At 39.2% G+C, this 57,671-nt stretch carries 48 protein-coding genes (2 of these 48 cut by a window edge); 38 read left to right on the top strand and 10 right to left on the bottom strand.

The genetic code is table 11. The features are described 5' to 3' along the window. A protein-coding gene (gene tal, locus EFY79_RS03895) for a transaldolase (RefSeq protein WP_123119376.1) crosses the window boundary here: on the bottom strand, nt 1-381 show its 5' portion. Its footprint begins 714 nt before the window's first position; 381 of the gene's 1,095 nt are visible here — the first part of the coding sequence; the start codon lies at nt 379-381; the stop codon falls past the left edge of the window. 118 nt (nt 382-499) lie between these two features. Between tal and gldA the strand changes: the two genes are divergently transcribed. Together gldA and EFY79_RS03885 are read left to right on the top strand one after the other, a co-directional pair. Next, complete coding sequence (gene gldA, locus EFY79_RS03890; RefSeq protein ID WP_123119375.1) at nt 500-1,405, top strand: gliding motility-associated ABC transporter ATP-binding subunit GldA; 906 nt, start codon at nt 500-502, stop codon at nt 1,403-1,405. A 122-nt stretch (nt 1,406-1,527) separates the two neighbouring features. Continuing rightward, nucleotides 1,528-2,739, top strand: a complete 1,212-nt coding sequence (locus EFY79_RS03885; RefSeq protein ID WP_158605141.1) for an alpha/beta hydrolase — start codon at nt 1,528-1,530, stop codon at nt 2,737-2,739. Nucleotides 2,740-2,762: 23 nt separating this feature from the next. Here the strand turns inward: EFY79_RS03885 and EFY79_RS03880 are convergent, their stop codons facing one another. Next, entirely contained in the window at nt 2,763-3,389 is a 627-nt protein-coding gene (locus EFY79_RS03880; protein WP_123119373.1) for an SCO family protein, read from the bottom strand. Between the two features lie 124 nt (nt 3,390-3,513). Between EFY79_RS03880 and gndA the strand changes: the two genes are divergently transcribed. The 6 genes from gndA to EFY79_RS03850 all read left to right on the top strand — a co-directional run bounded on the left by gndA (nt 3,514) and on the right by EFY79_RS03850 (nt 9,408). Next, nucleotides 3,514-4,938 (top strand): NADP-dependent phosphogluconate dehydrogenase, encoded by a 1,425-nt coding sequence (gene gndA / locus EFY79_RS03875; protein ID WP_123119372.1) that lies wholly within the window; start codon nt 3,514-3,516, stop codon nt 4,936-4,938. A gap of 96 nt (nt 4,939-5,034) precedes the next feature. Further along, the gene (gene zwf, locus EFY79_RS03870) at nt 5,035-6,549 is read left to right on the top strand and encodes a glucose-6-phosphate dehydrogenase (RefSeq protein ID WP_123119371.1); all 1,515 of its coding nucleotides are present in this window, start codon (nt 5,035-5,037) and stop codon (nt 6,547-6,549) included. Then, nucleotides 6,546-7,280: a 6-phosphogluconolactonase gene (gene pgl / locus EFY79_RS03865; protein ID WP_123119370.1), complete on the top strand. Its 735-nt coding sequence runs from the start codon at nt 6,546-6,548 to the stop codon at nt 7,278-7,280. The genes zwf and pgl overlap by 4 nt, the downstream gene beginning before the upstream one ends. A 97-nt stretch (nt 7,281-7,377) precedes the next feature. Further along, nucleotides 7,378-7,977: a NifU family protein gene (locus tag EFY79_RS03860; RefSeq protein ID WP_123119369.1), complete on the top strand. Its 600-nt coding sequence runs from the start codon at nt 7,378-7,380 to the stop codon at nt 7,975-7,977. A gap of 181 nt (nt 7,978-8,158) precedes the next feature. Then, nucleotides 8,159-8,818: a nicotinamide riboside transporter PnuC gene (gene pnuC, locus EFY79_RS03855; protein WP_148041845.1), complete on the top strand. Its 660-nt coding sequence runs from the start codon at nt 8,159-8,161 to the stop codon at nt 8,816-8,818. Next, entirely contained in the window at nt 8,806-9,408 is a 603-nt protein-coding gene (locus EFY79_RS03850; RefSeq protein WP_123119367.1) for an AAA family ATPase, read from the top strand. Before pnuC ends, EFY79_RS03850 begins: the two co-directional genes overlap by 13 nt. On the opposite strand, the gene EFY79_RS03845 is transcribed toward EFY79_RS03850, so the two are convergent. After that, complete coding sequence (locus tag EFY79_RS03845; protein WP_123119366.1) at nt 9,401-9,760, bottom strand: SnoaL-like domain-containing protein; 360 nt, start codon at nt 9,758-9,760, stop codon at nt 9,401-9,403. The genes EFY79_RS03850 and EFY79_RS03845 overlap by 8 nt on opposite strands. A gap of 225 nt (nt 9,761-9,985) precedes the next feature. On the opposite strand from EFY79_RS03845, the gene EFY79_RS03840 reads away from it, so the two are divergent. The 15 genes from EFY79_RS03840 to nirK all read left to right on the top strand — a co-directional run bounded on the left by EFY79_RS03840 (nt 9,986) and on the right by nirK (nt 24,098). After that, nucleotides 9,986-10,573, top strand: a complete 588-nt coding sequence (locus tag EFY79_RS03840) for an acetate uptake transporter (protein ID WP_123119365.1) — start codon at nt 9,986-9,988, stop codon at nt 10,571-10,573. A 77-nt stretch (nt 10,574-10,650) separates the two neighbouring features. Further along, nucleotides 10,651-12,579 carry a beta-N-acetylhexosaminidase gene (locus EFY79_RS03835; protein WP_123119364.1) on the top strand — a complete coding sequence of 643 codons (1,929 nt, stop codon included), beginning with the start codon at nt 10,651-10,653 and terminating at the stop codon, nt 12,577-12,579. 138 nt (nt 12,580-12,717) lie between these two features. Next, complete coding sequence (locus tag EFY79_RS03830) at nt 12,718-12,936, top strand: DUF2683 family protein (RefSeq protein ID WP_123119363.1); 219 nt, start codon at nt 12,718-12,720, stop codon at nt 12,934-12,936. After that, nucleotides 12,927-13,184, top strand: coding sequence for a Txe/YoeB family addiction module toxin (locus EFY79_RS03825; RefSeq protein WP_123119362.1), 258 nt, complete (start codon nt 12,927-12,929; stop codon nt 13,182-13,184). Before EFY79_RS03830 ends, EFY79_RS03825 begins: the two co-directional genes overlap by 10 nt. Before the next feature lie 21 nt (nt 13,185-13,205). Further along, the gene (locus EFY79_RS03820; protein WP_123119361.1) at nt 13,206-14,282 is read left to right on the top strand and encodes a sugar phosphate isomerase/epimerase family protein; all 1,077 of its coding nucleotides are present in this window, start codon (nt 13,206-13,208) and stop codon (nt 14,280-14,282) included. A gap of 116 nt (nt 14,283-14,398) precedes the next feature. Next, on the top strand, nt 14,399-15,142 hold the full coding sequence (locus EFY79_RS03815; protein ID WP_123119360.1) for a 3-keto-disaccharide hydrolase: 744 nt from the start codon (nt 14,399-14,401) through the stop codon (nt 15,140-15,142). Between the two features lie 56 nt (nt 15,143-15,198). Then, nucleotides 15,199-15,702 carry a TlpA family protein disulfide reductase gene (locus EFY79_RS03810; RefSeq protein ID WP_123119359.1) on the top strand — a complete coding sequence of 168 codons (504 nt, stop codon included), beginning with the start codon at nt 15,199-15,201 and terminating at the stop codon, nt 15,700-15,702. After that, nucleotides 15,702-16,400 (top strand): uracil-DNA glycosylase family protein, encoded by a 699-nt coding sequence (locus EFY79_RS03805; protein WP_233577914.1) that lies wholly within the window; start codon nt 15,702-15,704, stop codon nt 16,398-16,400. The genes EFY79_RS03810 and EFY79_RS03805 overlap by 1 nt, the downstream gene beginning before the upstream one ends. A 369-nt stretch (nt 16,401-16,769) precedes the next feature. Continuing rightward, nucleotides 16,770-17,177, top strand: a complete 408-nt coding sequence (locus EFY79_RS03800) for a hypothetical protein (protein ID WP_123119357.1) — start codon at nt 16,770-16,772, stop codon at nt 17,175-17,177. A gap of 53 nt (nt 17,178-17,230) precedes the next feature. Beyond that, the gene (locus EFY79_RS03795; RefSeq protein WP_123119356.1) at nt 17,231-17,806 is read left to right on the top strand and encodes a YceI family protein; all 576 of its coding nucleotides are present in this window, start codon (nt 17,231-17,233) and stop codon (nt 17,804-17,806) included. Between the two features lie 51 nt (nt 17,807-17,857). Continuing rightward, the gene (locus tag EFY79_RS03790) at nt 17,858-19,183 is read left to right on the top strand and encodes a hypothetical protein (protein ID WP_123119355.1); all 1,326 of its coding nucleotides are present in this window, start codon (nt 17,858-17,860) and stop codon (nt 19,181-19,183) included. Nucleotides 19,184-19,281: 98 nt separating this feature from the next. Then, complete coding sequence (locus EFY79_RS03785) at nt 19,282-19,914, top strand: YceI family protein (protein WP_123119354.1); 633 nt, start codon at nt 19,282-19,284, stop codon at nt 19,912-19,914. Between the two features lie 156 nt (nt 19,915-20,070). Continuing rightward, nucleotides 20,071-20,895 (top strand): universal stress protein, encoded by an 825-nt coding sequence (locus EFY79_RS03780; RefSeq protein ID WP_123119353.1) that lies wholly within the window; start codon nt 20,071-20,073, stop codon nt 20,893-20,895. A gap of 65 nt (nt 20,896-20,960) precedes the next feature. After that, the gene (locus EFY79_RS03775) at nt 20,961-22,640 is read left to right on the top strand and encodes a SulP family inorganic anion transporter (RefSeq protein ID WP_123119352.1); all 1,680 of its coding nucleotides are present in this window, start codon (nt 20,961-20,963) and stop codon (nt 22,638-22,640) included. 312 nt (nt 22,641-22,952) lie between these two features. Further along, nucleotides 22,953-24,098, top strand: coding sequence for a copper-containing nitrite reductase (gene nirK, locus EFY79_RS03770; protein WP_123119351.1), 1,146 nt, complete (start codon nt 22,953-22,955; stop codon nt 24,096-24,098). 94 nt (nt 24,099-24,192) lie between these two features. Here nirK and mutL read toward each other — a convergent pair whose 3' ends face one another. Continuing rightward, complete coding sequence (gene mutL / locus EFY79_RS03765; protein ID WP_123119350.1) at nt 24,193-26,049, bottom strand: DNA mismatch repair endonuclease MutL; 1,857 nt, start codon at nt 26,047-26,049, stop codon at nt 24,193-24,195. A gap of 132 nt (nt 26,050-26,181) precedes the next feature. Here mutL and EFY79_RS03760 point away from each other — a divergent pair, with 132 nt between their 5' ends. Continuing rightward, nucleotides 26,182-26,457, top strand: a complete 276-nt coding sequence (locus EFY79_RS03760; protein WP_123119349.1) for a hypothetical protein — start codon at nt 26,182-26,184, stop codon at nt 26,455-26,457. 145 nt (nt 26,458-26,602) lie between these two features. Further along, nucleotides 26,603-27,388 carry an MBL fold metallo-hydrolase gene (locus EFY79_RS03755; RefSeq protein WP_123119348.1) on the top strand — a complete coding sequence of 262 codons (786 nt, stop codon included), beginning with the start codon at nt 26,603-26,605 and terminating at the stop codon, nt 27,386-27,388. A 29-nt stretch (nt 27,389-27,417) separates the two neighbouring features. On the opposite strand, the gene EFY79_RS03750 is transcribed toward EFY79_RS03755, so the two are convergent. Continuing rightward, nucleotides 27,418-29,178: an ABC transporter ATP-binding protein gene (locus EFY79_RS03750; RefSeq protein WP_123119347.1), complete on the bottom strand. Its 1,761-nt coding sequence runs from the start codon at nt 29,176-29,178 to the stop codon at nt 27,418-27,420. A gap of 290 nt (nt 29,179-29,468) precedes the next feature. Beyond that, nucleotides 29,469-32,657, bottom strand: coding sequence for a GH92 family glycosyl hydrolase (locus EFY79_RS03745; protein ID WP_123119346.1), 3,189 nt, complete (start codon nt 32,655-32,657; stop codon nt 29,469-29,471). Nucleotides 32,658-32,980: 323 nt separating this feature from the next. Here EFY79_RS03745 and EFY79_RS03740 point away from each other — a divergent pair, with 323 nt between their 5' ends. From EFY79_RS03740 to EFY79_RS03725, 4 genes are read left to right on the top strand one after another with little or no spacing between them, the layout of a single operon-like run. After that, nucleotides 32,981-34,792: a class I mannose-6-phosphate isomerase gene (locus EFY79_RS03740; RefSeq protein ID WP_123119345.1), complete on the top strand. Its 1,812-nt coding sequence runs from the start codon at nt 32,981-32,983 to the stop codon at nt 34,790-34,792. A gap of 4 nt (nt 34,793-34,796) precedes the next feature. Next, complete coding sequence (locus EFY79_RS03735; protein ID WP_123119761.1) at nt 34,797-36,197, top strand: sugar porter family MFS transporter; 1,401 nt, start codon at nt 34,797-34,799, stop codon at nt 36,195-36,197. Between the two features lie 33 nt (nt 36,198-36,230). Further along, nucleotides 36,231-38,936, top strand: a complete 2,706-nt coding sequence (locus EFY79_RS03730; RefSeq protein WP_123119344.1) for a GH92 family glycosyl hydrolase — start codon at nt 36,231-36,233, stop codon at nt 38,934-38,936. Between the two features lie 15 nt (nt 38,937-38,951). Further along, nucleotides 38,952-39,821: an ROK family protein gene (locus EFY79_RS03725; protein WP_123119343.1), complete on the top strand. Its 870-nt coding sequence runs from the start codon at nt 38,952-38,954 to the stop codon at nt 39,819-39,821. Between the two features lie 124 nt (nt 39,822-39,945). Here the strand turns inward: EFY79_RS03725 and EFY79_RS03720 are convergent, their stop codons facing one another. From EFY79_RS03720 to EFY79_RS03705, 4 genes are all read right to left on the bottom strand, one after another. Continuing rightward, nucleotides 39,946-42,093, bottom strand: a complete 2,148-nt coding sequence (locus EFY79_RS03720) for an FN3 associated domain-containing protein (RefSeq protein ID WP_148041844.1) — start codon at nt 42,091-42,093, stop codon at nt 39,946-39,948. A 199-nt stretch (nt 42,094-42,292) separates the two neighbouring features. Next, entirely contained in the window at nt 42,293-43,270 is a 978-nt protein-coding gene (locus EFY79_RS03715; RefSeq protein WP_233577913.1) for an NHL repeat-containing protein, read from the bottom strand. Nucleotides 43,271-43,539: 269 nt separating this feature from the next. Further along, nucleotides 43,540-44,988, bottom strand: coding sequence for a DUF1501 domain-containing protein (locus EFY79_RS03710; RefSeq protein ID WP_123119340.1), 1,449 nt, complete (start codon nt 44,986-44,988; stop codon nt 43,540-43,542). Nucleotides 44,989-44,990: 2 nt separating this feature from the next. Next, the gene (locus tag EFY79_RS03705) at nt 44,991-47,312 is read right to left on the bottom strand and encodes a PSD1 and planctomycete cytochrome C domain-containing protein (RefSeq protein ID WP_123119760.1); all 2,322 of its coding nucleotides are present in this window, start codon (nt 47,310-47,312) and stop codon (nt 44,991-44,993) included. 401 nt (nt 47,313-47,713) lie between these two features. On the opposite strand from EFY79_RS03705, the gene EFY79_RS03700 reads away from it, so the two are divergent. From EFY79_RS03700 to EFY79_RS03660, 9 genes are all read left to right on the top strand, one after another. Further along, nucleotides 47,714-48,361, top strand: a complete 648-nt coding sequence (locus EFY79_RS03700) for an RNA polymerase sigma factor (protein WP_123119339.1) — start codon at nt 47,714-47,716, stop codon at nt 48,359-48,361. After that, nucleotides 48,351-49,649: a hypothetical protein gene (locus EFY79_RS03695; RefSeq protein WP_123119338.1), complete on the top strand. Its 1,299-nt coding sequence runs from the start codon at nt 48,351-48,353 to the stop codon at nt 49,647-49,649. Before EFY79_RS03700 ends, EFY79_RS03695 begins: the two co-directional genes overlap by 11 nt. Nucleotides 49,650-49,710: 61 nt before the next feature. Next, on the top strand, nt 49,711-51,138 hold the full coding sequence (locus EFY79_RS03690; protein ID WP_123119337.1) for an oligosaccharide flippase family protein: 1,428 nt from the start codon (nt 49,711-49,713) through the stop codon (nt 51,136-51,138). A 66-nt stretch (nt 51,139-51,204) separates the two neighbouring features. Next, the gene (locus tag EFY79_RS03685; protein WP_123119336.1) at nt 51,205-52,824 is read left to right on the top strand and encodes a hypothetical protein; all 1,620 of its coding nucleotides are present in this window, start codon (nt 51,205-51,207) and stop codon (nt 52,822-52,824) included. Continuing rightward, nucleotides 52,821-53,789 (top strand): glycosyltransferase, encoded by a 969-nt coding sequence (locus tag EFY79_RS03680; RefSeq protein ID WP_123119335.1) that lies wholly within the window; start codon nt 52,821-52,823, stop codon nt 53,787-53,789. The genes EFY79_RS03685 and EFY79_RS03680 overlap by 4 nt, the downstream gene beginning before the upstream one ends. After that, nucleotides 53,789-54,871 (top strand): glycosyltransferase family 4 protein, encoded by a 1,083-nt coding sequence (locus tag EFY79_RS03675; protein ID WP_148041843.1) that lies wholly within the window; start codon nt 53,789-53,791, stop codon nt 54,869-54,871. The genes EFY79_RS03680 and EFY79_RS03675 overlap by 1 nt, the downstream gene beginning before the upstream one ends. Continuing rightward, entirely contained in the window at nt 54,868-55,977 is a 1,110-nt protein-coding gene (locus EFY79_RS03670) for a DUF1972 domain-containing protein (protein ID WP_123119333.1), read from the top strand. Before EFY79_RS03675 ends, EFY79_RS03670 begins: the two co-directional genes overlap by 4 nt. Further along, the gene (locus tag EFY79_RS03665; RefSeq protein WP_158605140.1) at nt 55,974-57,236 is read left to right on the top strand and encodes an O-antigen ligase family protein; all 1,263 of its coding nucleotides are present in this window, start codon (nt 55,974-55,976) and stop codon (nt 57,234-57,236) included. Before EFY79_RS03670 ends, EFY79_RS03665 begins: the two co-directional genes overlap by 4 nt. 58 nt (nt 57,237-57,294) lie before the next feature. Then, a protein-coding gene (locus EFY79_RS03660; protein ID WP_123119331.1) for a glycosyltransferase family 2 protein crosses the window boundary here: on the top strand, nt 57,295-57,671 show its 5' end (the start). It continues 415 nt past the right edge of the window; 377 of the gene's 792 nt are visible here — the first part of the coding sequence; its start codon is at nt 57,295-57,297; its stop codon lies beyond the right edge, outside the window.

The following is a 57,671-nucleotide window of genomic DNA, read 5'->3' as shown; positions in this document are numbered from 1 at the left end:
TAATTCTCTTGCCTGCTTTACGGTGCCTTCTGTATCATTTGCTAAAAGCGGCGACACTTCAATGCTCACAAATCCATCGGTGCCTTTCGCTTCATCAAACACCGGCTTTAATATATCCGCAGCGCGGCGGATATCTTCGGTAGCAAAGCCAAAGAAAATTTCTTCATTGCTCTTATCCTGTTGTGATAATTTTTTGATGTCCTCATCATAATCTGAGCTTCCCTTAATTGCTTTTTCAAAAATCGACGGATTGCTGGTAATTCCGGACAGCCCGTCTTCATCAATAAGTTTCTGAAGTTTGCCACTGTTCATCAGTTCGCGGTCAAAAAAATCAAGCCAGATACTCTGACCGTGCTCGTGAATATTTTTTACACTGTTCATTTCAATAATTTTTTATTTTCGGATGCCCTTAAAGCCTCAAACTATATGCCACCATTGTTCTTAATCATTTCAAAAGTGAAGTGCAGACAAGAGTGATTTTGTATTTACATTTGCCTGTATGTCCATTGTAATATCACACCTTACAAAAATATATGGTACGCAAAAAGCTGTGGATGATATTTCGTTTGCTGCGGCTGATAATGAAATAGTTGGTTTTTTAGGACCCAATGGTGCCGGTAAGTCGACTACGATGAAAATTATAACCGGGTATCTTGCTGCTAACAGTGGCGAAGCATTAGTAAATGGCATTAACGTGAATGATGCACCGGTAGCGGCGAAAAGCCAAATTGGCTATTTGCCTGAAGGCAATCCGCTTTATTATGAAATGTATATCCGCGAATACCTGAATTTTGCAGGCGCAATTCATAATGTAGCAAACGGATTAAAAAAAAGGATTGAAGAAGTGATTGGCATTACGGGGCTTCAACCGGAAAGTAACAAAAAGACAGGCCAGCTCAGCAAAGGGTACAAACAAAGAGTAGGGCTTGCCGCGGCGCTTTTGCATGACCCAAAAGTGCTGATATTGGATGAGCCCACCACGGGCCTCGACCCGAATCAAATCGTCGGCATCCGGCAGTTAATTAAAGATTTAGGCAAAAATAAAACCGTGCTTTTTTCGTCGCACATTCTTCAGGAAGTGGAAAGCGTTTGCGACCGGATAATTATCATAAATAAAGGAAAAATAGTAGCAGATGACACATTGGCAAATCTTCAATCTGCCAATAAGGGTTCCTATACCATTTTTGTTGAATTTGGCAAAAAATCAGATGCCGCAATTTTAAAAAACATAGATACGGTAGAAAAAGTAGAGGAAAATGGAAATCAATACCGCCTGCAAACACCGGATCCTGAAAAAGTAAAAAAATTGCTTCTTGAATTCAGCCTTCATAATGGATTAGATATTCTTTCTTTAAAAACCCAGAGCAAAAGCCTTGAGGAAGTGTTCAGGAATTTAACTACATAATTGGCTCATACGATGTCAAATTTTCATATATTTCTTTATAGATTTGACATAAAATGAAAAAATCATTTTTGCTTTTCCTATTATCTTTTTTTCTGTCAACTGCTCTTTTAGCTCAAAAAATAATGGGAAACTGGGAAGGCAATATTGAAATAAACGGCAACAAACTTCCTATCGTTTTTCATTTTACCAAAAACGACGCCGGCAAGATTGACGGTAAATGGGATAGCCCCAAACAGAGCGCCATGGGCCTGCCTTTCAGCAGTATCAATAATGATGAAGACAGTTTACACCTCGAAATAAAAATGATTTCCGGATCTTATGTGGGAAAATTTATTGGTAATGATTCAATCACCGGCACATGGAAACAAAATGACGTACAGTTGCCTTTGAATTTCTCCAGGGCCACAGTAAACAGTGAATCCCAGGCAAATATTGCACCTCTTCATCCGGGAGAAAAAGAAATTGCAATCACGTCTGCAGCCGGAAGTAAATTATACGGAACCCTATTATCAAAAAATAATGAGCAGCCGCTCGTAATTATATTTGCCGGCTCGGGTCCTACCGATAGAGATGGTAATAGCTCAATCGGAATTGCTACCAATGAATATCAAATGCTTGCCTACAGTCTGGATTCACAAAACGTAGCCTCATTCCGTTTTGATAAAAGAGGTGTAGGCAAAAGCATTCCCGCCAATTTTTCTGAAAGCGGGCTCGTATTTGATGACTATGTAAAAGATGCTGAAAAAATTTTTGATTATTTACACGATACCCTCGGTTTTAAAAATATTTTTTTTGCAGGCCACAGTGAAGGTTCATTAATTGCGATGCTGGCGGCGCAAAAAAAGAAAGTGAGTGGTTATATTTCGATAGCCGGCGCGGGAAGGCCTATTGATGAAATTTTGGAAGAACAATTGCAAAAAGCGCCGTGGCCCGATTCAGTAAAAGAACAAATAGCCCCGATTTTTAATCAGTTGAAAAAAGGAAATAGAGTAAGCAACATTCCTGAGCCGCTTCAAATGTTATTCAGAAAATCGATTCAACCTTACATGATTTCGTGGTTGAAATATGCTCCTGCCGCAGAAATTAAAAAACTCAAATGCCCCATCATGATTTTGCAGGGAACTTGCGATATCCAGGTAAAAGTGAAAGACGCTCAAAACCTTCATGAAGCCAATAAAAAAAGCATTCTTAAAATTATTCCCGGCATGTCGCATACATTAAAAAATGCAGGTGCTGATTGTGTGGATGAACAAAAAACTTATACGGATGGTTCAATGCCCGTGGACAGCATGATGGTGAAAGATATTATTGAATTTATTAAAGCCTCAAAATAAAAATCGCAATATTTATTGCTTTACTACGATTTCTTTTCAGCAAAAAGCTTTTGAATGTCCGTTTCAAGCCGCGCCAGTTCGGTTGGTTTTAGCCCGTCGTAAATACCACGCACTCTTTTCTGCTTATCTACCAAAGCAATAAACTGCGTATGGATAAAAGCTTCGTCAATATTGACGCTGCTGTTATTCGGATTGTCAAGCAGGTAACTTTGCCGCGCCATCTTATAAAGAGAATCTTTGTCGCCGGTTACAAAATACCATTTAGCCGGGTTACTATGATCATTAGGAAGCATTTTTTCTTCATATGCTTTCAGCAATGGAACGGAGTCGGTTTCGGGCATTGAACTGTGAGAAAGTACTGCAAAATCCTTGTGCTCTTTAAATTTATCATAAACACCTTTTAAATTGAAGTTCATTTTTGGGCAGATGCCTTTACAGGTAGTGAAAAAATAATTGGTTACATAAATATCGCCATCCACGGTTTTGCCAGTCACGGTTTGGCCGTTTTGATCCGTAAATGAAAAATCCTGTACATAGCTCATCACCGGAAGCTTCACATCAAAAAATCCTTTTGTAAATGACAATGAAACATAAAAACCGGTGAGCAACAACACCGCAAATATTGAATAGGTAAGTATCTTCTTTTTCATAGCGCAAAGGTAAAGAATCTGCATTGGCGCAATGGTCAAGATTCGTAGAATGACTTATAAGTGACTTATACATTTTTCCGTACAACTCCATTTTCATTAATTTTACAAACTCAATACTTTATTTATGGATAAAAATTTATATGATTTTGGAATGATTGGCCTTGGCACTATGGGAAGCAATTTGTTGCTCAACATGGCTGACCATGGTTTTTCTGTAATCGGCTATGATAAAAACGCGGAAAAGACAAAAGCTTTTGAAAAATCAGCTACAGAAGGAACCACAGTTAAGGGTGTAAATACGCTGGAAGAAATGATTTCACAACTGAAGACACCGCGAAAAATAATGATGCTGGTTCCTGCAGGCAAACCGGTTGACAGCGTAATCAGTGAATTAAAACCCTTATTACAAAAAGGAGATATCGTAATTGACGGGGGGAATTCTCATTACACAGATACATTGATAAGAATAAAAGAGCTGGAGAAATCCGGTTTTCATTTTATGGGAATTGGCATTTCAGGCGGTGAAGAAGGCGCGCGTAAAGGACCGAGCATAATGCCGGGAGGCGATAAGGAAGCTTATAAAGAAGTAGCGCCCATACTGGAAGCCGTAGCTGCAAAGGTTAATGGGGAGCCCTGTGTAGGCTACCTGGGCCGTGATGCTGCCGGGCATTACGTAAAAATGGTGCATAACGGTATCGAATATGCGATAATGCAGCTCATCAGCGAGTGTTATGATTTGATGCATCATGGACTTAAACTAACCAACGATGAGCTGCACGGTGTATTTGCCGATTGGGACCAGGGTGAATTAAAATCATTTCTTCTGGAAATAACTGCAGAAATTTTTCAGAAAAAAGAAGAAAAATTAGAAACTTACCTGGTGGATAAGATTTTAGACAAAGCAGGCGCCAAAGGCACCGGCAAGTGGACTTCGCAGGAAGGGCTTAATCTGCCAATGCCAATACCAACAATCGATTCAGCCGTGATGATGCGTAATCTTTCTTCGCTTATCGATGAAAGAAAAGAAGCCTCCAAAATTTATAATACAAACCCTGAAGAAATAGCAACAAATAAAAAAGAATTCATCAGCCAGTTGAAGGACGCCTTTTATTTTGCTTCCATCATCAGCTATGCGCAAGGGCTGGCTATGCTAACGGTGGCCTCATCAGAATTAAACATGGATATTCCTTTACCCGAAGTAGTGAGCGTATGGCGCGGCGGATGTATTATCCGTTCGGCAATGTTGGATGAGTTTAAAAAATCTTATCAAAATAAAGATCTGAAGAATTTGTTGCTGGATGAACCGATTGCAAAAAAATTGACGGATAAAGAAAAATCCTTGCAAAATGTCGTTTCTCTGGCGGCGTTGAATGGCTATCCTGCCGCAGGTTTGATGGCTTCACTGAACTATTTTAATGCCTACAGAAGAAATCTCTTACCTACTAATCTTATACAGGCGCAGCGCGATTTTTTTGGCGCCCATACTTACCAGCGTGTTGATAAGGAAGGTATTTTTCATACCATTTGGGAGGAGGTAGTTGAAAGTTAAAAGTTGAAAGTTGAAAGTGGCAGATCTTTACAGTAAAGCAAAAAAATAAATCCAAAAATTATTTTCTTCAGAATTAAAGTTTAAATAACAAAGCGAATGTTAGACTATAAAAAATTATCACCTACGGTATTATTCATCTTTGGCGGCAGTGGCGATCTTAATTACCGGAAGCTCAATCCTGCCTTATATAACCTCTTTTTGGATAATGCAATGCCTGATCATTTCAGCATTGTTGGTATCGGAAGGTCAGAGTTTTCAGATGCTGATTACAAAAAAAAATTAAAAGAAGGTATTGATCAATTTTCAAGAATAAAAGATTCGAATGGCGCATGGAAAGAGTTTTCCAAACATCTCAGCTATCTGAAAATGGATGCTACCAATCCGGAAGAATATAAAAGGCTTTCCAAAATTGCGAAGGAAAAGGAAGATGAAGCTGGCGATCATCCGAACGTAATATTCTATATGGCAGTGGCGCCCCAACTGGTGCCGGCAATTGTAAAAAATATTGCCACAATGAAAGAATGCCAGGAAAGAAAATATACCCGCATCGTGGTGGAAAAGCCTTTCGGACACGATCTCAAAAGTGCGAAAGATATGAACCAGATGCTACTCGAACATTTTGAGGAAGAGCAGGTTTACCGCATCGACCATTATCTTGGAAAAGAAACGGTTCAAAATATTCTGGCGCTTCGTTTTGCCAACGCTTTATTTGAGCCGTTATGGAACAGACATTACATAGATCATGTTCAAATCACCGCATCTGAGACAGTTGGCGTGGAAGGCCGCGGAGGATATTATGAAACTTCCGGTGCCTTGCGCGATATGATTCAAAATCATATTTTGCAGTTGGTGTGCATGATAGCCATGGAGCCGCCCGTTTCGTTCAATGCCAATGAAATCAGGAATAAAAAAGTAGATGTGCTCAACGCCATTCGGCGCATTGCCAAAGACCAGGTGCAGGAATATGCGGCGCGCGGTCAATATGGTTCCGGCTGGATGCAGGGCGAAAAAGTTCCCGGTTACCGCGAAGAAAAAGGAACGGATCCAAAATCGGCAACGGAAACCTTCGCTGCGGTAAAATTTTATATTGATAACTGGCGGTGGGAGGGCGTTCCATTTTATGTGCGCACCGGCAAGCGGCTTCATGAAAAATCTACTGAATTAACTATCCAGTTCAAACCGGCTCCTGATTTTGCCTTCCCCAAAGAAGCTACGGAAACATGGCGGCCAAACCGCCTGTCAGTAGGTATTTCTCCTGAAATGGACATCTGCCTCTCCTTCCAGGCAAAGAGGCCCGGGCAGGCTATGGTATTGAATCCGGTAAATATGATTTTTAATTATGAAGATACTTACAAAGGTGAGGAGCCGGAAGCTTACGAAACGCTTTTGTATGATGTAATGGACGGCGACCCTACTTTGTTTATGCGTGCAGACCAGGTGGAAGCCGCCTGGGAAGTGGTAATGCCAATACTGGAAGTATGGGGCAAACGCAAGCCTTTAAATTTTCCAAATTATTCGCCAGACTCGTGGGGGCCTGAAGATGCCGAAGCGCTCATCGCAAGGGACGGCCATAATTGGATTTCACAACCCACAAAACAAAAAGAAAAATGAAACTGCATGTTTTCGACAATCCTGAAATCCTGAGTGAAAATCTTGCGGAATGGATTTGTTCACTGGTTGAAAAAACATTGAAGCAACAACAGTCTTTTTCGCTCGTACTTTCAGGCGGTAGTACGCCAAAAATTCTTTACGAAAAACTGGCTTCAGAAAAATATAAGGGCCGCATAGAATGGGAGCGTGTGCGTATCTTTTGGGGCGATGAAAGAGTAGTGCCTTTTACCGACAACCGCAACAATGCAAGAATGGCATTTGATACTTTGCTGAATAAAGTAAATGTGCCGGCGTCCCAGGTTCATATTATGCGAACAGACATTGAGCCTAATTTTTCAGTGGCAGAGTACAGAAAAATGCTTCACGCTTATTTTGACAGCACCCACCATAGTTTTGACCTGGTGTTATTAGGTATGGGTGATGATGGCCATACGTTGTCACTTTTTCCGGGTTCTCCAATTATAGACGATAACTATCATTGGGTAAACTCGGTATTTAATGAGCAGCAGGAAATGTACCGTATCACGCTAATGCCGGCACTGGTGAATAAAGCAAAAAAAATTGTGTTTATGGTCGATGGCGAAAAGAAAGCGCAAGTGCTGGAAAAAGTTTTGGAAGGGCCACACCAGCCCGAAAAGTTACCCGCTCAACTGATTCAGCCTGCTTCGGGCGAATTACATTGGTTCCTTGATAAAGCGGCGGCAAAAAGCCTTCAAAATACCGGGAAATAATCCATGGTTAAGCAGTTGCTAAGATTTTCAGCGCTGGTAATTCATTGAATGAATTACCGAGATAATCTTTAACTTTGCTCCCTTAAAATAAGCTGTTATGATTAAGACCGGAAATACAGTTGTGAGTATTTACACCGAAATGACTCCCAATCCTGAAACAATGAAGTTTGTAGCCAATAAACTATTGTATCCGGGAAAAAGTGTTGATTTTAAAAATGAAGAAAGTGCTTCTGCTTCCCCGCTGGCGATGCAATTGTTTACCTTCCCGTTCATTAAATCGGTTTTTATCGCAAGCAATTTCGTAACGCTTACGAAAACTGACGATACAGAAGATTGGCAGGATGTAATTCCTTCAGTGAAACAGTTTTTGAAAGAATATCTTGAAGAAGGAAATCAAATTATCAACGAGGAAGAGCTGGCAGCGCGCAAAACTGAGAGCACCAATGAAATTCACATACATGATGGGGATGTGGTGAAAAGAATTAAAGAATTATTGGAAAATTATGTAAAACCCGCAGTAGAAATGGACGGCGGCGCCATCCAGTATTTAAGCTATGAAAATGGCACTGTCAACCTGATGATGCAGGGAAGCTGCAGCGGTTGCCCATCGTCAATGATTACGCTGAAAGCCGGAATAGAAGGAATGATGAAAAGAATGATTCCTGAAGTGAAGGAAGTGGTGGCTACATCGCGCTAAAATATTTTTTAAATAATAACATGGAAGGCATCTTGAAAAAGATGCTTTTTTATTTGGATCAACCTGTTTTTGAAAAACTAAAAAATCAAGGTTATTTGTTCGTTTACTGTTTATGGAAGATGTGATTATCTTGTAAAAGCTGTCGCTGCTTTCAGTTACTTTTGAGCCTAAAATTTTTAAATTGAGCTTACCTGAAATATTGCACGCGTTTGTGAATGGAATGAAAGAAACCACATGGCTTGAATATATTGCTGTGATTTCAGGTATTGTCAGTGTTTGGTTTTCGCGCAGGGAAAATATATGGGTGTATCCTACAGGGCTTATCAATACTACGTTTTATATTTATCTCAGCTTCAAAGGAAGTTTGTTTGGCGAAGCCAGCGTCAACTTGTACTACACGATTATGAGCATTTACGGCTGGATATTATGGGCAAAAAAAAATCAGCAGCACGAGTATGTGGTAAATATTACATGGAGCAACAAAAAAGAATGGATGCAGGAACTTGTATTTTTTGCCGCATTTTACCTCGCCATATTTTTTGCCCTTTCTTACCTGAAAAAAGATTTTGCACCCGGCGCTATTCCGTGGGCGGATGCATTTGCAAGTTCTACCGCCTTCACCGGAATGTGGCTGATGGCGCGTAAAAAAGTGGAAAGTTGGTATTGGTGGATTGCGACCAACATTGCTTCCATTCCTTTGTATTTTGTGAAGCACTATGTATTTACCAGTGTATATTATATCATACTCTTAATAATGGCAGTTTGGGGATTGATAGAATGGAAAAGAAGAGCTAATGAACATTTGTTGAAAAACAAGGAAATTCCGGTATGGAAGCAATAAAAAAAATCGTAATAATCGGCCCTGAATCTACCGGTAAAAGCACCCTTTGTGAAAAACTGGCGGCGCATTATCAAACCTTGTGGGTTCCTGAATATGCAAGAGAATATTTAGAAAAACACGGAACTGATTATAGTTACGAAGATTTGTTGACAATCGCAAAAGGACAAATTGAACTGGAAGAACGAATTAGTTCAAAGTTCAAAGTTCAAAGTTCAAAGTTCAAAGTTCAAAACCCGATACAAAATTCTCAATCCTCAACCCTCAACCCTCAACCCTCAACTTTGCTCTTCATCGATACCGATATGTACGTAATGAAAGTATGGGCCGAATATGTTTTTAATAATTGCCACAACTGGATTTTGAACCGCATTGCAGAAAGAAAATATGATTTGTATTTGCTCTGTGATGTAGACCTGCCCTGGATTGAAGATAAATTAAGGGAATATCCCGACGCAGGCATAAGGAAAAAATTATTTTATTTCTATAAAGAACTAATGACCTCCCAATCCACACCGTGGCATATCATTTCAGGAAACTATGAACAAAGGCTGCAGAACGCAATTAACGCTATCAATGAAACCTTTACATAAAAAATTGTTCTGAAATAATTTTACCATCTTTTACTTTATAAACCATCAGCTCGTTCATAGAAGAACGTTTCTGTCCTTTCATTGTCACGTCCATATAGAGCGCCAGCGCTATAACGTTGCCTACCACCAGCGGAGCCGAAACTTTACAGCTATGCGTTTGTTCAACCATGGAATTAAATTTTCTTCCTTTTTCAAAAATGGTATCGAGACCCTTAGTTTCTTTTTCAAAGCCAGGAGAACTCTCGGGTTCAATGCTGACTGCGTCGTCGGCAAATAATTCTTTTTGGGCCTGCGTAAACTCTCCTTTATTGCAAAGTTCTGCAAGACGTTCGGCGATTTGTTGTGTGTTCATTGCTACTTTTTATTAAAAAAGAGCAAATCTTTTACCAAAAAGCAGATTGGGCTTTCATCGTCTTTCTCTTCTTTTATAAATCCGACCATTAAAGAATTCTGACACTTGACGCAAGTTCCCATTTATAAAAAAAATTAATCTAAAAGAATTATCCTCCTTCGATTTACAGTAAAGCAACATTTATTACTTATTTTTATTCCTATTTATAAATAAAAACTTTCTGTGATGGAACAAACTGTAATCATTAAAGACACTTCCGCAAATCCCGCGCCGCTGGGGCTTTTTGCATTCGGGCTCACCACCGTTTTATTAAACCTGCATAATGCCGGTATTTTTGAAATGAACTCTATGATTCTTGCCATGGGGATATTTTATGGCGGTATCGCCCAGATAATTGCAGGCATTATGGAGTCAAAGAAAAACAACACATTCGGCTTCGTGGCTTTTGTTTCGTATGGTTCGTTCTGGCTAACGCTGGTAGCCTTAATCGCAATCCCGAAGTTTGGCTGGGTGCCGGCTGCTTCTCCATCAGCTATGGTGGCTTACCTCATTATCTGGGGCGTCTTTACAGGATTACTTTTTATCGGTACACTACGCATCACCAGGGCGCTGCAGTTTGTTTTTGCTTCGCTTACCATTTTGTTTTTCTTATTAGCCTACGGCGAAACAGAAGGAGGCGCATTCATTAAAACTTTTACAGGCTATGAAGGCATTATTTGCGGTGCCTCTGCTATTTATACCGCTATCGGCTCGCTGCTCAATGAAGTGTATGGCAAAACCATTTTGCCGCTTGGCGCGATAGATAAGAAATAATTTTATGTGAATTTGCTAAGTCAAATTTTTTATCTTCATCGCTCAACAAATTTTACAAAACGTATAAAATTGATTTCATGAGAAAGGCCCTGGTTGTTGTTTCTTTTTTATTTTTTATATCGGTTTCTGTTTTTGCCCAGACCAAAAGTGTTTCCGAAATGCTGGTTCCCATGCCGGTATCAGTTTCTTCAGGCACAGGAAATTTTCAGCTTACCAGCAAAGCAACTATCCACGTAATGTCGCCAGACAAAGATGCAAAGCGGGTAGGTGAGTTTATTTCTACAAAATTAAAACGCGCTACCGGCTTTGCTATTCCGGTGGTGAATTCAAAAAAAGCGTCAGGCGGTATTAATTTGTCTTTAATCAAAGATGAAAAATTAGGAAAAGAAGGATACCATCTGAATGTTACCCCTTCAGAGATTTCCATCAGCGCCAACACGGCTGCCGGTTTATTTTACGGGATTCAAACCATGTATCAACTATTTCCTAAACAAATCAATGATAGTTCCGTCGCAAAGAATGTGAAATGGAATGTTCCCGCTTGTAAAATCACCGATTACCCGAGATTTGGCTGGAGGGGTTTGATGCTGGATGTAAGCCGACATTTTTTTACCAAGCAACAGGTAAAAGAATTTATTGACCAGATGGTTCTCTTTAAATACAATATTCTGCATTTGCATTTAACCGATGATGAAGGCTGGCGTATTGAGATTAAAGGGCTTCCGCGCCTGACGGAAGTGGGTTCAAAGCGGGTCCACAAAGTCGGCTACTTTGGCACATTTACTCCGCCAAAACCTGATGAACCGCTTAATGACAGCGGCTATTATACCCAGGATGATATTCGCGAAATTGTAAAATATGCACAGGACCGTTTTGTAAACATTCTGCCCGAAATTGATGTGCCGGGTCACAGCCTCGCAGCTGTGGTTTCATACCCGGAATTGTCCTGTACGGAAGGCGCTGATAAATACCGCGTGCGCTCCGGTGAAGAAATCATGGACTGGTCGCACGGACAGCCGCCGGTAGCATTGGTGGATAATACACTTTGCCCTGCCAACGAAAAAGTGTACGAATTTTTAGATAAAGTGATGACGCAGGTAGCTGAACTTTTCCCGTTCGGATATATCCATTGTGGCGGCGATGAATGCCCTAAAAACTTTTGGGAAAAAAGTGACGCGGTGCATGATTTGATGAAGAAGGAAAACCTCACCAATATGGACCAGGTGCAAAGCTATTTCGAAAAAAGGCTTGAAAAAATTGTGGAATCAAAAGGTAAAAAATTTATGGGATGGGATGAAATATTGCAGGGAGGATTGGCGCCCAGCGCTACAGTGATGAGCTGGCGCGGAATGGAAGGCGGAATAGAAGCGGCAAAGATGAAACATGATGTGGTGATGAGCCCGACTACTTTTGCTTACATTGATTATATGAACGGCGACCCTATCATCGAGCCACATGTATATGCAACTTTAAGATTGCAAAAGGCGTATGAATTTGAACCTGTGCCTCCGGGAGTAGATGCCAAATACATCCTTGGCGGACAGGCTAATTTGTGGACAGAGCAAATTTATAACATGCGCCATCTTGAATATATGCTTTGGCCGCGGGCACTTGCGATAGCTGAAAGCGTTTGGTCGCCTAAAGAGAAAAAGAACTGGGATGATTTTTCGGCCCGCGTTGAAAAACAATTACCCAGGTTTGATGAAGCCCATATCAAATATGCGCCAAGCATGTTCGACCCGATTTTCACTGCCACAAAAGATGAGAACGGCAAATTGAAAATTGAGCTCAGCACAGAAATTAAAGATTTGCAGATTCATTATAGCTTTGATAATTCTTTTCCTGATAATTATTATCCTACTTACCGTACTCCATTAACGCCGCCCGAAGATGCGGTAATGCTGAAAGTGGTTACCTATTGTGGTGATAAAAAAATGGGAAGAATTATTGCTATGCCTATCGCAGAATTACAGAAGAGGGCGGATTCAGGCAAGAATTATCCGTAAGTTCTAAAGAAAATAAGAAGTCACTTTATTTATTGGTTTACTGTAAGTCTGAATTTATGGAAGACATTAATGGAAAGTAACAAATAAAAATTGGGCTAACTTTAAACGAAATTTCTAATGAACGTAAATTAAATAATTATGGAATCATTACTTATACATCCGGAAAATGAAAGCCAGCAAAAGGCGCTGCAGGTTATCTTAGATGGCTTTCAAATACCTTATGAAGAAGAGCCGGAATCAGACGAAACGGAACGTATCTTGTCTAATCCGAAAATGGCTGAACGACTAAATAGCAGCATAAAAAATATAGAAAAAGGAAACGTGACAACTATTAAGATGGAAGATTTATGGAAATAGTTTTTTCTCCTGAATCATTGGAGGATTTGAATTTCTGGAAACAAAGCGGAAATGTAAAAATTCAAAACCGGATTTTACAACTTCTGGAATCTATTAAAGAAAGCCCTTATGAAGGCCTTGGCAAACCTGAAGCATTAAAGCATAATTGGACAGGGTATTGGTCAAGGCGGATTAATAAAGAACATCGCCTTATTTATAAAACAGAAAATGAACGAATTATAATTGCTCAATTACGGGGGCATTATTAAAAATGGAATTAAATTATTAGCATGAAAACACTTAAAGGACCCGGCATTTTTATTGCCCAGTTTATTGGCGACGAAGCGCCATTTAACGATTTAAAAAATATTTGCCAATGGGCTAAAGACAAAGGTTTTGTTGGGGTACAGCTTCCAACAAACGACGAACGGTTTATTGATTTGCAAAAAGCGGCTGAAAGCAAAACCTATGCAGACGAATTAAAAGGAACCGTAAATAGCTTTGGCCTCGAAATCACAGAGCTTTCAACGCATTTGCAGGGACAATTAGTTGCCGTAAACCCCGCGTACGATGCACTGTTTGACGGATTTGCCCCTGAAAAATTTCGTAGTAATCCGAAAGCACGGCAGGAATGGGCCGTTAATCAATTAAAACTGGCTGCCAAAGCTTCCCAAAATCTGGGGCTTAAAGCTCATGCTACTTTTAGTGGCGCATTACTTTGGCCCAATGTATATCCCTGGCCGCAGCGCCCGGCCGGTTTGGTAGAAGAGGGATTTGCCGAACTCGCCAAAAGATGGTTGCCGATATTAAACGCCTTTGATGAATGCGGTGTAGATGTTTGCTACGAAATCCATCCCGGGGAAGACCTTCATGATGGCATTTCTTACGAAACATTTTTAGAAAGCGTAAACTTTCATAGCCGCGCGTGCCTGCTTTATGACCCTTCGCACTTTGTGTTGCAGGCGCTTGACTATTTGGCTTACATAGATTTCTACCATGAAAGAATTAAGGCTTTTCATGTGAAAGATGCAGAATTTAATCCTACCGGCAAGCAAGGCGTATATGGAGGTTATCAAAGCTGGATTAACCGCGCCGGCAGATTCCGCTCAACTGGTGATGGGCAGGTGGACTTTAAATCAATTTTCAGCAAATTGGCCGCCTATGATTATGACGGATGGGCCGTATTGGAGTGGGAATGTTGCTTAAAAAATTCTGACGACGGAGCCAGGGAAGGCGCTGAATTTATAAAAAATCATATCATCCGTGTTACCGAAAAAGCATTTGACGATTTTGCCCAAACCACCAAAGATGAAAATTTGAATCGCCGGGTATTGGGACTGCGAGAGAGCGAGAGGGTGAGAGAGTGAATTGAAAATTAGGAATTAAGGGATTAAGTTGATTGTATTTTATGCATCAAGTTTCTCATTCTTTAACTACAAATCTTTAATACAATTTCTTTAAAAAAATCTATAAAATCGAATTCATGAAAAAAATTATTCCGGTTTTTCTTGCCTCAGTTATTTTGATTAGTTGCGGCTCATCCAAAAATTCTATGAAAAGCGGCTCACAAAATTCTCTTACTTCAAAAGAAAAAACCGAGGGATGGCAATTATTATTTAACGGGAAAAATACAGACGGCTGGCACAATTACGGCCATCAAAAAGCCGGCAATGAATGGAAAGTGCAGGATGGCGCCATTCATTTAGATGCTTCTGAAAAAAACAAAGAAGGCGGCGACCTTGTGAGCAATGACGAATACGCCAATTTTGATTTGAAATTGGAATGGAAAATCTCAGAAAAAGGCAATAGCGGCATTTTGTTTTATGTTCGTGACAATCCTGCTAAATACAAAGAAACTTATCACACCGGAATTGAAATGCAGGTTTTGGATAACGGAACGCCAATTCGCCTCGGACAACCCGATGGAAAATTATATACGCATCGCGCGGGGGATTTATATGATTTGCTCGCTTCGAAAGAAGTGGAAAAACCGTTGGGCGAATGGAACCAAATAGAAATAAAATGCCTGAACGGAAAATTAGATTTTTATATGAATGGCGAGCACACGCTCTCAACAACTTTGTGGGATGATTATTGGCAAAAAATGGTAGCCATCAGCAAATTCAAATACATGCCGGATTTTGGAACTTTCAAATCAGGCAATATCGCTTTGCAGGACCATGGCGATGACGTATGGTTCAGAAATATAAAAATCAGGAAATTATAAAATAAAAATTAGGATTTTTTATTCTTTTACTGCAATCAGTAAATTGCCGGTCGACTATGAAAAGAAATTTTGCTTTTGTTTTTTTATTCGTATCATTTTTGGCAGCAATCCTTTTTATTTCCACTACGGCAAATGCCCAGGCAATTCCGGAGTTTAAGGTAAAACTTACTAACGGTACTTCGGTTTCATCCAAAAATGTAGCGCGGCAAAAACCATTGCTCATTATTTATTTTGCGCCCGATTGCGACCATTGCCGCAAACTAATGGACCAGCTTTTTCCCCAAATGAATGCATTTAAGAATACGGAAATATTGATGGTTACTTTTGAATCTTTGAATGATGTAAAGTGGTTTGAAAACCATTACCACACAAAAAATTTTCCTAATATTAAAGTCGGAATGGAAGAACCGGTTTTCTTTTTGAAAAATTATTATCACCTTGAGCACACGCCATTCACGGCTTTGTTTGACAAAAATGGCAAACTGCTGGTTTCTTACAAAGAGTTTACACCCGTAAGCGAATTGATTAAGTGGGTGAAAGTGGCCGGTAAAAAACAATAATGAAAACTTTTGCCGATAAAATAATTTCTTTCAACAAAAATATTTCTTATAAAGGCGGTCTTCCTGATAAGGTAAGTATCATGAATCCTTTTAAGGAGAACAGGGAAGCGCTGCGAATCTCTTCCCTGTTTTACAAAAAATTTTATGACGACCATAATAAACGCCACATCATTTTTGGAATTAATCCCGGAAGGTTTGGCGCTGGCATTACCGGCGTTCCTTTTACAGATACCAAAAGATTATTGAGCGAATGCGGAATAGAATTTCCGGGAAAATCCACCCACGAACCGTCAGCCACTTTTGTTTATGAAGTAATCAACCAATACGGGGGTGTAAAAAAATTTTATAACGATTTCTACATTCAATCCCTTTGCCCGCTCGGGTTTACCATCACTAATGCAGCCGGCAAAGAAATCAATTATAACTATTACGACAGTAATGAATTAACGGATTGCGTTTATGCTTTTATTCTCGCAAATATTAAAAAACAAATAAGTTTTGGTATCAGCACTAATGTATGTTTCCTATTTGGCACAGGAAAAAATGCCAGGTTTTTTAAAAAAATAAATGATGAATTTCATTTCTTCAAAAAAGTAATTCCTTTGGAACATCCGCGTTTCATAATGCAATACAAAGCAAAATCAAAAGACATTTACTTAAAGAAATATATAGACGCGTTCAGCGAAGCTAACGGCTAGCAGTAAACGAATAAATAGAAAATGTTTTTATTTTCAAACAAATAGTTCTGCTAATTTTTTCTTTAAAATTTTTATTACCGCTTATGTTACCTTCAATTATTTCTTTTTAAATAGTATACCCCTTCTCGTTTATTTTCCTCCGGCTATTCTGAAATTTTTATCCATTTTTTTTATTTTATTATGAAGAAATCTTAGCGGATTTTGAAGGTGAAGGCTGCGATAATGACGGTTTTTTTAAAAAAGAAACGCAAGGCGACTGCCCCACACGTCACTGACAAATATCATACTTCTTCCTGTACTACCTCATATATCCGGTGACTATTTCACAAGACTTTTGTTCTGTTATTTCAAAATAACAAACAAAGTAAAATGAAAAAAGTAATCTTTCCCGGACTGGTAGCAGGTGTAGTTTTACTGATTTTAAGCATACTCGGATTGTACCTGAATATCTTAATATTCCCCGACCTGGCTATGCAATACTTCCAGCCAGCTTTTAATGAACAATCCAGCCGTATCATGCTCTATTTCATTCATCCGTTTATAATAGCCATGGCTCTCTCATGGTTTTGGAGCAAGATAAAAGGAATTCTGAAAGGTTCTTTTCTCACACGGGGAATTGAGTTTGGAATTATCTATGCGCTGATTGCCACTTTTCCCGCGATGTGGCTGGTATTTAGTTCCATCACAGTTTCATTACAAATGGTAGCCACTTGGTTTGTATTGGGCCTGATACAGGCAATAATAGCGGGGCTTGTATGTGAAATGATGAATCCCTGATAAAAGTTGTAAACAATAAAAATTTTATACTAACAATTAGAAAATTAAAAACCATGAAAGCTTTAAAAAGTATTTTAGCGATGGCACTAATCTTAACAGCAAGCCATCTTTTCGGACAAACCAATTATGTCCTTAACAAAGATTATAAACTAACAATTAACGGAGGCTCTAATCTTCACGACTGGACTGAAAACGTGGAAAAGGCCGCTGCAAACGCCAGCGTAACCTGGAACAGCAACGGCACACTCACGCTTAACGGGCTTACCGTAATAGTTTATGTTCAGTCAATTAAAAGCTCTGAGGGCGGCGTAATGAATGGAAAGACTTACAAAGCATTGAAGTCTGACAGCCATCCAACTATCACTTTTACACTTACTTCACCTTTGCAGATTAGCGGTGGAGGAACTACAGTTTCAGCTACTGGCAATCTTAATATTGCAGGAGTTACCCGTGGCGTTACCATCCGCGCAAAAGTAAATTCAATTGCCAACAACAATATAAGTATCGAAGGTGTGGTACCTCTCAGGATGTCAGAATTTGGTATAGATCCTCCAAACGCTCTTTTTGGCGCTTTAAAAGTAAGCAACGATATATCTATTCAATTTAAAACCAATCTCGTAAAATCATAATCAATCAATTTTTAGGCAACAAAAATTTTTAAACTCAAAAAAATTATAAAAATGAAAACCTTAATAAACAAAATTACAGTGGCAGTGCTGGTACTTCTATCTTCTTCTGCCATAGGGCAAAAAATACAATATTTCCGCCCGAATGATAAAGCCGGCCTGAATGTATTCGAAACGTCAAAAAAAGACACGGTACCTTTTAATGGACTTGCCGTGAAAGTCGGTGGGTTTTTTTCCCAGGATTTCCAGGCTTTGAAACATGAAAATAATGCTATTCCCAAAATTGGTGCCGACGGCGTTAACGCTAACAAATTGATGGCACTAAAAAATGGCTTTAACCTGGCGATGGCCAATCTGACTATTGATGCCCAGCTAAGCGATGGTATCCGTTTGAACCTGACCACTTACCTGTCAAGCCGCCACCACGAAGAAGCATGGGTTAAAGGCGGATATATCCAGTTTGATAAACTACTTTTTTTGAAAAGTGATTTGGTAAATTCACTTATGGAAAATATTACTCTTAAAGTAGGAGATTTTGATGTGGATTATGGTGATGCACATTATCGCAGAACTGACGGAGGTAATACTTTTTATAATCCTTTTATTGAGAATTATATCATGCCTGCTTTTGCTACAGAAATTGGTGGTGAAATTCTGTACCAATCCAGAGGTGGATTTCTTCTTTCAGGCGGCATGACAAACGGACAATTAAATCCCACTGTAGTTGATCCTTCTGCTATTGATCCAAAAACAGGAAAAGCTAATGTTACTGCTCCCGCTTTTTATGGTAAAGTAGGAGTTGACAGGCAGTTCACAAATGACTTAAGATTCAGGCTTACCGGTTCTGCTTATACTAATAAAAGCAATACCAGCAATACGCTTTTTAATGGCGACCGTACAGGGTCTCATTATTTTTACATCATGGAAAATACTACAGCAACAACAGATGGCAATGCTTTTTCAGGAAGATTTAATCCCGGATTTAGTCAACAGGTGAACGCTGCAGTAATAAACCCTTTTCTTAAATACAAAGGACTGGAAATATTTGGTACTTACGAAGTTGCCAAAGGAAGAACCATAAAGGAAACCAGCATGCGCAAAGCAACCCAGGGAGTAGTTGATTTACTTTATCGTTTTCCGGCAGAAAAAGAAAACTTCTGGATAGGCGGAAGATACAACACCGTAAAAGCCGCCATGGCTGGTAATCCGAATGACGTTACTGTTAACAGGATGGTTGGCTCTTTTGGCTGGTTTATGACAAAAAATGTAATGGCAAAAATTGTATATGTCGACCAGGAATACAAAAACTTTCTTCCAACAGATATCCGTTCCGGAGGTAAATTTCATGGTTTAATGATAGAAGCTTCCGTAGGATTTTAATAGGGATCACCACTCCCGTTTTTTATCAGGCCATTGTTTCATCGAACAACAAGGTGGTGCGACAATGGCCTGTTTTATGGCTTGTCAAATTTATTTTTATGCCTGCCCTAACCCTCCTTTCACTGTGCATCAGCCTCCTCAGTTTTTTTAGCAACACAATAAAACAAAGGGAAACAAAACCGCTTACTATAATTTATTCTTTTGAAAAGGGAAGCAAGGTAAGTATTGATGGCACTACCAATGTGAAAGATTTTTTTTGCTCTTCTAATAAGTTATTCGCCCAGCAAAGCGCAAAATTAAACAGGGAAGATTCGGAAAGAATCGGGTTTGATAATGCAGCCCTCGATTTTAATATAAGCTCTCTTAATTGCGGAAATACTGGTATAAACAGGGACCTGATGAAGGCTATGAAGGCGGATTTGTACCCGGTTATCTCAGTGAAATTAACAGATGCACAAATAGATGCGGAAAAAACACTTTCTCTCAACGCCTGGACCACAATTAAAATAAATGTTTCCATCTCGATGGCCGGAGTTTCTAAAAATGCACAAATTACAGTACAGGGAAAAAAAACCGGCGCCAACTATTACCGCTTTGTAGGACAGCACTCGATGTTAATGACCAGTTTTGGTGTTATCCCGCCTACCGCTCTTTTCGGAATGGTAAAAGTGAAAGACGGAATCATTGTAAAGTTTGATTTAATAGTTTCTGCAAGGGCGGTGAATGTGTAAAAAAGAAAGATACCAGTTTGCAGTAAACCAACTTATTTTCCTGTTCTTTATTTTATAAGCGCGCCTGATAAATATCATACAGGCGCCTAATGGCGATCAATTTTTTTTTGAGCAGCATACTATAATTTTCCCCATTATTAATTTAAACATCAAAAAATGAAAAACTTTCTTGTCCCGGTTGATTTTTCTGAAGCATCGCGCAATGCGGCAAAATATGCCCTGTCTTTGGGTGAGGTGCTAAAGGCCAAGGTTATTTTTTTAAATGTGGTTCCGATAGGCCTTCTCATCGAAGATGAATCTTTTAATTCCAGGATTGCGGCACAGGCTGAACTGGTAGAAAGCAATAAAGATTTTTTGTCAAAAGAAATTACTGAGATTTCAAAAAATCATCTGGTTGCCACTGAAGGGTATGTGGCTGAGGGTGCTGCTTCAGAAATGATTTTAACGATGGCAAATGAAAACCAGTCTGATCTTATTATCATGGGCATGAAAGGAAAAGGCAAAAGCTCATCCATATTTGGAAGCACTACTACTTCCGTCATCAAAAAATCCAATTATTCAATGCTGGTGATTCCGGAAGGCGCTTCTTACGAATCAATAGATACGATTTGCTATGCAACGGATTTGAACGACAGGAAAGAAGCAAAAGATATTTCTATCCTGCTCAAAATTGCAGAAAAATACAATTCTGCCATCCAGATACTACATGTTCAAAAACAGGAGGGCGAAATTAGTGATGATGAATTTATCCATAAGATGAGAGTGCATTCCAACTTTGATGGACTAAAACGAACCTTTAATGTAGTAACAGATTCCGATGTTATATACGGCATAAATAATTACCTCGAAAATAATCCAGCCGAAATTTTGGCAATGACAGCGCGCAAACATTCCTTTCTTGAAAGATTATTTGGAACGGTGCATACAAAAAAAATGAGTTATGAAACTAAAATACCTTTGCTGGTATTAAAAGAAGGATAGTGAAATGAGACCACACCTGTTTTTGATTTCATAACTTAAATAAAAGTATTGTACAGATAAAACCAATGTTCAGGCCCAAATTATTTGATACTCTAAAAAATTACACCCGAAAGCAATTTACCAATGATGTGTTGGCCGGAATCATTGTGGGCATTGTGGCTTTGCCCCTGGCGATTGCATTTGGCATTGCCTCAGGAGTTACGCCAGAAAAAGGTCTTATTACTGCGGTGGTTGCGGGTTTTATTATTTCAGCCTTAGGGGGAAGCCGTGTGCAAATTGGAGGACCGACCGGCGCTTTTATCGTTATCGTGTATGGCATTGTTCAAACGTATGGCATTAATGGTTTAATCATCGCCACTTTTATGGCGGGCATTATGCTCATAATACTTGGCATCGCCAGGGCTGGCGCCGTTATCAAATTTATTCCCCATCCTCTAATCATAGGTTTTACCAGCGGCATCGCACTTATCATTTTTTCTTCCCAGGTTAAAGATTTTTTAGGATTGAACATGGGAAATGTTCCTGCGGATTTTATTGAGAAATGGCAAACTTATTTCTTGCATATTGGCAGCGTTAACTGGTATGCTTTACTGATTGCCTCTGTAACAGTGCTTATTATTATTTTGTGGCCAAAAGTCACGCAAAAAATTCCCGGCTCATTAATTGCAATCTTGGTAACCACTGCCGCCGTCCAGTTTTTAAAGATTCCTGTGGAAACCATCGGCAGCAGGTTTGGAATCATTTCTTCATCAATTCCCGGTCCTGAAATACCTCATATTGATTTTGCTACTTTTAAAAACTTGGTGGCTCCTGCGTTTACCATTGCCATGTTGTGTGCGATAGAATCGTTGTTATCCGCCGTGGTGGCCGATGGAATGATAAGTGGCAACCACCGTTCAAATATGGAATTGATTGCGCAGGGAACAGCCAATATATTTTCTTCCATATTCGGTGGCATTCCCGCTACAGGCGCCATTGCGCGAACAGCAACTAATGTAAAAAACGGCGGTCGCACCCCTGTTGCGGGCATTGTTCACGCAATTACGCTTTTGCTTATCTTGTTGATTTTGGGCAAATGGGCTTCGTATATCCCGATAGCTAATCTCGCCGGAATCCTCATTGTAGTGGCTTATAACATGAGCGAATGGAGAAATTTCCGCTCAGTATTAAAAGGGCCGAAAGGAGATATTGCAGTTTTGCTCATTACTTTTTTTCTGACAGTACTTATTGACCTCACTGTAGCCATTGAAATAGGAATGGTGCTGGCTGTATTTTTATTTATGAGAAACATGATAAAATTCAGCGACGTAAGCATTCTTACCAAAGAAATCGGGGATAAAGAATTTGGATATGATTTGGTAGATGGAAAGTTTCAGTTACCAAAAGAAGTAGAAGTTTTTGAAATTACAGGGCCTTTGTTTTTTGGCGCTGCGTATAAGTTCAGAGACGCGATGAAATATATAAAGCAACATCCCAAAGTCTTAATTATCCGCATGCGACATGTGCCAATCATTGATGCCACCGGCATCCAGGTTTTAAAAGAAGTAATTGGTGAGTCTGTAAAAAACCGCACCAAAATTATTCTTTCGGAGGTGGAAAATGAACAGGTACAAAAGGCATTAAAGGAATCGCGCTTATTATTTGCAATCGGAAAAGCCAATATAGCCGCCACTTTTGAAAAAGCGCTGATTCGTGCGCAGAAAATTGTGGAGGATGCGAAAACCTTTTCTGAAATTCGTGTATAACCTTAGATGAAACTTCATACGCTGCAAATTCAATGGTATCAATGGTTCAAGGCGGCCCTACAAGTAATTTGCTTCTTAATTCATTCAGATAGTAAAGCAACAAATAATAATAATTCCTCTTTTCGAAATCGGGCGGCAATTTTTAAGTGGTAGAAGTTTTCTAAATTTGCCATCGATCTTACTAAATATATATATCCCCGCTTACAATGAAATTAATTTTCGTTTACCGGTGACCGTTATACATTTTTTGCGCTTTTGCCACGGGAAATCCAGTAAAGAAAACTTCAGCAATACAATTAAAACCAGAATAAAATGAAAAAACTAAAGTTTCCTTTCTCTTTACAAAAATTAAGCAGTCCTGCAATTTCTTTATTTGCATTGATGTTGGTAATGATTTTTTCGGCCTGTAAAAATTCCAGCAGCACTTCAGTGCTTGACCAAAAAAATGATGGTAATGGAGATAATCTTAACCGTGTAACCCAGGAATTGGTGGCGCCTCCTATGGTGCCGAAATTTGACCAGGTAGATAAAGATGGGCCAAAAATAGTGCAGGTTACCATGACTGTGCAGGAAAAGAAAATAGAAGTAGCGCCGGGCGATTCTATGTGGGCATTTACTTTCAATGGCACTGTGCCGGGGCCCCTAATTGTGGTTCACCAGGATGATTATGTTGAGTTAACATTAAAAAATCCGGCAACAAATACGCAAATACATAACATAGATTTTCATGCCGCTACCGGTGCGGAAGGAGGAGCAGATCTTACCCATATTAATCCGGGAGAGCAGGTGAAGCTTCGCTTTAAAGCTACCAGGGCGGGTGTTTTTGTATACCATTGTGCGCCGGGTGGATTAATGACGCCTATCCATGTTCTTTCCGGAATGAATGGCGCTATCATGGTGTTGCCACGCGATGGCTTAAAAGATGAGAACGGAAATTCTGTTACTTTCGACAAAGCATATTACATCGCCGAACAATATTTGTATTTGCCTAAAGGCCCTGATGGAAAAGTAAAAGAATTTGCTACTCCGCAGGAAAGTGTTCAGGCAATTGGCGACCAGATAAAAACATTGATACCAACCTATATTGTCTTCAACGGAAGAGTAGGCTCTTTACTGGGAAAAAATGCCATGACCGCCAAGGTGGGTGACAAAGTTTTGTTTATCACCGCCGAAGCCAACAATGATAGCCGTTTTCATCTTATCGGCGGCCACGCAGACCTTTTCTGGCCAGGAGGTAAATTTAATAACAGGCCATTTACTGATTACGAAACCTGGGCGGTTCCCGGAGGCTCTGCTGCAGCTGCTTTATATAAATTCAGGGAGCCACATACTTATACTTTGGTGAATCACAATCTTATCGAAGCGGTAGCCTTCGGCGCGGTAGGCCAGGTAAAAGTTGAGGGAAACTGGGACAGCACTTATATGAAACTAATACAGAAAGCTTCGCCGATTCAATAAAGATTAAAACAAATCAATTTAATTCGGCCCTGGTTTCAGGGCCTTTTTTTTGGAAATATGTAAGAAAGAATGATAATGAAATTTTCAATAATGATTATCTCCCAAACATTTTATCTAATTCCTGCTTTTTAAATTCAAGAAACACCGGTTTGCCATTTGGAGTAACATTATTGATTTTGCAATGGAATAAATCTTCTACGAGGCGCTCCATTTCCTTATCTGACAAATCTGTTCCCGCTTTTATGGCCTGCTGCCAGGCCATTGAGCGAAGTAATTTTTCCCTTTTACTAAAGCTCATTTCCAGGTTAAAATGCTTGTATTGTTCCAGTATCTTTTCAAGAGCATCCTTTTCATTTCCATCTTTCACATCAGCAGGCGATCCCTGTATGATGAAGCTGTTTTTTCCAAAAGGCTCTACCTGGTAGCCAAGGATGCGCAGGTCAGGAATAAGCTCCTCCAGCAAAACCGCATCGGGCGGCGCCAGCTCAACCGCCGCAGGGAAAAGGCTTCTTTGAACAGCAATAGGTTTTCCCTTCATCGCTTCTTCAAAGCGCTCATACAAAACTCTTTCATGCGCATTCTGCTGATGAATCAGGATAAAACCGCTTTCATTTTCCGCTGCAATAAAGCAATGCTGAATTTGCAGCAGAAGGCCTGTGGTCGGTTTTTTTCGAGCAGAAGCGGGTATATTATTTTTAAAGAAAGGAGGCACATCGCCAGGTTGGTTTTCATTTTCAAAATTCCGGAAAGAGGTGTCTTCAGTTTTTTGACGTATAATGGCCTCATCCCAGCTTTTCAAATCACTTTTGGTTTCAATAAAATGGGCCTGGTTTTTTTGCGTAAAGGTTTTATAAAGTGAAGATCCTGTAGCGGTAAATTGCTTTTCTTTGGTAAAAGGCTTGCTTACCGCCTCGCTTTGTTGAATCGCCATATCCAGCTCAAAATCCAGCGTCGGCGTAACGCTATATTGCGCCAACGCATGTTTTACGGCAGACTGCACAAATGCATAAATCAATTTTTCATCTTCAAATTTGATTTCCTGTTTGGTGGGATGAACATTGATGTCAAGCCGAGACGGATCAATGTCAATAAATAAAGTATACATCGGAAAGCTGTCTTTGGCAATCATATCGTTGAAAGCATTCATCACCGCGTGGTTCAGGTAAGCGCTTTTGATAAAACGGCTGTTCACAAAAAAATATTGATCGCCGCGTGTTTTCTTTGCTGTTTCAGGCTTACCTGCAAAGCCATAAATATTCATATAATCAGTTTCCTCCTTCACACTCACCAGCTTAGCAGCGTAATTATTGCCGAGAATTTGCAGAATACGTTGCTTTAATGAACCCTTTTCAAGATGGAAAACCTGCTGACCGTTGGAGGTAAGCGAAAAAAATAAATCCGGGAAAGCCATGGCCACTCTTATAAACTCATCAATAATGTGTCTAAGCTCGGAAGCATTGCTTTTTAAAAAATTTCTTCGCGCAGGCACATTGAAAAACAAATTTTTCATACAGATATTCGTGCCTTCATTTGTGGCAACGGGCTCCTGCCGTTTCACTATGCTGTTTTCAATTTCAATAAAAGTGCCTATCGCATCTTCCCTGCGTTTGGATTTCAATTCTACCTGCGCCACACCCGCTATACTGGCCAGCGCCTCCCCGCGAAATCCCATTGTTTTAATATGAAAAAGGTCGTCGATATTTTTAATTTTGGAGGTAGCATGGCGTTCAAAGCTCATCCTGGCGTCGGTTTCGCTCATTCCTTTGCCATTATCAATTACCTGCACCAGGGCTTTGCCTGCATCGTTCACGAATAATTGAATTTCTGTAGCTCCGGCGTCTACTGCATTTTCCAACAGTTCTTTTACGGCGCTTGCCGGCCTTTGAATTACTTCACCGGCTGCAATCTGGTTGGCAATGTTTTCGGGTAATAAATTGATGATGTCAGCCAAATTCTTTTTATTTTAAATACAAAATTAACTCTTATTTTACGGAAGCCTGATACGGCATTCGAAGCTTCCTAAAAGATGAAATAAACCCTTTTGCTGTCAATATCGTAAATTTGTTTCAATAATTTTTTTGCATTGAAATATAATCAAACTACATTAACTAAACTTGAAAAAATTTTGGAAGAATCCGGCTACATCGTACGGTACGAACGGGGTTCCTTTCAAAGCGGCTATTGCATCCTGGAACATAAAAAAGTGGTGGTGCTCAATAAATTCCTGATTCCCGAAGGCAGAGTAAACACACTTCTTGATATCATTCCCTCTCTTATAATTAATTACGATTCGCTCACGCATGAATCCCAAAAATTGTACGATGAAGTAATGTCCAAAACGGAGCGCCTGGAAAAATAATCCAGGTTAAAAATCCTAATTCTCCCGGTGCGGTTTTTTCTTTATTCAACATTAACAGGCTTATTTATTTGACCGATACTTTGTTTAACCATCCAATTTCATTTCTCAGCATTTGCCTCTGCCAAATATTTAATAGCTTTGAAAAGTGAGTTATCCTGATCTTACAATTACCTTTTTAGGAACCGGCACCAGTGGTGGTGTTCCCATGATTGGCTGTGATTGCATCGTTTGTTCATCCTCAAATCAAAAAGATAAAAGGCTGCGGAGCAGTATTTTGGTTCAAAGCAAACACACCACCTTAGTGGTGGATACCACTCCGGATTTCAGAACGCAAATGCTGCGCGAAAATGTAAAAAGATTAGACGCTGTTATTTTTACGCATCCGCATAAAGATCACATCGCCGGGCTTGATGACATCAGGGCGTATAATTTTTTTCAAAACCGGCCGATGGATGTGTACGCCAATGAGCTTACTCAGGAGGCATTGCGCCGCGAATTTTATTACGCTTTCTCCGAAAAAAAATATCCCGGCACGCCTGCAATTAATTTGCATACGATTTCCTCTCAGCCTTTTTGTGTGGGCGATATTTTGGTCATTCCCATTTTGGTTTATCACTTAAATATGCCCGTGCTGGCTTTTCGTTTTGGAGATTTCACCTACATCACCGATGCAAACAGGATAGATGAAGAGGAAAAAGAAAAAATCAGGGGCAGTAAAATACTGGTGGTAAATGCGCTGCGAAAAAAAACACATATTTCTCATTTTACTTTGCAGGAAGCCACAGATTTGGTGAAGGAATTGGAAATCCCTACGGCTTATTTTACGCATATCAGCCACCAGCTTGGCTTTCATGAGGTTATTGAAAATGAACTGCCGCAAAATATGCATCTTGCTTATGACGGATTGAAACTGGAAATAAAGAGAAAATAAAAAATGGGATTATTTGCCGGTTTACTGCATCATAGTGTGCTTTCCTGCATTTCAAATTGCATGTTATGAAGGTTGAAATAATGGCCCTGCAATGCCATGAGTTCGTTGTGGGTTCCCATTTCTTTTATCTCTCCTTTATCCAGCACAATGATTTTATTCGCTTTGCGAATGGTAGACAGGCGATGCGCAATTACGATAGATGTGCGGCCACTGATTAATTTGTCAATCGCATGTTGGATTAAAATTTCACTTTCGCTGTCAATTGACGAAGTGGCTTCATCCAAAACGAGAATGGACGGATTATAAAGAAGCGCGCGAATAAACGACAGCAACTGGCGCTGGCCAAGAGATAGCGTGGAGCCGCGCTCCATTACATTGAAATCATAATTTCCCGGCAATTGCATGATAAAATCATGTACGCCGATGATTTTGGCTGCTTCTATCGCATCGCTTTTTTTAATGTGGGGATTTCGTAAAGTGATGTTATCCAAAACCGAGCCGCTGAAGAGAAAAACGTCCTGCAATACCACCGCAATTTTACTCCGCAAAAAATCTATATCATAATCAAGAATATTGTGGCCGTCAATTTTGATTTCACCGCGGTTTACAGAATACAACCTGTTGAGCAAGCTGATAATGGAGGTTTTGCCGCTTCCGGTATGGCCTACAATCGCAAGTGTTTCTGCCGGCGCAATTGAAAAATCCACATTTTTTAAAACGAATTCATCTTTGTTGTAGGCGAACCACACATGCTCAAAATCTACCTTGCCTTTTATAGGTATGGAATGGATGCCGCTGTGTTTGTTTATGGTAACATCTTCATTTTCCAGCACTTTAAACACACGCTCGCTTGCTACCATGCCCATCTGCAATACATTAAATTTATCGGCTATCATCCGCAACGGCCTGAACAATAAATTGAGGTACATGATAAAAGAAATAATTATCCCCGGGTTGGCAGAATAATTTCCGCCCCACCACACCAGCAGGCCAATAGAAAAGGCAAGAACAATTTCTACAATCGGGAAAAAAACAGAATAGGCAAATATGGCCCTGATGTTGGCATTGCGGTGTTGCTTGTTGATTTCTTTGAATTTATTAAATTCTTTTTCCTCAACAGCAAACGCCTGCACAACGCTCATACCCGTAAGGTGTTCCTGCACAAATGCATTTAAAGCAGCCACCGCATTCCTGACTTTAATAAAAGATTTGTTTACACTTTCTTTAAAAAAATAAGTGGCAATAATTAATATCGGGAAGGGCACAAGGCTGATAAGTGATAAGCGCCAGTCGGCAGTAAACATAAACAGCAGTATGGCAATAATGGAAAGCAAGTCAGAAATAATCGGGATGAGCCCGTTCGAAAATATATCGTTGATGGATTCGATATCATTGATAGTTCGGGTGGTTAACGTTCCGATAGGCGTTCTGTCGAACTGCCTCAAATTCAGGCTCAATACTTTTTTATAAACCGTAACCCGCAAATCTTTTACTACCGTTTGGCCAAGCCACGAGGTAAGATACCTGAAGAAAAAGCTGAGCACCGTTTCTATAAGCAACAATCCTATTTGTATGATGGTGATTAAAATAAGCCAGCGGACGTTGCTGTCCTTAATAAAATGATTAACTGTATATTGAATCAGGTAAGGCCGCAATGGTGAAAGAATCGCAAGAACTACCGACAACAAAACAGAAGTATATATCTTGTTTTTATAAGGCAAGGCATACGCAAAAACTTTTCGAAGGGCGCTCAGATCCAGTAATTTTTTTCTTTCTTTATTTTCCGCCATCAGGCAAATTTAAAATGAAATTGGCAGATGGATTCCTGCTTTCTATAAGCAGTAAGCTGACAGGTTCAAAATAAAAAAACAAGCTATTTATTCTTTTACTATTTCCTGCTAATATTGAAGCGAATGCTTTAGCGCAATTTCAACATCTATTTTACTTTAATTAATAATTAAAGAAAAGGTATTTCATAGAGTATCTGTCTAAAATTTGACGCCTTAGTAAGATATTTTATATATCGCTGGAAAGTAAATACAGCCTGCCGAAATTAGTTAAACACCGCTAACGGTAATACTTATTTTCCTGATAACCCCCAATTCACATTTGGCTCAGGCCCCATCTTCAATACCAGCGATCCGCCTTTTAATAATTCCGATGCAGGAAATTTGAAAGAATGTAATGTGCGTCCATTCAGAGTTGCGCTTTGCACATATTTGTTTTTTCGTGAAGCTCCCTGTGCTATAATCGTAAATTTTTTGCCCCGGCCAAATTTCCCCCCAAGGTCAATTTCTATTTTTTGATAAAGCGGGCTCGCGATTTCATATATCGGGCTTGCGCTGCTGCCACCATCCGTTTGAAACAATCCTATTGAAGCCATAATAAGCCAGGCGCTCATCTGGCCCTGGTCTTCATCACCAAGATAAGCGTTAGAAATTCCGTAACCATAGTATCTGTCAATAATGGAGCGTGTCCACTTCTGCGTCGACCAGGGCTTTCCTGCCCAGTTAAAAAGAAAAGGAAAATGCATAGATTGCTGATTGCCCTGCATCACGGGGTAATCCCAGTATTGGTCGTTCATTCCATTATACCGCCAGGGCTCACTGGCTTTGAATCCCCATTCCAACCGGTCAATAAATTTTTTATTGCCAATCATGTGCACCAAATCGGGCACATCCTGCGGTACAAAAAATGTGAGCTGCCATGCGTTACCTTCCACATATTCTTCATTTGCGCCGCTGCGGAACGGGTCAAAATCCGGAGTCCATTCTCCGTTACTTAATTTCGTGTGGCAGTAACCGTTACTATCGATGGTGTTTTTCCACCATTTTCCTCTTGCGTCAAATTTTTTGTAGATGTCAGTTTTGCCTAATGACTTTGCCAACTGGCCAACCGTCCAGTCATCATAAGAATATTCCATCGTGTTTGAGAAACGGCCTTTGTCAGAAGGCACATAATGATGTTTTTCATATTCAATGATATCCCTGTTGCCTGCAAAGCCTTTAAAGACTTTCTGCGCAGGAGTCGTTTGCATTTTTACGGCAGCCTCTAACAATTTATTCGCATCAAAATTGCGGATACCCATCTGGTAGGCAGAAACCATTTGTGAGATTTCATGTTCACCAACCATCACGGGAATGTAATTCATGCCTGCAGGGCCTTTCGCGAGCCAGCCGTTTGCATCATACATGGCCAATTGCGAATTTACCCATCGGTTACTCCATTCAGGCGTTACAAGATTCCAGAATTGGTTGAGGTTCCAGAAAGTATTCCAGAAAGCATCGCAACCTAAGGCTACATCATCCTTATTTTTCAATTGCCGGAGCTTTCCATCTGTACTGCGCCATTGGCCATTCACATCGCTCCATGTATTGCGGCTGCAAACAGACCGATACATTGAATTATAAAAACGCTCTTTTTCAAGGCGGTTGGTGGTAGTGATTTTAACCCGGTTAAAAATATCATTCCATGTATCAACCTGGTGCTGCCTGATTGCATCAAAATTCCATCCAAAGGGTTGGGTAATTTCGGTTTTTAAATTTTCATCTGCATTATCAATGCTTACCAATGAAATTCCTGATCTTACCTGCACAACCGGATTTTGTCTGGTATCGAACTCAATAACCAGGCCTGCGTTTTTACTGTTTTTAGTTGAAAGAATATCAGCATATTGAATGGCATTATCCACCCAATTTCCTACCCGTTTTATCGGTTTGTCAAATTCAATAACAAAATGAATCGTATAATCCTGGTCGGCATCATGGCTCCAAACGCCGGGTGAAAACTGGTGTACCATTCCTTCAATCCTGTAATCGCTTACTTTCTTTATTTCTACTTCCTTTAACTGGTAATCGTATTCCGCAGGAATGTGAAGGTCGATTAAAATGCGTGAGCTGTCGCGGTTTGCAGGAAACGTAAAGCGTTCAAAGCCACACCGTGTAGTAGCTGTCACTTCGGCTTTAATATCATAATCTTCTAATTGAACTTTATAATAGCCAATAGGCGCTTCTTCCGTTTTTTTATTAATCCGCGAACGATAGCCCGATGCAGGATCATGTTCGTTTCCTATCTGAGTTTTCAATGGACCATTAGTTGCAAAAATTCCTAACCCTGCCATGGTCCATTCATGTATGTGGCTAAATGTTCCCACGCTTTCAAAAGTGGGTTCATAACCGGCCTGCCAGCCTGCATTCTGATTATCAGGACTCATCTTTACCATGCTAAAAGGCATCCACGGGCCGGGTGCAATCATCCACCGCGAGTGAGCAGTTCCCATTCTCGTATCCACATAATCGGCCGGTGTTTGTAATTTTTGAGGCGATCTTTTCACCACACCTTTCTGAATAATTTTTCCATTGTTCAAAATTGAATAATTACTAACCGTGCTGGTTTTTACAGCAGGCATCAATGCTTCAAACTCATAATTGCCCTGTTCAACGATTTCTTTAAAAATGTTTTTGCCATCCAACATCACACTTAGTTCGGGGCTACCCTGCAGATGTTCTGCATTTACAAGCAAAGGCTGCATTCTCTTACCCCTATTTTCCAATTCATACGTTGCCGGTTGTACATCGCAAATAAAAAGCTGTTCAGGTTTTAATACTGTAACAGCCTGCGGGCCTTTCAAATCCAACTGGTCGAATAAGATCCACGAACCTCCTATTACACGAATGGTGATCTTATTGCCACCTTTGCGGATAATATTTTTTGTAATAGGAATGGTTATGGTTTCAGGCGTAGCGTTATCAAGATTTCCCGTCAGTGAAGCTGTATCTGTAATGGGTTCATTCTGGCGCGGATACGGTTGCGCTTTTAAGTCAAATTTATTTGCCCCTAACTGGATTTCATTTTCCTGGCCGTTAATTAAAACTTTCACCAGCGGCAAAAACTTTTTTGAATAATCCAGTAATTTAATCTCCAGTTCATATTCCCCTTCAGCCGGTAAATTGGTAATGCCAAACAAAATATTCACTTCGTTGGTACGCCATCCGGATGTGGGCCAGGTGCCGCCCCAGGTATCGGCGGGTCCGGGTAATACATAAGGGAAATCATTTTTTTCCTTATTGTACCCTATCAAAAAATATTTGTCTTCGTAGCCAAAATCATGGCCCACAAAGTCCCGGAAGCCGCCGGGAGCCAGCGCAAATTCAGCAGCAGAATGGTCGGCTTTTCCAATGCTCCAGATATTCGTTTGATTCGATTGGGCAAAAGATTGTAAAGAAAAAATTGCAAAAGATACACACCAAAGAATGGGCTTTATTTTCATTTTGTGAATTTTAATTATGCTACTTAAGGAGCCTCATTAGCTGACTTTAAACTCCGGCAAATATTTTGAAATAATAAATATCTAAAAAATAAAAAATTGGACTATGTTTGTATGTGCGAACATACTTCAATTTTCTTTTAATTCAAATATTTTATGAATCACCACTTAAAGCATTCCGGCATTGATAATTTTTTTCTTAAGAAATTACTTCGTTCATATAAATGAAACAAGGCCGCTCCCTTTTTTAAAAAAGGCGATTGGCACTCCAATTATTTTTAATCTAACCTGCCGGAAAAATAAAATAAAAAATATTTATAAGGATCATGAATCAATTGAAAAAATCAAATTTTGAAAAATTTCCTTCAATCGAAGTGAAAGGGCATAAGTGTATTGAAGGCTGGGAAAGCATTACCGATAAAATAACTGCATTAAACAATCACTATCCAGGAAAAAAATTTTTGGTTGTGGTGGAATGTTATCCCGGCGTATACGTAAATGAAATAGCCACGGCAATTCAACAGTATATTCCCGCAGCAAAAGTTTATGATGTTTCCCAGGCGATGAAACCAGGAGATGAAATCGAAAAAATGGTGTATCCTTTTGTAACCGACGATCCGGTATTTGGCTACATGGCCCCGCTGAACCTTGGAGATTTTTTTGATGCAAAAAAAGTTCGTTCGCTACAGGATGAAATTAAAAACACAGTAAACGGACCTGCTTTTCCAGCAGGCAGGCAAATAAGCATTATTCTTGGTTTGGGCGCATCTATCATTTGCCCCGCACCGGATTTTCTTTTTTATGCGGATATGCCGCGTTGGGAAATACAGCTTCGGTTCAGGCAAAATACCATAAGCAATATAGGCGCTCAAAACCCGCAATCGGAATTTTCTTATTTATACAAACGAAGTTTTTTTGTTGACTGGAGAGTTTGCGACCGGCACAAAAAAAGAATTATGAATGACTGGGATTTTGTGCTGGATACTACAATACCGGATACGCCCAAATTAATTTCCGGCACAGCAATCCGTGAGGCATGGGAAGAAGCGATCAGCAGGCCTTTCAGAACAGTTCCCTTTTTTGACCCCGGGCCCTGGGGCGGGCAGTGGCTAAAGGAAGTTTGTGATCTTGATCGCGATACACAAAATTTTGCATGGGGTTTCGATTGCGTGCCTGAAGAAAACAGCCTGCTATTTTCTTTCGACGGTATTTTGTTTGAATCGCCGGCAATTAATCTTGTTTTTGCAAAGCCTGAAAAACTGTTGGGCATGAAAGTATTCGACGCTTTCGGCACGGAGTTTCCCATCCGGTTTGATTTCCTGGATACGATGGAAGGCGGCAATCTCAGTCTGCAGGTACATCCTTTAAGGGAATATATAAAAGAGAAATTTGGAATGCCTTACACACAGGATGAAAGTTATTATATCATGGATGCAAAGGATGATGCGTACGTGTATCTTGGGCTGAAGGAAAAAGTAGTTCCTGAAAAAATGGTTCACCAGTTAGAGGAGGCGCAGGAGAATGGCGACGACTTTAATGCGGAAGAATTTGTGCAGAAATGGCACGTAAAAAAACATGATCATATTTTAATCCCTGCCGGAACTGTTCATTGCTCGGGCGCTGATACCGTTGTGCTGGAAATAAGCGCTACGCCTTATATTTTTACATTCAAGCTTTGGGATTGGGGCAGAATGGGGCTGGATGGAAAACCAAGGCCCATTTCAATTGAGCATGGCAAAGAAGTAATTCAATGGAACAGAACTGCAAACTGGACAAAAGAAAACATCATTAACAGGATAGGGAAAGTTAATGAAGGCGATGGTTGGTTAGAGGAAAAAACCGGGCTTGATCCTTCTTCATTTATTGAAACCAGGCGGCATTGGTTTAGTAAAAAAGTAGTTCACCACACAAACGGCGTATTCGCTGTGCTCAATCTCATAAAAGGCAGGGAAGCGATCGTTGAAAGCCCATCCGGTTCCTTTGAACCCTTCGTAATTCACTACGCCGAAACCTTCATAGTTCCGGCTGCAGTAGGAGAATATTCAATCAGGCCCTACGGTGAAAGTGAGGGTGCTGAATGCGCTACCATCAAGGCTTTTGTAAGGACTGAAAATTTAATTGATTACCGCATTAATTAACAATATGGCAAATACAATCAACAAAGGATATGTATACAAAGCAACTATTGTGGCAGCAGTCGGGGGGCTTTTATTTGGATATGATACTGCCGTAGTAGCGGGCGCCATCGGATTTATTCAGTTGAAATACAGCCTTTCTCCTGAAATGATGGGCTGGGTAGCTTCCTGTGCGCTGGTGGGCTGCATAGCGGGCGCACTATTTGCCGGAAAATTAAGTGATGTGTATGGCCGGAGAAAAGTATTGATTTTGTCAGCCATACTTTTTGCTGTTTCTTCCATCGGCATTGCAATCCCTTTAAGTCTTGACTGGTTTATATTTTTTCGTTTAATTGGCGGCCTGGGTATTGGCATCGCCTCCATCCTGGCGCCGATGTATATTTCGGAAATTGCTCCCGCGAATATAAGGGGTGAACTGGTTTCTATCAACCAGCTCGGGATTGTTTCGGGAATACTGCTTATCTACTTTGTCAATTATTTTATTGCAGGCCTTCGCGATGAAGCATGGAATATATCAACCGGATGGCGATGGATGTTTGGGTCAGGCGCAATACCTTCTGTTATATTTTTAATTCTTCTTTTCTTCGTTCCTGAAAGCCCGAGATGGCTTTCGCAAAAAGCCAAATGGGATGAGGCCGGAAGCATTCTCACTAAAATAAATGGTTCGGAAAAAGCGGAGGAAGAATTAAAAGAAATAAAAAATTCCCTCTCGATAGAGAAATCCTCCTTTGCCGATATTGTTAAACCGGGCGTCCGTAAGCCGTTATTGATAGGAATTGTATTATGTATTTTTTCACAGGTTACCGGCATTAATGCTATCATGTATTATGCCCCGGAAATTTTCAAATCCACGGGCGATGCCTCTTCATCAGCCCTTATGCAAACGGTTTTGGTAGGAGTAATCAACCTGCTCTTTACCCTGGTAGCCATTAAATATGTAGATAAATGGGGACGCAGAACCTTGTTGTTAATCGGGGCCGGCGGAATGGCCGTTTGCCTTGCCATCGTAGGAAGCGCTTTCTATTTCGGATTCGCCCAGGGTTACCTGGTCCTCATAGCCATCCTAGCTTACATTTCTTTTTTTGCGATTTCTCTTGGCCCACTTGCCTTTGTAGTAATTTCAGAAATTTTCTCCAATAAAAACCGCGGCATGGCTATGTCAGTTTGTGTATTTTTTCTATGGGTTTCTGTATATGTTGTATCTCAAACATTCCCGATGCTGCTTGCTGCAATAGGTAGCGCATTCACCTTCTGGATTTATATGGTGATGTCAATTTGCGCTTTTGTTTTTGTGCTTAAATTCATCCCTGAAACAAAAGGAAAATCGCTGGAAGAAATAGAAAAGTATTGGCTAAATCAACCCGGTAAAAACACGGCTTCCTCCCTGTCTTTAGAAGAATCTTTCTAAATAAATGAGCATTTTGAATTAAATCCATAGCCGATGCACTCTAAAATTTTGCTTCTTTCTCTCAATCTTTTATTAATGTCGTTGCTTGCCACGGCAGGCCCTGATAACATTGCGCCGCTTGCCAAAGTGACTGCGTCTACATCCTTAAATGAAAAATTCAGGGCCTCAAATGTCACTGATGGAATTATCGGTATTGATGGAAAAGGAGAATGGGCTTGCGAAGGAATTACTACTGATTGGGGATATATCCGGTTTCCATGGATTCAGCTCGACTGGAATGAACCTGTCTTAATCAATAAAATTCTCCTTTTCGACAGGGCAAACCTGACTGACCATATCGCAGGCGGCAAAATATTATTCAGCGATGGAACTACCATTTGGGTAAACCAAATTCCTAATGATGGCACAGCGAAACTGGTATTGTTCGATGCCAAAAAGATTACGTGGATTCGGTTTGTCGCCACCGATGGTAATGGCAAAGATTTGGGCTTTTCGGAGATTGAAGTGTACCCGGCTAATTCAGACAAAACGGATTTGGTTTCATGGGTAGATCCCTATATTGAAACCAACAGGGGAAGGTATATTTTTTTTATAACCGGCCAAACACCATTCGGAATGGTAGGCGCAGCGCCACTTACAAGAAATAAAAATCAAAATGGAGGCGGATATAATTATAATGAAAATGAAATACTGGAGTTTAACCAGATACACAATTGGATGATGTCGGGTATTGGTATCATGCCTGCGCTTGCTTCTACAGAGGTTACTCATGGAGATAAGGGATGGAAATCAATCTTCAGCCATGATGATGAAATCGTTCAGCCGGGATACCAACGCGTTTTCCTGCAAAGGCCCAAAAGCTGGGTGGAATTGACCGCAACGGAACGGGTCAGCTTTTACCGCTTCACTTATACAACAGATACTGCTGCCCGCATCATTGTTAATTTGGGTGGACATATCAGCAACAGCACAATGGAAAATGCTGATGTTCAAAAAATAAGCGACACAGAACTCGAAGGATCATTTAGCTCAACAGATAGATACTGGGGCGGCCCGAAAGAGGTAAAAATATTTTTTGTGATTCAAACTGATAAGCCATGCAAATCGTTCAACGGATGGAAAGGACAAAAGTTGTTTCAAAATATTAAAACATTGCAGGGAGATAGTGCCGGGATTGCGTTGGATTATGATGTAGCAGCAGGAGAAAAAATCCAAATGAAGATTGCGATATCTTACACAAGTATCCAAAATGCGAGAAACAATTTAAACGCAGAATGCACCACCTGGAATTTTGATTCTGTAAGAAACGCAACAAGAAAAATATGGAATGAGTGGCTTGGTAAAATCGAAGTAAAGGGCGGAACAGCAGCTCAAAAAACCAAGTTTTATACTGACCTGTGGCATTCATTGATGGGGCGCCACAAAATCAATGACGTATCCGGCGATTATCCCGACAGAACAACAGGAAAGAGAGAGGGAAATTTCACCGATGCCATATTCAAAATAAAAACTCTACCCAAAGATAGCAAAGGCCATCTTTTGTATAACATGTACAATTCTGATGCATTTTGGCTCACTCAATGGAACCTGAATATTTTATGGGGACTTGCATGGCCTTCAGTGGCTGATGAAATTTCTGCTTCTCTTATTCAATATGCCGACAATGGTTATCTGCTTCCCCGCGGGCCGTCCGGGGGTGGTTACTCTTATATCATGACGAGCTGCCCGGCTACAAATCTTATTACAGCGACATTTCAAAAAGGATTGCTTACAAAAGCAGATAAGTATCATGCTTTCAAAATCATTAAACAAAACCACTTGCCCGGCGGCATGCTCGGCAGCAAAGAAGACATTGAATTTTATACAAAAAACGGCTGGTGGAAAAATAATGCAGGCATCACCATAGAAGCCGCGTTCCAGGATTATGCTATTGCCCAAATGGCGCAAAGTCTTGGAAAAAAGAAAGACTACGAATTTTTTCGTAAAAGATCAGACGGTTGGAAAAAATGTTTTAATCCTGCAGAAGGATTGATTTTTCCGAAGGATGAAAATGGAAAATTTGTGCATAATGACCCACTGAGTGGAAAAGGTTGGGTAGAAGCAAATGCCTGGCAAGCTACCTGGGGCGTATCACAGGATATTCCGGGGCTGGCTAAATTGATGGGAGGCAATGACAGTCTTTGCAACAAACTGAATTATGCGTTTGAAAAAGCGGAGCCGCAGGATTTTGTATTTGCTTACAATGATGGATACATCAGTTATGCCAATCAGCCCGGCCTTTCTGATGCGCATGTATTTAATTATGCCGGCAAGCCGTGGCTTTCTCAATTTTGGGTTAGAAAAGTGCAGGAAAAGGCTTACGGCGGAATCACGCCCGACCTGGGCTACGGTGGCCATGATGAAGACCAGGGCCAGATGGGCTCTTTGAGCGCGCTGATGTCAATGGGTTTGTTTAGCCTAAAAGGAACCGTGTCGCAGCAGCCGGTGTATGATATTACAAGCCCGGTTTTCGATGAAATAACAATTACACTTGACAGCAGCTATTATGCAGGTAAAAAGTTTGTAATTAAAACTTACAATAATTCTAAAGAAAACTGCTATATTCAAAAAGCACAGTTAAACGGGAAGCCTCTGAATAATTTTTGGTTTTATCATAAGGATTTCGCCAAAGGAGGATTGCTCGAAATTTGGCTGGGTCCACAGCCCAATACTTCATGGGGTATTTCTGACATGCCATAAATATTTTACATAAAGATGAATGAAAAGGTGATTGGCGTTGATATCGGCGGCTCGCATATTTCCGCAGCAGTGGTAGATCTTCAACACAGGAGCATTGTAGAAGATTCGCTTCTGAGAAAGGCTATTAATTCAAAGGAAAGCGCGGAGCAAATTTTAAACTCATGGGCCGAAGTAATTGAACAAATATTTTTAAAATATCCTTTTATTTCAAAAAAAATAGGCGTGGCCATGCCCGGCCCTTTCGATTATGAAAACGGTATTTGCCTGATAAAAGGCGTGGACAAATACGAAAGCCTTTTCAACTTAAACATAAAAAAAGCGTTGGCAAAGCAACTGCATCTTGCAGAAGAAAGTATGGTTTTCATGAACGACGCCAGGTGCTTTTTAGAAGGCGAGCTATTTGGCGGCGCGGCTGTTGGTTGTGATAATGTACTTGGCATCACACTGGGCACGGGGCTTGGTTCTGCACGATTTCACAGTGGACAAACATTTGAGGGAGATTTATATTTTGCTCCATTTAAAGATGGCGTCGCGGAAGATTATATTTCGAGCCGGTGGTTTTTAAAAAAATATAAAGAAATGACCGGGCGCATCGCAAAAAATGTAAAAGAATTAAGCGAAAAAATTTCGGAAGAGCCGGAAATAGAAAAACTGTTTGAAGAGTTTGGAAAAAATCTTGGTGAAATTTTATATAGTTATGCCCAAAAATATAATTGTGAAACTTTAGTAATCGGCGGAAACATTGCAAACGCATGGGAATTATTTTTTCCGGAAACAAAAACTATTTTGGATAGGCTTCCGGCAGTAACCATTAAAAAAGCTATGCTCGGGGAAGACAGCGCATTAATAGGTGCAGCAAGCTTGTGGAAGCGATCAGCTTCGTAAAAATTTTAGTAGGTCTTAGAAACAGATCGACAGTAAACAAACTTGCCTTCCGGCAGGCAGGCTTTTATTAAAGATTTTTTATTTAGGTCAAAGATGAAATAAAAATACCAGTGTATTTTTTTACTCAATTCAAAAATACTTCATCAGTAAAAAACCATCCTTTATCGCCTTTACCTCTGTGCCAGGCCGGTAGCTTACTCACCGGTTTCACAATCAATTTCAAAACATTGATACTTGATTTTTTAAAATCCACATCATATCCCGTAATGTAGAGTGGCGCTTCTTTTGATGGCTGTGAAGGACGAAGGCGTTTTAGCAATCTTAATGATGAATAAGTGTTGCCGCCCCATACTTCTATTTCGTGAGGTGGCATAAGGTAACTGTTAACGTCAACTATGCTACTAATGTTAACAGAAGAAACAGAAGCTGGATTTTTAAAATAAAATAATACCTCCATCGGTACACCGTGGGTTGCAAGCCATTTACCATCTCTGAAATTTTTGCTTCCCAATTTGCCGTCATGCAAAGTTAGGCTGCCGTCGCCTTTATACTGTGGATCACTTTGTGTCAATAAGTTTACAGAATCAGGCTTTACGCCGGCTTTGTAAAATATTTTTTCGACTACATCGCTTCCAATCCAACCCGCTTTAAATGCCCTCGCTTTAATTACTTCTTTCTTATCCAGCATTACACCCGGCTTGTATATGGGTGAAGAAATACTGTCAGGCGTAGTGCCATCCGTAGTGTAGCGAATGGTAACGCCATTTATATAATGCTTTAATTGAAGAGGTTGAGTGCCGGTTATCACCTGTTCTTCATTTTCTATTAGAGGGGGATTTAATTTTATCAGTACCGTATCGCCTTTAAAACCTGTTTCTATTGCGGTAGTTTTCAACCGCTGTTGCAATGTATTTAATTCAGCAGCGCTTAGTGTAACATCCCAAACCATTAAATGACTAAGCTTCTTAAGGCTGGCTAATGACTGTAGGTTAGCAGCTTTTATATTAGTGCCAGAAAGAGATAAAATTTTCAATTCTTTTAATTTGCTCAATTCCTGTAAGGTAGCACCGGTAATATCTGTAAAAGATAGATTCAGTTTTCGCAGATTGGCAAATTGCCCGATAGTTTTCAAATCTTCATCCTTTACCGGCATCTTATTAAGGTTAAGCGTAACTATTTGATTTTTTACATCCAATAAATCTTTCAGGTGTTGTGACTTAAATTGTTCCTTGCTAAAAAATTCGACACCCAAAGCAGGTGAGCCTATAGCAAGAGGTTTTACCACGCGGTAATTATTATTTAAGGTCTGCACCTTTTTTTCATCAGGTGGCTCAAAAGTATAATCATCAGTTTCTATAGTTTGAAATAATGGCATAGCCAGTAATCGTAAACTATCTTTCTGCGGAAGTGAATCCACTTTTGTAGTGAAGCTGGCGCCACTTTTTATCCAGTGATACAGAATGGCTATTTCATCATCTGTCAGTTGCGGTTTCCCCTGTGGCGGCATGTGTTTGCGGCTTTCCAAAGGAAGATGAATCCGCTGCATTAGCAAGCCTAAATCAGTTTCGGTAGTATCCCAAAGTTTTCCATCCTTTCCGCCTTTCATCAGGAATTCTTTTGTTTCCATTACCAATTCTCCTTTTGCTTTTTGAGCATTGTGGCAACTGATACATTTTGCTTCCAGAATGGGCTGCACCATATTTGCATACACGAAAGCATCTTCAAATAACACAGGAGCAGCCTGCTTAGCAGGGTTTACAGGTTCAAAAATAAAATCCTGGCCGTGTGTAATGTTGCCACCAAGGTGCCCGGTAATTATTATCATCACCATTGCGCCAAATGAAGTAACGAACAAGGCAGGGCGGGCCTGCCTTACTTTGGCGCGAAACATATACCAGGTTAAGGAAAGGAATGAAATAAATATACCACCCCATTTATGCCAAACCAAAAGATCAGGCGTATAGCCGGGTTCTCTTGAAAGAAATAATCCCATCAGGGCCGTAATCACAGAAGTGAACGCGGCAGCCAATAATAAGTCATCGCCTATTTCTGACTTTACGTTTACATAAGATTTGTTATAACCTGAAAACAATTCCCAAAAAATACATAAGGCCAGCATCACAATAGGGAAATGCAAAAACAGCGTATGCATCCTTCCTGCCACCTGAAGCCACGGTGGAACATAAAGTCTGTTGTCGAAAATAAAAAGGAACAGCAACAGGATATTAAGCGCAAGCGTGCTATCAAAAATTATTTTTTTCCAACGATGCATGTAGTAATAAATTTTTAATTTTTGCCACAAGAATTATTCAAACACTCACCTCACCCTCAAAGGGAAGGCATAGAAACCGGACTTGTTGCTATAAATATTTTCAGTTTCCATAATGGGCCGGGACTTAAAAGCGCTGATTTTGTTTGTTTCTTTTTAAACGATTTATCTATCATTAGAATTGGTAAAAAAACTTTTTTCATTAAACAACAGGCGTTAGCTTATAAGGATACACTTTGTCGGAATTCCATTGAGCGATATATAGGTTTTCTTCATCGTCTATGCATACATCATGGGGATAAGAAAAGCATTTGATGGTTTGATACATTTCATCCGGTTTGCCATCACTGTAAGTTGGTTCAGAGCCTGCAAGATTGGAAACCACTTTATTATTTTTATCCAGTATAGTTACAAAGCCGGAATGTTGCCCTTGCCGCGAATTTGTTTGCAACACCGCCGAATATAAAAAATCACCTTTTATAACCGGCCTGCAAACCCATGCGCCGGGCAGGGAAATCGTATTGATAAATTCGCCTGCCAGATTATATCTTTTAAAAGCATTTTGCTGCCTTGAAGTAACAATCAACACCGGTTCGCCGCCATTTCTAAAATCGAGACAAACGCCATGGGCATTCAACAAATGTTTTTCTTCTGTGCCTCTTCCTCCAAAATAGTTGATAAGTTTCCCTGAAGCATCATAGTGCATAATAAAATCTTTTCCATAACCATCGGCTACATAAATATCGCCATCAGGCGTAATCGCAGTTTCCGTTGGAATATATTCTTCCGCTTTGGTATATTGGCCGGTTTCCTTAGGATAATCCAATACCATTAATACGCGTCCATCAATTGTTGTCTTAATAACCTGGTGTCGCTTATTGTCACAAATAAATAAAACTTCCGTACCGTTTTCATCAAACAAGGTTAATCCGTGTGCGCCCGGGTATTCATGCCCCCACGAATCTAAAATTTTTCCTTTTTTATTATAAATCAAAAGGTTGTTGTGCGTTTCGTTGGTAAGCAATAAAATTCTTCCTTTCTTGTCCTGAATCATTTCGTGACAATCGTTCACAGGATATTTGGCTACATCAGCCTGGCTCCAATGCGTGTCAATTTTGTATCGCTTATTTCCCTGTCCGAGGATGGTATCTTGCGTATAGGCACGAGGTTGTTTAATCATTAGTGCGGCGGCGGTTAAAGTTGTGTTTTTAATAAAATTTCTCCGTTGCATTGGTTAATTTGTTTATCAGGTGATTGGTTTATTGGGTCAAAAGTTATTAAGAGTTACAGTAAACTAACTTTTAATGGTAACTTATATTTTGGTATTTTATCATAACACCGCTTTGAATTTCTTTCTCAAAATTTCAGACCAAAGAAATTTATATAAGCAATTCTGAATTCAAAAAAATCGATAAACAATTTTAATGCGCTTTTATTCAATTAAGCTATTTACGCAATAATGCCTTTCACTACTTTCCCTGCCACATCTGTTAAGCGATACCGGCGACCCAAAAATTTGTAAGTTAATTTTTCATGGTCAATACCCATAAGGTTTAAAGCCGTTGCATGAAAGTCGTGAACATGCACCGGATCTTTTACAATGTTATACCCAAAGTCGTCCGTTTCTCCGTACACGCCGGGCTTCACGCCACCGCCTGCCATCCATATTGTAAAGCAGCGTGGATGATGGTCGCGGCCATAATTATCTTTTGCAAGCTTGCCCTGGCAATAATTGGTCCGTCCAAATTCACCACCCCATATTACCAGCGTTTCATCTAATAAACCGCGTTGTTTTAGATCTGTAATCAATGCTGCAGAAGCCTGGTCAGTATCCATACACTGGCCCTTGATTTCAAACGGTAAATTGTTGTGGCCATCCCAACCCTGGTGATACAACTGAACAAAGCGGACGCCGTTTTCTGAAAGTTTTCTTGCTAGCAAACAATTGGCTGCGTACGTTCCTGGTATAAGGCAATCCGGCCCATACATCTTGATAATATCTTCCGGCTCCTTGCTGACATCAGTTACTTCGGGTACGGCGGTTTGCATCCTGTAAGCCAATTCGTATTGCTGTATTTTGGCTTTTATTTCGGGGTCGTTGGTTTCTTTAAAAGATTCTTCATTCAATTGAGAAACCACATCAAGCATTTTTCTCCTGTCTGCTTTGTCAATACCATCATGGTTATTGAGGTACAACACCGGATTTTCGCCGCTGCTGAATTGAACGCCCTGGTGCACAGAGTCCAGGAATCCATTGCTCCATAATTTTGAATACACCCCCTGGCCATTCCCTTTGCCTTTTGAGAGCAAGACACAAAACGCCGGAAGATTTTTATTTTCACTTCCCAACCCGTAACTCAGCCATGAGCCCATGCTTGGGCGATTTCCTACCTGCGCACCCGTTTGAAAAAAAGTAAGCGCCGGATCGTGATTAATCGCCTCGGTGTACATGCTTCTTATAATACATAAATCATCAACAACTTTTGAAGTATGTGGTAACAGCTCACTCATCCAGGCACCTGCTTCGCCATATTGATTAAATTTAAAAGCAGAACCTGCCAAAGGGAATTTTTTCTGGTCAGCCGTCATGCCTGTAAGGCGCTGGCCCTGGCGGATAGATGCAGGCAAGTCCTGGCCGAACATTTCCTGGAGCTTTGGTTTATAATCAAACAGGTCAAGCTGCGAAGGGGCGCCATTTTGAAATAAATAAATAACACGTTTTGCTTTTGGTGCAAATTGCGGCAGCCCGGTCACCATCATATCTTCTTCACTTTTGCCGCTAAAAAGATCAGGTATTAGTAACGAGCCCAATGCGACGCTTCCAATACCCAAACTTAATTTAGAAAGAAATTTTCTCCTGTTCAGGTTAAGGCTGTGTTCCAATAATTCTTTGTTCATGACTATGATTTTGTAATGGCTTCTTCCATGTTATAAATAGCGCTTACGACTTTCATCAATGCGGCAGTAATATTTTTATCTAATGTATTATCCATTTTATATTCGCCAACATTTAATGTAGCAGCTGCATCCAGTTTTTTATTTTGAAAAGCTGCTAATTGTTCGGCATAATAATTTTTAAGTAAGCTCATTTCTTTTTTATCTGGTATGCGGCAGATAATGCGTTGAAAAGCCCGTGTAATTTTTGCATCTACCGAACTTTTTTCTTTCAGTAATTTTTGTGATAAAACGCGTGAAGCTTCCAGCACTGTTGGGTCGTTCATCATCATCAACGCCTGCAAAGGCGTAGAGGTAACGGAACGGTTTACTTCGCATAAATCGCGGTTGCTTGCATCAAAGATGGCCATGTTTGGAGGCGGCACTGTCAATTTTATAAATGTGTAAATGCCTCGCCGGTAAAGGCTTTCACCGGTATCTTGTTTATAAGTCGCCAGCACACCCCTCCCCGAAGTGGCGCTTTCCCAAAGGCCTTTTGGCTGATAGGGCTTTACACTCGGGCCTCCAATCGTTTTTACCAACAACCCACTACTTGATAATACAATATCTTTTACAATTTCCGCCTTTACTCTCTGCCGCGGTGCACGGGAGAGATAAATATTTTCAGGATCTTTTTTATAATTATCATTATCAACAGTTGAAGATTGCCTGTAGGTGGCAGAGGTAACTATTTGCTTCATCAGCCTTTTTATGTTCCACCCGTGTTGCATAAAATCTACTGCCATCCAATCGAGCAATGCGGCGTTGGTGGGCATTTCGCCCTGTGCACCAAAATCGCCCGCCGTTTTTACAATTCCCCTTCCAAAAATTTCCTGCCACATTTGGTTAACAAACACACGGGCTGTGAGCGGATTGTTCTCGCTTACCGTCCATTCGGCAAGACCCAGCCTGTTGCGTGGAAGGTTTACAGAATCAAAAGGCATTACCGCTTCTATCGCTGCAGGCTTCACTTCAAAAGTAGGCTGATCGTACACCCCGCGGTCCAAAATATAAGTTTTGCGCAGCGTATCACGGTCCCCCATAACCGAAACCATCAATTGCCCAGTATCTTTTTTATTGATGAAAGAAAGCAGGTTTTTGACATCGCTGCTGTCGATGGTGAGTATTGGTTTTTTGGCTGGTTTGGATACGCCCACATCGCCTTCAAAACCTGCCTCTTTGCTATTATTAAAAAAAGCATACATCTCGTAATATTCTTTTTGGGAAATAGGATCGTACTTATGATCGTGGCATTGGGCGCATTCCACGGACAGGCCGATAATGCCCGTTCCAAAAGTTTTTACTTTATCAATGTTATAGGTCACCCTGTATTCTTCCGGAATAATTCCACCCTCTTCAGTGTATTTATGATTGCGAAAAAAAGCGGTTGCCAGTATTTGTTCTTTGTTGGCATTGGGCAGCAAATCTCCCGCAATCTGCCAGGTAAGAAATTGATTGTAAGGCATATTTTCATTGAAAGAATGTATCACCCAATCGCGCCAGGGCCACTGCGTCCGTATATTATCATCCTGATACCCATAACTGTCTGCATAACGGCCTACATCCATCCAATGTAACGCCATCTTTTCACCGTATTGAGGTGAGTTTAACAATTCATCCACTACTTTTTCATAAGCCTTAGGATCTTTATCGGCCATAAATTTATTCATCATTTCTTCAGAAGGAGGAAGCCCCGTTAGGTCTAACGAAACTCTCTTTAGCAGGATTTCTTTATCAGCTTCGGGATTGTGTTTCAGCCCTTCATCCTCCTGTTTGCCCAATACGAAATAGTCAATTTCATTTTTGGGCCACGACTTGTCTTTAACAACAGGCAGTGAGGCTTTTTTTGGTTTTATATAAGCCCAATGTTTTTCATATTTAGCGCCTTGCTTTATCCACCTTTCAAATAATTTGATCTGGTAAGGTGTCAATGCGCCAAGATGTGCCGAAGGTAAAGGCATCATATAAGAAGAATCGGTAGAGGAAATCCTCTTAAATAATTCAGATTGTTCCGGGTGGCCGGGTACGATCGCGAAGGCGCCTTTCATTTCCGGTAAGGGAGCATAAGCATATTTTGCAAAATCAAGCCGCAAGCCCGCTTCCTGTTTGCTTACATCAGGGCCATGGCATTTAAAACATTTATCAGAAAGAATAGGGCGAATATTATAATCGTAAGAAACGATATCTGGTAAAGGTTGTTCCTGGTCATTATTTTCCTGATAGCATGATACCCAGCAACTGGTACCCGTAATAAAAGCTATGGTGAATAGAAAAGTTTTTGATTTCATATCTGTAATAGCAATGTTTAAAAAAAAGAAATATAATATTGGCCAATCGTGGAATCGTATAAAAATAAAAAAAATATTGTTGCCGGGGTAATTTAAGATTGCATAAATACGAATTATGTCAGGTTTCATTCGTAGCGGTGTAGCTATGCAAAATGTCGAATATCTTTCAGCCCCTTCAATAAGCCGGTGTTGTTCAACATGGTGTTTTACATGGGATAGGCAAAAAATACAATGAGGATAAAAATAACGAAAATATCCTGAGTAATTTGGCTGTAGATGCGGCAAGCATATTGACAAATTACTTCTGAAAGGAAAGAGTATTGCCGGAAAAGTGTCGTTTTAAAGGAAAATAACCTTTCCGACCCGGGTCCCAAAAAAATATTACAACAAGGTCTAAAAAAATGCTGCAACAAGGCAACCTTTCGGCATTTAATTTCGATTTAACCTTCTATAACGCTTTCAATTTGTTATCAGTAAATGAACTAAGAACGATTATCAGGGAATGCATCCTGAATAAACGAGAGAGCCAAAAAAAGTTGTATAACTCTTTCTACAGCTATGGTATGTCCATTTGCGACCGGTACACAAAACGAAAGGAAGATGCTATTGAAATTTTTAACGATAGCTTTCTCAAAATTTTTAAAGAAATACATAGATACGTGCCTGCCTATGCTGACGAAGTAAATTCGTTTAAAGGGTGGATTAGAAAGATACTGATTTACACAGCCATTGATCATTCAAGAAAAAATAACAAACATCATTTTACAGCAGAAATTGAAACGACACTTATTTGCCTCCCCCAACGGGAAGAAAATGCATTTGACAGAATTTCCTATGATGAGATCATTCGTGCAATTCAACATCTTTCACCTGCCTATAGAACCGTTTTGAATTTATTTATAATTGATGGGTTTAGCCATGAAGAAATAGCAGAACAATTGCAAATTTCAATCGGCACTTCTAAATCAAATCTTTTTAAAGCGAGGCAACAGTTACAAAAAATACTAAAGAACGATAATAAAATATTAATAGCAAAAAATGTTGGATGACGAAAACGATAAGAAAATAAAAGAGGCTGCAGAGCACTACCATCCCGGATATGATGATAAAGCTTGGGAAAAGATGGAGCGACTTCTCGACGAGCATCTTCCACAGAAAAAAGAAAGAAAAAAGATCTTTTTCATTCTTCCATCTCTGTTGCTCGTGGGCACTCTTGTGTTTTTTCTTGTGATGAATAATGGGAAAAAAGATTCTTCCAATATTGCACAAGATGTGTCTTTAAAAAATAATATAGAAAAGGCTTTGGTAGAAAAACCTGCATCCAATCCCATAGAAAAAATTTCTCCTCCAAAAAATGAATCTGCAAAGAACTTTTCGTCTTCTAAAGAGTATAAAAATGATAATGACTCAATTGCAGTTGATCAAAAAGTAAACCCAACTTCTAAACGTTTAATCCGTCAGAGTAAAATTGAAAATCATTTCAACAATAACCTAACAATAAATAAAAACGAATTAAAACAACATCCTGTTTCAAAGGCTGATTATGAAAACCGGAAAACTATAGCAAATTTTCCAGACGAGTTAAAAAGTGGAACCGAAAATAAAAGTGAACCTATACCCTTCGCAAACAAAAATAATTCTTCTACCAAAAAGGTTGAAGATGAGAATAATTTGACAAAAAATGAAATAGAAAAATCAACAATAAAAAAATCAAAGAAAACATCTTCGCGTTTTGCAAATAATTTTGGAGTTAGTATGTCTGCAGGCCCTGATATCAGTGGCGTTCATGAGAATAAAATTGGCAGATTGACGGCAATTTTTGGAGCGGGTTTAAATTATTCTGTTTCAAAAAATGTTAGCATCAGAAGTGGTTTTTATATTTCCAAAAAGATTTATTCTGTTGACGGAAATGACTATGATTTGCAAGGCGGAAATACAGGATATGGGCATCTCCAAAATGTAGAGGCTAATTGCATGGTTTATGAAATTCCAGTTAAACTTGATTATAATTTTAAAAAGCTAAAAAATCACAGTTGGTTCATCTCAACAGGACTTTCTTCCTACCTGATGAAAAAAGAAAATTATGATTATTATTATAAAACGCCTGCAGGGGAGCTTTACAATAAAGATTATACAATAAAAAATAAGAATAAACACTTCTTTTCTGTCTTAAGTTTTTCAGCTGGCTATCAATATTATCTAGACAATCAATTCTCAATAGCTGCTGAGCCTTATATCAATCTTCCATTGAAAGGTGTGGGAGAAGGAAAAGTGAAATTAAACAGTGGCGGAATTCTTTTCACATTAAAGATGAAGCCGTTTATAAAAGGAAAGTAGCTGTCTCAAAAACCTGCTTTTCAAAATATATTTTCCGTTTAGGCCAGATAAACAAAATTTGATGAGAAGAAAATTTATTCGGGATATCTCAGCGAATTCTTTTCAGGTAATCATCAACCAGGTTTGCGGGCTGGCAATTTTTTATGTTCTTTCCGTTTATTTTTCCAAAAAAGATTTCGGCGAGATTAACTGGTCGCTTGCCATTTTATTTACTCTTTTCAGCATTTTATCGCTGGGTATCGATCAGATGATGGTGAAAAAAATTGCTGCAAAAGAAAATCCTGCATTAATTTTTTCTGCTTATCAATTTCATGTAATCAGTACAGGCATTGGATTTTATGCCTTGATGCTCATTACCTATTTTATTTTCCCCTCTCTTTTGCAAAAGCACTATTTATTATTGTTTCTTGGAATCGGAAAGCTGATGATCTTTTTTGCTTCGCCTTTAAAACAACTAGCAAATGGTATGGAAAAATTCCATGCTTTATTTTTTATGTCTGTCTGTTCCAATATTGTAAAGGGAAGTGGATTAATAATACTTGCTTTTTTTTCTGAATTAAATTTACCTACATTAATTCTGGTTTTTATTATTGGCGATCTTTCGGAATTCATCCTTTCAATCTTTATTACTAAAAAATATTTGAAAATTCCATTTTCAATACGCTGGAATAAAAGTGTTTATTTCAATTTGTTGAAAGAATCCTTGCCACAGGCAGGCGTAGTAATTTTTACTTCAGCAATAGCGAGATTTGACTGGATATTTCTCGGAATTCTTGCATCTAATATTGCGCTTGCCAATTACAGTTTTGCATTTAAAGTTTTTGAAGTGGCCACATTGCCTTTGCTCGTGATTGCACCGGTTTTAATTCCACGCTTTACCAGAATTTTTCATCACAAAGAGAAAAATCATTCCGAAAAAATCAAGGATCTATTTGTATTGCTGAAATTCGAAATAATTATTGCTTCACTGGTTGCATTACTCCTTAATATCCTTTGGGTTCCGGTAATTGACTCTTTAACGAATGGCAAATATGGAATAGTAAATCGTTATACGATTCTCATTTTATCGACTTCAATGCCTTTCATTTATATCAACAATTTTTTGTGGACAATTAATTTTTCACAAGGGAAATTAAAAATGATCTTTTATGTTTTCTTCATCACATTTGTAATCAATGTGGCCGGAAATATTTTTTTAATTTCCTACTTTTCTGCTGAAGGCGCAGCCGTTGCTTATCTTGTGTCTATTGCAGCGCAGAGTGTTTTGTTTTGGATCAAAACCGCTGTATCAGAATTGAAAAAAAATATCCTTCCGTTTCTCCTTGTGCCTTTCATTGCAACTGCAGCAGGAAGCTTATCAATAAAGGCTTTCGACAACATTATCCTGATTTTTTTACTTTCCATTTTTATCTTCTTTCTCCTCCTTCTTTCTACGAAAATTTTATGCAAAAATGACTGGCTGGTACTTAGAAAAATTACCGGTTTTTAATAGCAACCGAAACTAAAAAATCCACGTTTAGAATTTCAGAACGCATCTTATAAAAATCATAAGAGATTGTTACTAAAAAGATATTCTGCTGAGATTGATAACACATTTAAAACAATTGACTGGAAACTCTTACTGTTCCTTGTCCTGTTTTTGAATGTGAAGCTGGTTGTAAAACTGGCGGCTATTTTTTTGATGTATTTATTGCAGTTCAATTTCAAGCTTGATTTTAAAATCAGGAATTCAAGGCTTCCAATTTTTTATTTAGCTGTTATCGGAATTGCAATATTCAACTGGATTCTTGCAGCCGGATTTACAAACATTAATTATACAATCGCTTTTCTTACAGGAACATTTTTTTGGACACTTTGCATTCTTGCAATGCACCAGTTAAAGTTATGCGTTGAGCAAAGCTCTGAGGCTGTTATTCACCGCACAATCATTGCTTATTTTCTTTTAAATGCATTGATTTCAATTTCGACTTATGTCATTATTGTTATTAAAACCGGGGCTATCAATCCTTATCTCTACCAGGGCGAATATCAAAAATATTTCATCGGAACTGGTGATTATATCAAAGGAATTTCTTTCGACACTTCCACTACAAATGCAGTATTGAACGGCTTTGGCGTGATTTATTTTCTTTCAAAAAAGAATGTAAAAATGATGATGCTTTGCATGATCATTTTGTTGATGACAGGAAGCAACATTACTAATTTTCTGCTTGCTGCTGTTTTATTGTTAATGTTTATTTTCAGAACAGACCGCGATCAGAAAAGCCTTGTATTTGTTTGTTTACTGTTGCTGGTAATTTTTCTTGCAAAAGTTTCGCCCCAGAATAACAGTTATGTAAGCACATATCTTGGGAACATCATTAATTCTGAAGATAAAAAACCGACTGTTGAAAATCTTTCACCAATAACACTGAGGCCAGACAACACCTTGACAGCCGAAGAACGAAATGAAAAAATAGCAACGCTTTACCTGGATAGTTTGTACCGTTTGCTCAATGACAAGGAAAACAAAGTAATTGTTCATCCTGCTGCTTTGGTTCAAAAAACTGAAATTCCAACTGCAGATATTAATTCTGCTCCTTATCAGCACAAATCTATCATTACACCCGTTGAAGACAATATGAAGCAATTTATTCAGTTGCATTCAAACGAATTAACCTTATCTACAAATGAGAATTATCATTCAAAACTTCCGGGCAAAATCATTGCCTACAAACAAACGTTTGATTTTTTTAAGCAAAATCCTCTTAAAATTATATCCGGAACCGGTACCGGAAACTTTTCTTCGAAACTTGCTTTCAAAACTACAGGACTGAATATTGCAGGCGGTTATCCGCAACAATTTATTTACATCAATGAACCTTTTCTCAAACACCATCTGGACCTGTATCTGAGTTATTTTACAAAACCAGACGGCTTTCATTCAATTGCCAACAACCCAAACTCGGTTTACGACCAGCTTTTAAGCGAATATGGCCTGTTGGGATTATCAGCATTCATCATTTTCTATTTGGGATTTTTCTTAAAGAATTTTAAAAAGCTGAGCTATGGGATTCCGTTGACCTTCTTTCTATCAGGAATTTTTTTTGCGGATTATTGGTTTGAACAATTATCTATTGTGGTGTTTTTTGAATTGCTGTTGTTTTTAAATATGAAAGAGGAGGCTGGAAAATGATAAAGAAAACAACATCAAAAGTGACCGTTCTGATGCCGGCATACAATGCAGGAAAATACATTGCTGAAGCAATCAAATCCGTATTGCATCAAACCTTTAGTGACTTTCATTTACTGATTATCAATGACGGTTCCACTGATGACACAGAAGAAGTAATTCGTTCATTTCAGGATGAAAGAATTGTGTCGATCAATCAATCTCATAAAGGAATTGCTCCAGCGCTAAATAAAGGTTTATCAAAAGCCAGCTCCATTTACATTGCAAGATTTGATGCGGATGATATTTGTTTTCCTCAAAGGCTGGCACAGCAAGTTTCATTTTTAGATACACATCCCGACTACATCACCATCGGTTGTGATGCAGAATATATTTCAGAAGATGGCCAGCATTTGTTTGATTTTAAATGCACCGGCCACACACACGACGAAATCGTTCAAAAGATTTATTCATTCTGTCCTTTTATTCATTCGTCAGTGATGTATCGAAAAGATGCTGTAATCAAGTGTGGTGGGTACTCTGAACAGGCGCACAATTTCGAAGATTATTTTCTGTGGATACAATTATTGAAACATGGAAAGTTTTATAATCTTCCGGAGCAACTAATTAGGGTTCGTTTCAATCCGGCGTCTGTGACCATTGATGAAAGATGGCGCGGCCGGATTTTTAGAAAAATGAAACATGATATCATCACTAAAGGAAGCATTACCGAAAAGGAAGGAAGTCATTTATTTAATATTATTCAAAGCCAGGATTTTAAAAACATTAAAGAAGGATCTTATTATGCTTTGTGTGGCAAAAAGTTTTTATTGGATAATCATCAGCCAGAAAAAGCAAGACCGCTTTTTTCAAAAGCGATCAGAACTTATCCTTATCGCTGGGACAATTACCTGCTTTATATGCTTAGTTTTTTTCCACCTGTTTTGATCAATTGGCTTTACCGGATGAAATCAAAAAATCTATTGTAATGATGAAAGTTGCATTCATATCGCGATCATCATTATTCACTGCAAAAGGCGGAGACACAGTACAAATGCAGGAAACAGCACGTTGTTTAAAGAATTGGAACGTGGATGTTGATATTAGATTAACCGGTGAAAAAATAAATTACCAGGAATATGACCTGCTGCATTTCTTCAATTTGACACGACCAGCGGATATTTTATTTCATATTAAAAAATCTAAAACTCCTTTTGTTGTAACGCCTTTATTAATTGATTACTCAGAATTCGATCAGCAACACAGGAAAGGAATTTCCGGTAAAATATTTCATTATTTATCATCCGCACAAATTGAATATTTTAAATCGATTGCACGATGGACAAAAAGACAGGAAAAAATTAGATCATTTTCCTATTTAGTAAAGGGGTACGATCACAGTATAAAATATATTCTTCTGAAAGCTAGGATGGTATTGCCTAATTCTGAGATGGAATATGAAAATCTTGCGCAGTCGTATTCTTTGTCGCCATCATTCTCTGTTATTCCCAATGGGATTGATACGGATCTGTTTTCATCATCAGTAAATAAAGAAAAAGATCCGAATCTTATTTTGTCAGTAGCACGTATTGAAGGATTAAAGAACCAATTAAACCTGATTAAAGCTGTCAACGATTCAAGATTTCAACTTTTTCTTATTGGAAATGCTGCAATCAATCAAACTGATTATTATAAAAAATGTAAAAAAACCGCTTCGCCAAATATTCATTTCATTCATCATTTGCCGCAACAGGAATTGATTGAATATTACCAGAAAGCCAAAGTTCATATCCTACCCAGTTGGTTTGAAACATGCGGCCTGTCTACGTTAGAAGCAGCTTCTTTGGGATGCAATGTTGTAATTACCAATCGTGGTTATGCTTCTGAATATTGCAACGGTCATGCATTTTACTGTGACCCTTCCTCTCCCGTTTCTATTCGTGAAGCAATCGAAAAAGCAAGTAAAGAGAACGGCAATAAAAATTTCCGGGAGAAAATATTCGCCAACTACACCTGGAAAAATGCAGCACAAAAAACTTTTGAAGCTTATAAAAAAATCCTTTTAAAATGAAACTCAAAATCGGAATAATTGGTTGCCGTGGCATTCCTAATTTTTATGGAGGTTTTGAAAAAATGGCCGAATGTATTTCTGTGGGATTAGTAAATAAAGGCCATCAGGTAACCGTTTATAATTCACACAATCATCCGTATCAGCAAAAAGATTTTCATGGCGTGGAAATAAAACATTGCTATGATCCGGAATATAAAATTGGAACCGCCGGCCAATTCATTTATGATTGGAATTGCATTCAGCATGCACGAAAACAAAACTTCGATGCATTGCTGTTTTTAGGCTACACAAGCAGTTCTGTGTGGGGAAGATTTTTTCCAAAAAAACCTGTAATCATTTCTAACATGGATGGTCTTGAATGGAAGCGAAGCAAGTATAATTATATGACGCGCCAGTTTTTAAAGCAGGCTGAAAAATGGGCAGTAAAATGCAGTCATTTCTACATTGCTGATTCAATTGTGATCCAAAATTATTTGCAAAAAAAATATAACATTCAATGCAAATACATTCCTTACGGCAGCGAGATTAGTTACCTGGACAATAATTCATTGCTTTCGTATTATCATATCTGTAAGAAGGAATATTTTTTGTTGATGGCGCGAATGGAACCCGAAAATAATATCGAAACAATCCTGGATGGCTTCAATAAAAGCTCGTCTGATAAAAAATTTCTCGTTATTGGAAGCACCGATAATTCTTTTGGGCAAAAAATTCAAAAGAAATTTCAATCTGACAAACGAATTCTCTTTGCGGGAGCCATTTATGATAGCTCGGTCACACATACTTTAAAATATTTTTCAAGCCTTTATTTTCATGGACATAGCGTTGGCGGCACCAATCCTTCTTTGTTGGAAGCCATGGGAAGCAGTTCATTAATTGCAGCGCATCAAAACGAGTTCAATCTTTCTGTATTACAAAAGGATGCGTACTACTTCCAATCTTCAAAAGATGTGGAGCAATTAATTGAATCAGTGAAGCGTGATAAAAAAGAGGAACAAATGGTTCAGAATAATTTATTGAAAATAGAAAGGAAATACAACTGGCCAAGCATCATTGAGCAATACAACGATTTTATTATTGAATGTTTTTACAAACATCAGAAATGAAACAATTATTCTTTATAAATGATACATTGGAAAATAACATCAGCTACTTTCTGATCAGCTGCTTCCTCATTGCCTTGCCATTCCAACATTTTTTTAGTGAAATCCTTCTCACTTGTTTTACGATTCACACACTGATTCACATCAGAAAAAAAAACCTACAGGCTCTTAAAAATAAAACGGTTTGGATTATAGCAGCCATATTTTTTTTAAGTTTATTTACCATCAGTTACAGCAATCATGTCGCGGAAGGATTCAAAGAAACCGATCATCAGCTGGCAATTTTGTTGTTTCCGCTTGGTCTTTCTCTAAGCAATTTAAATTTTGAAAAATATAAAATTTCATTCCTGAAAATTTTTGCTTTCACCTGCACAATCACCATCGTTTACTTATATTTCAATGCATTCCGGGTGATTCATTATTATCATTATCCGGCATCAGCAATTTTCAGCAAAGTATTCCTCAATCAGAACTTTTCAGCACCTATCGATTTACATGCTACTTATTTATCGATGTATGTAGCCCTTTCAATCGGCATTTTTCTTTACCTCTTTTTTCTAAAATCTCAATTTCAAAACACAGCATACATTTTATTTACGTTGATCCTTTTTGCAGGGTTGATACAACTTTCTTCGCGCTCGGTTGTTATTGCCACATTGATAATAATTCTCATTGCAGTTCCGGCTCTGTTATTACACGGCAAACAGAGATGGCAGTTTTCAATCGCTTCATTCCTGGGTTTGTTCTTTCTTTTTTTCGCGATTACAAACATCAATGCCCTAAAAAAGAGATACGTCAGCGATCTCAAAGATGATTTGAATAAAAACGCTGTAACGCCCGATCTGACTGAAACACGAATGAAAAGATGGGGACTTGAATTGCAGTTGATCTCGCAATCTCCCGTAGTTGGTTATGGCGGTGGTTCTGAAAAATATGTTTTGAAAAAGAAATATTTCGAGAAGAAATTTTACAGGTCTTATTTGGTTGAATTAAATGCGCATAACCAGTATTTGAGTTTCTTAATCAAAGCCGGCATCTTCGGTTTGCTTATCTATTTGTACATCCTTTATTTTTCATTGTCAAATGCAATAAAAAGGAAAGACTTTATATTTTTCTCCTTTCTGATTTTAATTTCTGTTGTTTCCATTTCAGAAAATATTCTTGATGTCAACAAAGGAATTTTTTTTTACAGTTTCTTTCTTTCTTTATTCCTCCTTACTAAATCAAAAGAGAATATAAATGTGAAAACAGATTTTACTTAAGAAGCAACCACAACAGATTTTATTGCGATTTGATTATAAATCATTTTCTTTTAATCACATGAAACCCTTATCAGCAGTAATTATTACCTTAAATGAAGAACATAATATCGGCCGTTGCATTGATTCACTTTGGTACGTGGCTGATGAAATAATTGTATTGGATTCGTTCTCATCAGATAACACCGTTGCCATTGCAAAAGAAAGAGGAGCGATTGTAAAACAGGAAATGTTTGCAGGATATAAAGAACAAAAAAACCGTGCCTTGAAATTAGCGAGCTACGATTATGTCCTCAGCCTGGATGCGGACGAAGTACTAAGCCCTGAATTGATGGAAGCAATTTTAAACGCAAAAAAAGACTTTAAATTCGAAGCTTATTGCATGAATCGCTACAATCATTATTGCGGACGTTTTATAAGACATGGCTTGTGGTATCC

Origin of the sequence: Hanamia caeni (assembly GCF_003721595.1) — a bacterium.
GTDB classification, from domain to species: Bacteria; Bacteroidota; Bacteroidia; order Chitinophagales; family Chitinophagaceae; genus Ginsengibacter; species Ginsengibacter caeni.
The sequence above is the reverse complement of the archived record's forward strand: the minus strand, read 5'-3'. Positions and strand labels throughout refer to the sequence as shown.

What these genes read in the sequence shown, in the direction of transcription:
- nirK (WP_123119351.1), top strand. Translation starts at nt 22,953, where the DNA reads ATGAAAAAACTAAAGTTTCCTTTCTCTTTACAAAAATTAAGCAGTCCT.
- EFY79_RS03710 (WP_123119340.1), bottom strand. Translation starts at nt 44,988, where the DNA reads ATGAACAAAGAATTATTGGAACACAGCCTTAACCTGAACAGGAGAAAA.
- zwf (WP_123119371.1), top strand. Translation starts at nt 5,035, where the DNA reads ATGTTAGACTATAAAAAATTATCACCTACGGTATTATTCATCTTTGGC.
- EFY79_RS03860 (WP_123119369.1), top strand. Translation starts at nt 7,378, where the DNA reads ATGATTAAGACCGGAAATACAGTTGTGAGTATTTACACCGAAATGACT.
- EFY79_RS03850 (WP_123119367.1), top strand. Translation starts at nt 8,806, where the DNA reads ATGGAAGCAATAAAAAAAATCGTAATAATCGGCCCTGAATCTACCGGT.
- EFY79_RS03790 (WP_123119355.1), top strand. Translation starts at nt 17,858, where the DNA reads ATGAAAACCTTAATAAACAAAATTACAGTGGCAGTGCTGGTACTTCTA.
- EFY79_RS03840 (WP_123119365.1), top strand. Translation starts at nt 9,986, where the DNA reads ATGGAACAAACTGTAATCATTAAAGACACTTCCGCAAATCCCGCGCCG.
- EFY79_RS03700 (WP_123119339.1), top strand. Translation starts at nt 47,714, where the DNA reads ATGCTGCAACAAGGCAACCTTTCGGCATTTAATTTCGATTTAACCTTC.
- gndA (WP_123119372.1), top strand. Translation starts at nt 3,514, where the DNA reads ATGGATAAAAATTTATATGATTTTGGAATGATTGGCCTTGGCACTATG.
- EFY79_RS03795 (WP_123119356.1), top strand. Translation starts at nt 17,231, where the DNA reads ATGAAAGCTTTAAAAAGTATTTTAGCGATGGCACTAATCTTAACAGCA.
- EFY79_RS03825 (WP_123119362.1), top strand. Translation starts at nt 12,927, where the DNA reads ATGGAAATAGTTTTTTCTCCTGAATCATTGGAGGATTTGAATTTCTGG.
- EFY79_RS03800 (WP_123119357.1), top strand. Translation starts at nt 16,770, where the DNA reads ATGAAAAAAGTAATCTTTCCCGGACTGGTAGCAGGTGTAGTTTTACTG.
- EFY79_RS03815 (WP_123119360.1), top strand. Translation starts at nt 14,399, where the DNA reads ATGAAAAAAATTATTCCGGTTTTTCTTGCCTCAGTTATTTTGATTAGT.
- EFY79_RS03835 (WP_123119364.1), top strand. Translation starts at nt 10,651, where the DNA reads ATGAGAAAGGCCCTGGTTGTTGTTTCTTTTTTATTTTTTATATCGGTT.
- EFY79_RS03695 (WP_123119338.1), top strand. Translation starts at nt 48,351, where the DNA reads ATGTTGGATGACGAAAACGATAAGAAAATAAAAGAGGCTGCAGAGCAC.
- EFY79_RS03665 (WP_158605140.1), top strand. Translation starts at nt 55,974, where the DNA reads ATGAAACAATTATTCTTTATAAATGATACATTGGAAAATAACATCAGC.
- EFY79_RS03785 (WP_123119354.1), top strand. Translation starts at nt 19,282, where the DNA reads ATGCCTGCCCTAACCCTCCTTTCACTGTGCATCAGCCTCCTCAGTTTT.
- gldA (WP_123119375.1), top strand. Translation starts at nt 500, where the DNA reads ATGTCCATTGTAATATCACACCTTACAAAAATATATGGTACGCAAAAA.
- EFY79_RS03885 (WP_158605141.1), top strand. Translation starts at nt 1,528, where the DNA reads ATGGGAAACTGGGAAGGCAATATTGAAATAAACGGCAACAAACTTCCT.
- pgl (WP_123119370.1), top strand. Translation starts at nt 6,546, where the DNA reads ATGAAACTGCATGTTTTCGACAATCCTGAAATCCTGAGTGAAAATCTT.
- EFY79_RS03830 (WP_123119363.1), top strand. Translation starts at nt 12,718, where the DNA reads ATGGAATCATTACTTATACATCCGGAAAATGAAAGCCAGCAAAAGGCG.
- EFY79_RS03880 (WP_123119373.1), bottom strand. Translation starts at nt 3,389, where the DNA reads ATGAAAAAGAAGATACTTACCTATTCAATATTTGCGGTGTTGTTGCTC.
- EFY79_RS03670 (WP_123119333.1), top strand. Translation starts at nt 54,868, where the DNA reads ATGAAACTCAAAATCGGAATAATTGGTTGCCGTGGCATTCCTAATTTT.
- EFY79_RS03820 (WP_123119361.1), top strand. Translation starts at nt 13,206, where the DNA reads ATGAAAACACTTAAAGGACCCGGCATTTTTATTGCCCAGTTTATTGGC.
- EFY79_RS03750 (WP_123119347.1), bottom strand. Translation starts at nt 29,178, where the DNA reads ATGGCGGAAAATAAAGAAAGAAAAAAATTACTGGATCTGAGCGCCCTT.
- EFY79_RS03775 (WP_123119352.1), top strand. Translation starts at nt 20,961, where the DNA reads ATGTTCAGGCCCAAATTATTTGATACTCTAAAAAATTACACCCGAAAG.
- EFY79_RS03730 (WP_123119344.1), top strand. Translation starts at nt 36,231, where the DNA reads ATGCACTCTAAAATTTTGCTTCTTTCTCTCAATCTTTTATTAATGTCG.
- EFY79_RS03805 (WP_233577914.1), top strand. Translation starts at nt 15,702, where the DNA reads ATGAAAACTTTTGCCGATAAAATAATTTCTTTCAACAAAAATATTTCT.
- EFY79_RS03705 (WP_123119760.1), bottom strand. Translation starts at nt 47,312, where the DNA reads ATGAAATCAAAAACTTTTCTATTCACCATAGCTTTTATTACGGGTACC.
- EFY79_RS03715 (WP_233577913.1), bottom strand. Translation starts at nt 43,270, where the DNA reads ATGATTAAACAACCTCGTGCCTATACGCAAGATACCATCCTCGGACAG.
- EFY79_RS03740 (WP_123119345.1), top strand. Translation starts at nt 32,981, where the DNA reads ATGAATCAATTGAAAAAATCAAATTTTGAAAAATTTCCTTCAATCGAA.
- EFY79_RS03680 (WP_123119335.1), top strand. Translation starts at nt 52,821, where the DNA reads ATGATAAAGAAAACAACATCAAAAGTGACCGTTCTGATGCCGGCATAC.
- EFY79_RS03735 (WP_123119761.1), top strand. Translation starts at nt 34,797, where the DNA reads ATGGCAAATACAATCAACAAAGGATATGTATACAAAGCAACTATTGTG.
- EFY79_RS03845 (WP_123119366.1), bottom strand. Translation starts at nt 9,760, where the DNA reads ATGAACACACAACAAATCGCCGAACGTCTTGCAGAACTTTGCAATAAA.
- EFY79_RS03745 (WP_123119346.1), bottom strand. Translation starts at nt 32,657, where the DNA reads ATGAAAATAAAGCCCATTCTTTGGTGTGTATCTTTTGCAATTTTTTCT.
- EFY79_RS03725 (WP_123119343.1), top strand. Translation starts at nt 38,952, where the DNA reads ATGAATGAAAAGGTGATTGGCGTTGATATCGGCGGCTCGCATATTTCC.
- EFY79_RS03690 (WP_123119337.1), top strand. Translation starts at nt 49,711, where the DNA reads ATGAGAAGAAAATTTATTCGGGATATCTCAGCGAATTCTTTTCAGGTA.
- EFY79_RS03810 (WP_123119359.1), top strand. Translation starts at nt 15,199, where the DNA reads ATGAAAAGAAATTTTGCTTTTGTTTTTTTATTCGTATCATTTTTGGCA.
- EFY79_RS03720 (WP_148041844.1), bottom strand. Translation starts at nt 42,093, where the DNA reads ATGCATCGTTGGAAAAAAATAATTTTTGATAGCACGCTTGCGCTTAAT.
- EFY79_RS03675 (WP_148041843.1), top strand. Translation starts at nt 53,789, where the DNA reads ATGATGAAAGTTGCATTCATATCGCGATCATCATTATTCACTGCAAAA.
- EFY79_RS03780 (WP_123119353.1), top strand. Translation starts at nt 20,071, where the DNA reads ATGAAAAACTTTCTTGTCCCGGTTGATTTTTCTGAAGCATCGCGCAAT.